Genomic DNA, 57,671 nt, shown 5'->3' with positions numbered 1-57,671 from the left:
TAGAATTACAGCAAGGAAAAAATAAACTCCAGCGATTTTAATAAAGCTTTTGCCCAACAATCCACCTCCTTTCTACTATTTTGGCAATTACTTTAGTAACTGCCATTCAACTCATTACAACAATATGCTACAAAACACATGATTATTTAAAGGAAATAAAAAAATGTGTAAGCCTTTTGACTTACACATTTTTCATAAATTTATAGATTGCTGATATAAATTTTTTAGGATCTTCTAACATTCCAAGATGTCCTGTATCCGTATAGACCTTCTGAACATTTGGATTACTTGTTATAATTGGTTTTACAACTTTATCTTCTGTGCCTTCAATCACTAATAGTGGCGTCGACATTTGTTCAACAAATTGATGTTGATTAGGTCGAGATTTCATAGATTCTAATGCAATAATTAATCCTTCTGGAGAAGCTTGATAAGCAATTTGCTTAGCAAATTCAATTTTATCATTTTGTGCATTTTCACTGAAAAATGCACCTATTACTTCATCCACAAATTCCTTAACCCCTAAATCTGATATTTGTTTTTGCTGCTTAGAACGCTTTTCAATTTGTTCATTTGAATCAGATAAATCCGAAGAATAAGCAAGTATTGCACGGTTTATTGTGGCAATATTCTTTTCCAACGCGGCTAATACTATATAACCACCCATTGAATGACCTAACCATGTTGCTTCTCTTATCCCTTCATGCTCCAATATTTCTGCTACTGCATTTGCATAATCGTACACAGAATAAGAGTCTTTTTCAATCTTACTTTGACCATGACCAGGTAGATCAATTACAACGATATCAAATTGAGAAGATAGATCATTCATTACGTCGGAAAATATGTTCAGTGACCCTAAAAAACCGTGCACCATAACTAAAACTTCACCGTTGCCACGCCTTTTATAATTTAACATACACACACTCCCCCTTTTACATATACCATTACCAAATAGGTCAATTGTAAATCAAAAGGGGGAGTAATTCTTCTAATTTAATACGTTTGCTACATCTAAAGTGAAACCTTCATAATTTTTATCCGCAACTTCATCACAAATTTTTCTATAGTTATTTAAACCACCAACATAAATGATAAAGCCACTACGTTTTGTACCATCTAAGTTTGCACCTGTGTACCAAGAATTTGTATATGGGAATAATGTTTGATCTGCAATATCATCACAGTGTTTAGCCCATTCAATCTCTGATTCCTCATTTGCCTCAATTAATTGAATATTGTTTTCTTCTAAATATTCAATACATCTGTCAATCCAATCAACATGCTGTTCAATTGCAGATGGCATATTTGTTAATACAGATGGGCTTTGTGGACCTGTGATCATAAAGAAGTTCGGGAAATTCTGTACAGATAGTCCTAAATATGTTTTTACAGCTTTTCCGTCTTCCCATTTTTCTTTCAATGGTTGACCATCGCGACCTCTAATATCCATTCTTAAAATTGAACCTGTCATTGAGTCATAACCAGTTGCAAATACAATTGCATCACATTCAATTGTGCCGTTTTGTAGTTCTACACCATTTTCTGTTATACGGACAATTGGATTATCTTTTAATGTAACCAAATTCACATTCTCACGATTAAAAATTTCATAATAATTAGTTCCTATGATCAAACGTTTTGTATTAATATAGTAATCTGGATGTAGTGCTTTTGCCGTTTCCTCATCTTCAACAATTTCATCAATTTTATCCCGTACATATTGAGATACTACAAAGTTTGACTCCTTATTCACACTAACATCTGGGAACACGCCACCTAGTGCTAAACCACCAGTTTCCCACACATAGTCCAAAGCTTTCTTTTGCTCCTCGGGTGTAAATTCTGTTGCAGATTTTCCTGTAGTATAAAATTTAATTCCACCCGGTGTAGAAAAGAATGCATCACGAATATCATCATAGTTAGCTATCGCTTCATCTTGCTGTTCTTTTGTAAGAGGGTGGTTTCTTGCTTCAGCCACATAGTGAGGTGTGCGCATTAATAAAGTCAGCTCTTTTGCTTCCTCTGCAATAATTGGCATAGCCTGTACACCACTTGATCCATTTCCGATAACTACAACACGTTTACCAGTAAAATCTACTTTTTCATGTGGCCATCGTCCAGTATGGTACGTTTCACCTTTGAATGACTCCACACCTTCAAACGGTGGAATGTTTGTTGTTGATAAGCATCCTACACCACTGATAAAGTATTTCGCTTCAAGTTTCTCATTCGTATCTGTTTCAATTTCCCATTTTTTCGTTTTTTCATTAAAACTTGCTTTCGTTACACGCGTTTCAAACTGAATATCTTTTCTAAGATCAAGCTCGTCAGCAACGAAATTTAAATATCTTAAAATATCAGGTTGTGCTGAATAGCGCTCTGGCCAACGCCATTTTCCATATAATTCTTTAGAGAATGTAAAACTATAATAGATAGAATCAGAATCACAACGAGCTCCAGGGTAGCGGCTCCAATACCATGTTCCACCTACTCCATCTGCAGCTTCAATTACTCTTACGTTTAAACCGCGTTCTCTTAATTTATGAAGCATATAAAGACCAGCAAATCCTGCACCTACTACAACTGCATCAAATTGTTTCGTTCCCATAGGAACCCCCCTTAATTTTTTGTAGGAAAACAATGATTTTCGTTAGACAGTTTGCAATTCTTCAATCTACTTATAAACTTTTTAAGAATGTAGCAATTTCATCCACAGTGGCTTTAGTTTCATCAGCAAAAATGGCCATATTACTGAAGTATCCGTGTATACTTCCAGGTAGAACAGTGTAACCCACCTTTACCCCAGCCTCTTTTAACTTATCTCGATATTGAGCACCTTCATAAACAAGTACGTCATTTTCAGCTGCTACAATAATAGCGGGTGGTAAAGCGCTTACATCTTCATATAACAAAGGCGATGCATACACACTTTTATATTCTTCTTCGCTATTTACGTAATACTCACCAAACCAAATCATTAAATCCTTATCAAGACCATAACCATCCCCAAACTTTTCATATGACGGTGTTGTAAAGTCAAAGTTTGTAGCAGGGTAAATTAATGCCTGCGCAGTTATATTCGGTCCGGATCTTTCTTGACTAATAATTGACATAACAATAGAAAGATTACCCCCAGCAGAATCTCCACCAACAGCAATATCATCACCAAGAGCATTTAGTTCTGCTGCATTTTCATGCGCCCAACAAAGAGCTGTATAACTATCCTCAACAGGTATAGGGAACTTAAATTCAGGTGCTAGACGGTAGTCAACTGATACAACGACTCGGCCTGTTTTTTCTGCTAGCAAACGGCATCCAGCATCAGATGTTTCCAAATTCCCTATCACCCAACCGCCACCATGATAATAAACAAATAGTGGGAATGGTCCTTCTCCTTCTGGAGTATATACTCGGACAGTAATTTCTCCACCTTCAACAGGAATACGGCAATCTTCAACTTTACTTATTGGTGGTACTTCTATATTTTCTGGAATAGGAGCGCCACTCATTGCTGCACGTACAACATTAGGCTCTAGTTCTTGAATTTTCTTAGGTCCACTGTAAAAAGCTTCAAGATACGCCTTTGCGTTATTTGTTAACCCCATTATACTTGCATCCACCCTTTCCCCAATTTTGCATCGCTAGTGTATGCAACTTTATGTTATCAAACTATTAATCTTCTCCCTATTCCTACTTTTGGTTATTTTTTATATCTAAAAGGGATGAAAATTTGATAGATTTACTACTTTTCGTATATGTTTCAGCATACTTTTAATAAAGGGGTGATTGAATGCAAATAAATTTATGGACAATGAAAGAGAATTTAAGAGATGGGATAAATTTACAAACCCAAGAAGAGAAGATTTGTTTTATCCTCCGAACTTTTGATGAACTATATAAAGGGAGAAGACAATTATTCTTTCGTTTTAGTCCGGTTGGGTTTGTTGGAGAAGGGGTTGCCATGTTGGAAAACGGCCGCTTTCAGGCAATTAACTATATTCGAGACGATATTCGTTCATTACCAATTATTAGAGAGCCGATAGAGAAACAGAAACCGTTCTACTATACTGGACAAGATATTATAACTCAAATAACAAGTAGATACACCCGATCTGAGCCATTATATGCTCTTCTTGTCATTCCAATTATGATAAATCAATTAACGATTGCCTACATGCTATGTGAGTTTGTTCAGAAGAATATTCAATTTAACCCTCTAGAATTAGAAGAGTTGTCAGTATTCGGTAAACATGCAGGTGAACTATTAATTCAACCACAAGTACAGCCGCATCCTAAATTAAGCCCAAGGGAAGTCGAAGTAATGAATGCTTTAACAAATGGTCTTTCCACTAAGGAAATGACCTACTTATTATCTCTTAGTGAAGCAACAATCAAACAATACATTAAATCAATAATGGTTAAATTAGATGCCAAAAATCGTGCCCATGCTGTAGCGATTTATATGGCACAAAATTTTTAATCATAATAATAAAAGAAAAATGTGTGAGCTATAGAACTCACACATTTTTAGTGAAATTATAATTTGGGTGCAATATATTATTTTACTGTTTAGCTTTATCATTCCAAAGTAACATTGGATTAACATGACCAGTTGTTAGGTTCATTTGTTTGATTTTTAGTTGACGTTGTTCCCTTGGTTTCTTTAATTCATCATAAATAAATTTAGACTTTCCAAGCCCCACTTTAGATGCATCATCAACGGATTGGCAAAAAAATATTTCCTCAATTCCCGCAAAGTACATTGCCGTTAAACACATTGCACACGGTTCTCCACTCGCATACATTGTATATCCTGTTAAATCATTCGTTTGTAATTGTTTTTGAGCACGTCTAATTGCTAACAATTCAGCATGACCGCTTATATCAAAGTTCTTATGCAGCTCGTTTACCCCTTCAGCTATCACTTCATCGCCTTTTACAAGCACTGCTCCAAAGGGTTGTCCACCATCTTGAACATTATTTATAGCAAGTTCAACTGCTCTTATCATAAATTGATCCATTATAATTACCCCCTAAAAATAGCATCTATCATTTTATAATTGATACCTACTGTTAGGATAACAAGTAACAAGTAATAACAGCTACTAAAGGGTTTTAATAAATTTCTATTTTGCATTTGGATCTGGTTGATGAATACCGATAATATTCCCCTCAGTATCAATGTAATAACCTTGCCAAGCCATGCCTGGCAATGCGTATTTAGGTAAGACAACTTTCCCACCAAGCTCAAGAATTTTTGCTTCCGTAGAGTCGTAATCTTCTACACCTATCGTACATACAAATGAATTAGTAGGCTGACCTACTTCAGGTGCAACTCCTTGTCTTTGCATGAGTGCTCCATTAATTCCTGGTGTACCATCATCTCCAGTGATTGCTCCGAAATAAGGTATTCCCGCATAATTACTATAGTCTTCATACTTCCAACCAAAAACTTCACCATAAAACTTTTTTGCACGTTCCATATCTTCTACATGAATTTCAAAATGTAATACTCTTCCCATATATATTTCCTCCTAATTAAATGATTTTTTATTTCTTCATAAGAATACCTTTCTATCATTCATCATATATGGTATTTTTATACAATGCTAGGGAAACCGTCATTCTTACTTGTTCGAAAAAATAAAAAACCAGAGACTTTTCACTTGTCTCTGGCTTTTATCTAGACTTCCCCTTTTTTCCGCGCATCCATTTCGTCTTTCATTTCTTCCTTCATGGCCTCAATTGATTGGCGGCGGCGTTCATTTTTTTCTTTAATCCACGTTCGTTTTTCAGGCGGTTCAAACTCCGCACTAATTTCTGCTTCTTGTAATTTTCTTTCCGTATTTTCAATCATGTCATGAAGTCGTTCAACGTTATTGGATCTGTTATCCGGATTTGGTTTTTTATCAGACATAGTGTACCCCCAAGTCATTTTAGTACTAGTCTGTTTCTAGATTATGTTTTTATACTTTCCTTTTTAGCATGGTTAACGAAGGTCGTTTTACTACACTAGCTTAATATTCAACCTTACTTTCCTCAGTTTTAAAAGATAAATAATAAAACATACTAACAAATACTACTGCGCCAACAGCATTACCTAAAAACACTGGAATTATGTTTAACAAAAATTCGCTCCAAGATAACTCACCAGCAAAAATCGCAGCAGGTATGATAAACATATTAGCTACGACGTGTTGGAAACCAATTAATACAAACCCCATAATAGGGAACCAGATTGCTAATATTTTCCCACTAATACTTTTTGCACCAAAACTTAACCAAACTGCCATTGCGACAAGCCAATTACAACCGATTCCAGAAACGAATGCTTCCCAAAAACTTGCCTCAACTTTCCCATTTGCAGTATGTATTGTTTTTTCCAAAAAGTCGCCTTCCGTCAACCCTATAAAATGTCCAAAAAAATAAGCAACAAATATAGCTCCAAGTAAATTAAAGATAGTAATCCAAAACCAACTTTGGACTAATTGTATAAGTTTTATCTTCCTAGCAAGATAGGCGATGCTAACCATCATCATGTTGCCAGTAACTAATTCCCCACCACCTATAACAATTAAAATGAGTCCTAACGGAAAGACACTAGCCCCTAAAAATGTTGCGAAGCTTCCCCACTCGGCAGGTATTGTGCCAGTCATCCGAATACACGCTAGATAACCAATTGCAATAAAAGCCCCACCTAAAAATCCTAAAAAGAACATTGTTGGAATAGACATTTTTACTTTTTCAGTTCCTTTTTGGATCGCAATTTCCACAATTTCTTTCGGATTATAGTCCATCCCCATCCCCCTGTGTTCAATTGTGTTTAAATTGTTTGAGTACCTGGCACTCAAACAATTTTTTAGTCTCTTCGTGTGTTAAAATGTCTCCTGCCTCATCAACTGGAACAAATTTAATTTCCTTTATTTCATTATCATTTGGAACCAAGTCAGATCGATCGCCCACATATTTTACAAGAAACATCGTTGTTTCCTGTTCAGTAAATCCTGTTTTATTCGTAAAGTCCTTATTAAATGAAAACCTAATTTTTTCATCTAATTGATTGATTACTTCATATTGAGTGGAACCAGTCTCTTCTTTTAGTTCTCTTAAGATGGAATTCTCAATGGTTTGATCGCCATTTTCAACACCACCCTTTGGAAAATCCCACTTTCCTAAATAGTGTTGGTCCTCGTCTTTAAGTAAGCTTCTCTTAACTTTATAAACTAATAGTATTTCAGTACCTTGATAGACGATTGCTCCTACAGCCTTCCTTATCATTTGGCAGACTCCATATTTTTGTGGCTAATATCAGCTTCTACTATGATTTTAAATTCTCCTTCATTTAGTTCAATAATAGATAAACTCGTATCGTGAATAAAAGGTGGACCCCATAATTGGTCTAACGATAAGTTTTTACAATGCGCCAATAAAGTCTTTATAAATACAGTATGAGTAACTATTAATATATTTCCAAATACCTGTTCTGATTTAACTCGTTCTAAAAATTGTTTAACTCTTTCATTTAGTTGATAGAAATCTTCACCCGAATCAGATTTGTATAGGTGGGGTTTATTCCAAAATGCATCAAAATCATTTGGATACTTTTCTTTAATGTGGTCATGAGTTCGACCTTCCCAGTCACCAAGATTAATTTCTCTAAGGTTCTCATCTTTAATAATAATTTGATTTCTATCACCTGATACTAATTTTGCTGTTTCTTTCGTTCGGCCACTAGGACTCGTGTAGATTGATTGAAAATCTATATTTTTTAATCGATTACCAAGTAAAATCGCATTTTCAATTCCACTTTCAGTTAATTGTGAGTCTTTCCATCCTTGTAGTTTTTTTTCCGTATTCCAAACCGTTTCCCCGTGTCTAACTACATAAAGTCTTAACATTCTATCACCCTTTCCCCTTTTAGTAACTTTTACCATACTCAATCGATATTTCGCAACCTATACTATATTTAATTTATTTCGGGAGGGAATGAAATTGCCAAATGATTGCACATTATGGCCAGAGGAGCCAACACCTGAACATTTAAAAGATTGCAATAAATGTGGTCTAGATAAGCACGGTACTAGAATGGTGTGGGGAGAAGGTAATTCACAAGCACCTATTTATATTTTGTTGGACAATCCTGGCGCTCGTGAAGATCGGGAAAACAAGCCTTTTGTCTGTGGAACGAGGCAAACCTTACAAAAAGTAGCGAATGAGGTTGGTTTAACAGTTGATGATTTATATGTAACCTATGTATTAAAAAGAAGACCAAAAAAGGCATATGATAAGGAAAAAACTAGAGAAATCTGTATGAATCATTTCGCACAACAACTAGAGTTAAATAAACCTCTGTTTATTTTCTGTCTTGGAAATGTAGCAGTTCAATCCTTTTTTCAAAACCATGAAGTAGATGTGAAGTCATTACGGGGAAATTGGCATGATGTGCAAGGTTATGAAACAACCGTCGCCTACCATCCATTAGCAGTTCGACGACGACCTAATTTATGGCCATTGTTTTTAGAGGATTGGAAGTTCCTCGCAGAACGTTATTTTCAAACAAAACCAAGTTAACACAGTGAAACCCGATAACGTGAAGTATCGGGTTTTATTTATTTTGCTTTACTTGCGAATTCGTGAGTTTAATTTGCGATTTTCACATCACTATTTGCGGGTTTACTCACTTTATTTGCGAAGTTGAATTTACTTGCGAATTCCCTCACTTTACTTGCGAGTTTGATACTTTTATTTGCGAATCCCGTTTCCCTATTTGCGGATTTACCCACTTTATTTGCGAGTTTGAATTTACTTGCGAATTCCCTCACTTTACTTGCGAGTTTGATACTTTTATTTGCGAATCCCGTTTCCCTATTTGCGGATTTATTTATTCACTTTACTTGCAATTTTCTAACCTTTATTCGCGATTTCCGTTACATCACTTATTCTTTTATGCGAGTATAGTCCTAAGAAATTAATATAGTAAATTTATACGATAATCTAGTTTCACCTTGAAATCATTATATTCGCACAAGACCTTCTTTCTACCATGCATAGTTTAGTAGAGGAAGGAGGTGAAACGATGAGACAGTTCGGAAAGTTACTTTTCACACTGTTTTGTTTTTCAATTCTATCTTTAATTGGCGGTACTGTTGCTTATGCCATTGAACCTGAAGGATCTACAGAATATGAGGGGCTCGATGTTAGTAGGCATCAAGAAGAAGTTGATTTTAAAGCGGTAGCTAATGCAGGGGTTGAAATTGTTTACATCAAGGCCAGTGAGGGTACAGAGTGGATTGACCCTTACTTTGAGAAGAACTACGAAGGGGCAAAAGCAGCAGGTCTAAAAGTCGGGTTTTACCACTATATCATTGCAAGATCAGTTTCAGATGCTATAAATGAAGCCAACTTTTTCGTATCCGTAATAGAAGATAAACCCTTCGATACGAAATTAGCAGTAGACTTTGAAGATTTTGGAGAGTTAACAAAAGAAGAAATTAATCAAATTACTTTAGCATTTGCTGAAGAAGTTGAAAACCTAACTGGTAAAGAAGTTGTAATCTATAGTAATTCAAATAATGCTTCGAACATATTTGATGAGTCTTTAACGAAGTATTCATTGTGGGTTGCTCAATATGATGGAAACGAGATTAGTAACGAAGTCATTTGGGACACATGGGCAGGCTGGCAATATACAGATACTGGAACTATTGAGGGTGTTAATGGCAATGCAGACTTAAATATCTTCAATGAAGGAATATTTTTAAAGGATTCATCTCAGGTGGAAGAACCTGATACAACGGAGCCCACTTCTACAGAACCTTCAGATACTAATACTACAACCTATATAGTAAAGAAGGGAGATACGCTTTATCATATAGCCCGTTCATTCGATGTCACGGTTGCGAGTATTGTAGAAGAAAATAATATTAATAACCCTAATCTTATCTACCCTGGGGATGAGCTTCGGATTTTCATAGATAATAGTTCCCAAACTTATGTAATTAAGTCTGGCGATACACTTTGGAAAATTGCCCAAGAACACGGAACTACTGTTGATAGACTTGCTTCGGTTAATAATATCAAAAATCCAAACTTAATTTATCCAGGTGTGACTTTGAAGATTAATAAATAGTATAAGGAAAAGAGCGTTAATGCCATAACGCTCTTTTTTTTGATGCTATATAGACAAGATATCCCTAACTAATCTCTATACCTCATCGTTAATCCTTTTATGAAATTACGCGTAAAATTGTCCCCGCATTCTTTGTAGTTGCGGTGATCTGCTTTTCTTAAAATGGCGCCAATTTCACCTTTAGATACAATTAGTCCTGCATCGTAGAAAATATCAATCATATCCTCTGTCGTTAAACTTAAAGCCACTTTTACTTTCTTAATAAATAAATTATTAGGAGTATCCTTCTTAGATGGTGCGGGTGCTTGAGTTTGACCAGGTTTTTTCTCCTGTTTTCCTCTTTTAAAAATAATCATCCCATTTAAAAAAGCTTCTAACATTTCATAATCACATGGTGTAAACTCATCTGTCGGCGTTAAATCAGCTTCCCCATCTTCATCTACTTTTGGTTTAGTAAAAATCTTAAGTACTTCCTCTTTTGTGAATTCCATTCCACCTAAACGAAACATTTCAACTAAGTCCGTATTTTTTATATCAAGCGCGTAGCGTAATCGAATTAACAAATCATTATTCGTCATGTTGTATCTCCTCTTTTGTCCAGTCTAGGAACGTTCTTTCGTTTCTTAATTTATTTTCTCACTATATCCATAAAATAAACTCTTTTCATTTTACCATATAGAAACCTATTAACCCTTTATTTTAGCAGACTGGAAATTTCCTATTCTTTTGAATGTTTAAAAGAAAACATCTTTGTCCATGATAACTAAAAAGAGTTGCAGTATAGAAGATTTCAGCCGTTTCTATTTTTTTGAGATTTAACAAGGAGGATACTATTTTTATGAATAATGAAAAAAGTAATTTGATAAAATTAATATGTATACGACTAACCCATATCGGAATTATTATTAGTTTTGTTCTAGTAACATATTTTGTTATAGATGGACAATTACAAGAAAGCGAGTCTTCATCAAAAAATGAATTACACGAAGTGACAAAACAACACTTTGAACCTAGACAAACAACGGCTGCAATACTAAATAATTTAACACCTAAAATGTCCACAATTGAATACTTGGAAAACAATTCGGTCTTTAAACCGTCTTCTATTCTACAACTCCCTGATAGTTTAACTTTAACGGAAAACATATCAGAACAACTTGTGGATGAACAAACTAAAGACAAATCAGCATTTGCTCTACTACAAAATAATCCAGCATTAGGGAAATCATCAATTGAGGAAACAATTGCTGAAACAGAAGAAAATGAAGCACAAGAAGAACAAGCTGAAGGTGAAATCGAAAGTGACAATCCTATCTTAGAAGAAAATGAAGATTCAACACCTGAAATTTCAGAAGAAGATTCAGATGTAGATGAATCACCAGCTACACCTATTGAAAATGATCCAGCATTAGATATAACAATCATTACACAACAACAACAGCCACAAAATACATTCCCATATAGTGAAAAATTACCTCTTCCTTATGAACATCAAGAGTATTTGTACAATTTATGTGTTCAATACGGTTTAGATTATGAAAAAACGTTAGCCGTAATGGAACACGAAAGTAAGTTCAATCCGAATGCGATTGGTGCAACTTCAGACTTTGGCTATTTCCAAATTAATTCTATTAATCATCAGTGGCTTTCTGATAAGCTTGGAACAGCAAATGCTCCACTAGATCCATATGTTAATATGCAATGGGGAACATTCTTTTTAGCTGATTTATATGAGTATTGGGAGGGCCAAGGTTTAACAGGCGACGCATTAGATGAGGCTGTGCTAAGTTCATATAATAAGGGGAAAACTGGTTTCCGTAGAACAGGTAAAGCAACGAACTATATTGCAAAAGTAAAAGAGTCATATGCACTAATTCAAAACGAATATATTAACTAGAATAAAAGTTGCCTATGGAGTTAATTTAATTCCATAGGCAATTATTATTTAAATCAATAGTTTCAAATACTTCTCGAAGTTAACACCTTCTACTTCTGGTACTCCCTCTAAATAGGTGTCTTGAATAGCCACTGTCAGAAACTGTTCTGCAAGTTCTATTGATTTTTCTAGGTCGTCGCCTCTCATCATACTTCCCATCATAATAGATGCAAATAAATCTCCGGTACCTGAATAACTTTTTCCGTTATAAGGCATCTCAGAATAGAAAGTTTTACTACCGTCCAAATACATATTACCTACAAACTGATAACCAGAATCTTTTGGTGGTGGAGTTACACCAGTTAGTACCACTTTTGCGTTTGTTTCAAGCTGCAAAGTATTTCCGACTTCTTCTAATGCTTTTAAAAAGTCTTTTTCATTAGAATAGCTATGTAACTTTTCGTAAGAGAGCCCTGTTAAAAGACAACACTCTGTGACATTTGGCGTAATCACATCCGCACTCTTAACGAGATCTTTCATACGTTCTAACAATTCGTTAGTAAAAAGCTTGTATGCTTCGCCGACATCACCCATAACAGGGTCAACAAGTACTACGGTTTCATCTCTTTTGAATTTATCTATAAAACGGAAAATATTATTTATTTGCTCTTGTCCAGTGACAAAACCTGTGTAGATTCCATCAAACGTTGCATTAAGCTTACTCCATTCCTCTTCAAAAAAGTGCATTTTAGATGTGAAATCTTCGTAAAAGAAACTAGGAAAACCTGTTTGAGCAGACAAGATTGCAGTTGGCAATGGGCAAGCTTGTACACCCATAACAGAAAGTACTGGAATTGCAGCTGTTAGCGAACATTTTCCAAAAGATGATAAATCCTGAATTACAGCGACTTTTTTCATAATAACCTCCAAAAGATATACCAAACTTCAATTGTTTCCATCGTATCATAAAATGTAGAGTGAGAACTTAAATGTATCCTCAGAAAATAGAAATAAATCTAAATTTTAATGTAAAAAGAGGGATGGCAGCCAACACCATCCCTACTAAAAATTTAACGTTCAATCCCTGCAATACCAAAGCCACCAGGTCCAGCGTGGGTTGAGATCATCGCACCAGCTTGCATCCATTTTACATTTTTGAATCCTTCCTCGATTGCAATTTGATCAATCCTTTTCTTTATACTTTCTTCAAGTCCAATGGAGAAGAGTAAGTACAACTGTTGTCGGTCAATGTTGTATTCGTTTAAATAATCTCGAAAAAGTTTTTCTGCGACTGTGCTCATATTCCCTCGATATTTTTTAGTTGAAACAAGCTTTCCTTCTTTCAATTCTATACATGGCTTTATCTTCAATAAAGCTCCACTAATATAAGCAATATTACTCACACGCCCACCTGCTCTTAGAAAATCTAAGCTACCAGGAATGAATGCGAGCCTTGTTTTAGGTACTATGGCTTCAACTTTTTCTATTAACTCTTCAGTCTCAATGGTAGGATTTTCTTCAAGTAATTGGACTGCATACATTACAACAGCACCTAAACCACCAGTTACGTTTAACGCATCAATAAGATAAATATCCGTAAAACTTTCAGCAGCAATTAACGCACTTTGAAAGGATGCGGAAGCTTTTGAAGTATAGCCAATATGAATGATGATACTTTTTGGGTATTCTTCTCTTATCCGTGTAAATAAATCATGATACTCATGTTCATTTGTTGCGGCTGTAGATGGAATTTTTTTAGTACGATGGTGATAATCAAAAACTTCTTCAACTGATAATTCCCCATCTAAATAATCTTTTCCATCCATTATTACGTGCATCGGTACTACTTGAATATTATGTTTTGCAACTAAATCTTTTGGTAAATCGGCCCCACTCTCAGTTGAAAAAATAATTCTCCCCATTGGACATCTCCTTTTAACAAACAAACACAACGATTCCTGTTTGTTATTTTGTTTTATAAGTTTACTATACATCAAATGGATAGTTCTTCCACTTAATTATTTCGAAAATTGTTATACTTTATATAACTTTTTAAACTCCGGATTCAGTTTTCTCCTCAACCTTGATTAATTGTGAATTTGCATTGGCATTTACTACTCTTCTAAACTAAACCATAAATCCATTACTAATTCTAACTCATCAGATAATGCCACTTTTCTTTCGTAAAGCTTACTAAGCGTTTCGTAATCACTTTGATTTTGAGTCATCGCTAAATCTATTTCTTTTATTTCATTTTCGAGTTTTTCGATTTTGGTCAGCACTCGTTCCTTTTTTTTTACATTGTTTTCTTTCTTTTCATATGGTTCAACCTTTTTTAGCTTCTCTTTTGACTTAGGTTCTTCTTTATTAATTGTCTTTAATTTATCGATTTCATTTTTATAATCATCATAATTTCCTGGGTAGCTTTTAAAAGAATAGTTTTCAATTGCTACAATACGCCCACCGATTTTATTTATAAAGTATCGATCGTGTGAGACAAATAGAATCGTACCTTCAAAATCTTCCAACGCTTCCTCAAGTGTTTCAATAGAATCAATGTCTAAATGATTTGTTGGTTCATCCAAAATTAGCAAATTGATATCTTGGTATAGTAGCATTGCAAGCTTCAAACGGATTCTTTCGCCACCTGATAGGTGCTTTACTTTTTTGAAGACCGTGTTTTTATAAAACATGAACTTCGACAAATATTCTCTTGCTTCCCCCTCTAAAATTGAGATGTTTTCTCTAAATGTTTCTAAAACCGTACTATCCTCATTATTAAAAGTTATTTTTTGAGGTAAGTAAGCAGGCATCACATTAGCTCCAAACTGAACAGTGCCAGTGTCAGGCGTTTCTTCCCCTAATAACATTTTTATAAATGAAGTTTTCCCGCTTCCATTTTGGCCAATAAGACCGACTCTTTCTCCATACTGAATTAACAAATTAGTATTTTTAAAGATAATTCGACCATTGTAAGACTTTGATAGGTCAACTGCTTTGATTGTTTCCTTTCCAGAACGTTCTGTCGCAGTTAAATTGAGTCTCATGTTTCGTCTTTCAAAGACAGGCTTATCGATTCGATCCATTTTATTGAGTTTCTTTTGCATATTAGCAGCTCTTCTAAAGAATTTATTGTTGTCTGCTCTCAAAGCCCAGTCTCTTAAGTCTTTAATTGTTTGTTCCATACTTTTGATGCTTTTTTGTTGTTCGCGGAAATGCTCGTATTGGATCCTCATATTCTCTTCTTTTTGACTAGCGAAAGATGAATAGTTACCTTTGTAACTAATGGATTCCATATCTTCAAATTCAACGATTTTCGTAACAACATTGTCTAAAAAATATCGATCATGGGAGACGATAATTACGATTCCTTTATAGTTTTTTAAATATCCTTCCAACCATTCAATTGAATCCATATCTAAATGATTCGTTGGTTCATCTAGTAGTAATATGTTTGGATTGTGAATTAATAGTTTCCCTAAAACAACTGTTGTCTTTTCTCCACCACTTAAAAGGTCAAAGTCTCTATTTAAGAAAGTTTCATCAAATTTCAAACCCGTACAAACTTTGCTTAATTTTTCTTCTTTCTCATACCCGCCTTTTAGTTCATATAATTGAACTAAATTGCTATATTTATTTAAAGTCTTTTCAAGTTCTATATCTTTTAACGATTGCATTTTTTCTTCTAAATCTCGCATTTGATATTCAATTGAATCAAGTTCTTCAAAGGCTAAAACGTCTTTCACTTTTAACCCTTCTGGATAAGTCGGCATTTGTTCAAGGTATGCACAACTTACCCCTCTTGACATTTTAATTAGCCCTTCATCATACCCAGGGCTTGAAGTTTGGGGATAACCAGGGTAGTAATTCATCGGTTCAATTCCAGCAATGAGTTTTAAAATAGTACTTTTCCCACTACCATTAGCCCCGACAATCCCAATTTTGTCCCCTTCATATGCCTCAAACGAAATATTGTTCACAACAAGCGTCGCTTCCATATATTTTTTTACGCCCATTAACTTTAATTCAAACATACAAATTCCCTCTTTCATCCATAAAGTAAGAAGTTACACCGTTTATGGACAGGGCACTAGACATAATTTACTAAATATTTAGAATTGTTTGCGTACCTGGTACACAAAATATTTTGAATTGTTTGCGTACCTGTCACCCGAAATATTCTGAATTGTTTGGGTACCTGTCACCCGAAATATTCTGAATTGTTTGGGTACCTGGTACTCGAAATGTGACAATAAAAAAGACCGTAAGAAGATCAGTACTTCTTACAGTCTAAAATAATCGTAGAATATGAATCGATTTAGTGTTGAACACACTAAAAAGCTCCGCGAAAAGAGTGCATAAGTGCCCTTATGATCGCGTACAAATTTACTAAACAGTAAATTTAAATTATATTCTAATTTCAGTAAAGTAAGTTACCTTCTAAATTGCCCGATTCATAAAGAGCATAACAAATAAACCTAATTAAATTAGGCGATTTTCACACTCATTAATAAATCCTATTAATTTTAAAAATTAAATTAATATTAGCAATTAGATGGCGTCATAAACTTACTCTCCTTTTCCAGAATTAACTATATCATTACATTTTATCGTTATTTTGTAAATAAATTTCTATGGTCCAGTTCACCCATTCAACATCACTTTTTTAAATTCCTCAATAAAGGCATCATAATGTAATTTAACAGCAATCCTCGTTTTCCCCTTTTTACTTGTTGGCCGAATATCAATAAAGGACATTCCCTTTGCCTCGGTGCTCTCAATAACAGTTGCATCATAATGAATATAATCTACAATGCTTGGATTTTTAACAACCATAACTGTTAGTAAGTCGTGAATGGGTGCTCCTTGAATACCAGGCGTACTTTTCTTATAAAATTCGTAGTAATATTTGAAAATAGGTTCCATCAAAAATGCATAAACATTTTTCATATTTTTTGAAATAAACTCCACCATTTCTTCAGAAAGCACAGCATGTTGAGTAACATTTAACGGGGTGATCGTCAGATTATGTGCATTTTTCACAACAAGATTCGAAGATGTCGGATCACCATAGAAATTTGCTTCAGCCAATGCAGTTGCGTTACCAGGAACGAAAAATGCACCGCCCATAACATAAATGGAGTGTACCATTTTGATATGTTCTGGATAAAGGTTAAATACTGTTGCTAGCGTAGTAGAACGCCCTGTGTCGACAATAATCAGTTCGTTTTTATACTTTTCAATAATGACACGGATCATATCAAAGGGGTAAATCTTATATCGTAAGTTAGAGGGGGGTTTAATGGGACCAATGCCTTTTTCTCCGTGAATTTCCGGATAAATTCTTAAATTTTGTTCTTCTTGGACAGGCATAGATGCACCAGGAATGATTGGAATATCTGTCCTCCCAGCTAAATCCAACAGATATGCTGCATTTGCTGTTACCTGATCTTTTGTCAAATTTCCATAACTTGTTACAATACCAACTAGCTCAATCTCCGGATCAAGTATTGAATACATTATAGCTAAGGAATCATCAATCCCAGGATCACAGAAAAGAAGAATTTTCTTCGTTATAAGAAGCACCTCACCTTCTATAACAAATATATTCAGTTATATGCACCAAATGCCTAGAATGTTAAGAGTAAGACAAGCAAAAAGGAAAAACAATCCAAATGGGGGGATTAAAAAAGGAAAACCTGTAGTTTTTGGCCTAGAGTAGTTAAGTATCACGGCATAATCTTGAAGTAGTACCTTACCTTGGAAGGAGGCACAATTGTGTATTATTTCTATCATTATCATCGTAATCCTTACCCATATCCCTCATATCCCACTGCACAAACACACTTAACAATGAATCCACAATTTTTAAATCATACCGCCCAAAGGCAAGATGGATATCCACCAGTAGATCCAGATCGCCTATATCAATCTGCAAATCAATCTCAGCAACTAATGGCCGATGCTAACAAATTAGTTCAGAGATTTGCAACTTCTAAAGATTTTTGTACACAAGTTATGGATGCTGCGCAGCGCAATAATCGCGATGAAGTTCAACGACTAATTAAATCAAGCGGGGTTAACTCTGATGTTACTATGTACTTTAATCCGGATGGTTTACGATTAGAATTTAAATCAGCTAATATAGAATGTTGTCAATTATTAATAGTATTGCGTTGGCGATAAATCAACTTATTACTGTTCAGCCCTTAAACACCTTATGATGCTAGGGTATTCAAGGGCTTTTTTAATTTCACTCGACATCAAATGAATTCAAATTAATCCATTAGAATGTAGGGTTAACTTCGTAGGAAAAAATAGGAGTCGGAATGCTCCCCTTTTCAGTTTATACGTTATCTATATCTTGTATTGAAAGACTCTCTAATGAACCAAAAACTTCTTTTACTTCTAACTCCAATTCATTAATAAGGTTGAACTCTTCTTTCCTAGAAGTTAATACTTTTACGATATTGGCATAATACCAATGTTGATGGTATTTACCCCGTTTAAATCGTTGCCAGATCGACTCCCCCTGTAAATTTAGGTCAATTCTAATTGACCTTAAATTATGCAATTTATCTGCAACAATCACTTGTAACTCTTCTAAAGATACATCCTTTAACTGGTCAATCGTATGTTGCTTTCTAACTTCCCAGGACTGAGATTTATCATTCTCAGATGCCGCCACAACAAGGTTTGCCACTTGAGCACCAAAATTTCCTTTCAAATCCCCATAAGTTGCCTCAGTATCTTCCAATGTATCATGTAAGATCCCTGCCACGATTACTTCTTCTGAGCAATTAGCTTTTTGCAATAACATTCCCACCGCAAATGGATGTGTAATATAAGGGATATCTGACCCCTTCCTCATCTGATTTCTATGAGCTTTCGAAGAATAGATGATCGCCTTTTCAATCAAATCCATTAAATCCCTCCTCTTATATAAGCTTAAAATTAATATTGTTTATAAACCACATATTTATGTTTTTAGTGGAAGTATTAATAATCACTAACATCTAGATTCTCAAACTTTAAACAAATAGTCAAAAATGGTCAAATTAATTATTGACAGATAATATTTAAAGGAGTTATTATAATCTCGAAAGGTCAAAGTTAGTCAAAGTCAAATGGAGTGACCTTTTATATACAAAAATCATTTAGGAGGTTTTTAATATGTTTCCATTTTTCAATAAACATTTCAACAACCCTATGTTGAATGGTCAAAAAATATTGGAGATAAAAGCCCCAAATGGTGGGTTTTATCGCTTTTCAACGAACGTTATAGATGATAAAACTTTTGATGTATTACGAAATAAGTTAGAAGAAGCTGTGAAGAACAACGACCAAAAGGCGTTCGATCTTGCCTGGAATGAATTAACTTCTAACAATAAATTTATTTCTAATTTTGAAAATGAGTTAGACAAATTCCATAGTTCGTTTCAACAATTGTTTCAAGAAACAAATCGATTTTTCAACAATCGAAACTCCTTCCTATTAGATCACCCATTTTTCACAGAACCTAAAGCATTAACTGAACAATCTATTGATCAACAAATTGAGCATTATCAACAAAAAATCGATAAGCTTCAAAACGAAAAAAATAATATCAACCTAAAAAATAGAAAACAACAATTACAAGAAGATTTAGCAAATAAGAAAAATCGTTTAGATGCTAAATTAGAAGAGTTTGCAAAAAACCTGGATAATGATCAAATGAAGAAAAAACTTACAAAAGAGATGACAGCATTAAATGATGAAATTAAACAATTGGAAAAAGAATTGAAAAATCTTTAATGCGATAAAACGAGGAAGACCCGCATCTAGCTGGTCTCCCTCGTTTTAAATACATGTTTATAATATTTATTCTTATCTTTAAAGAACTTGACTGGAACTCTTAGTTCGTTTTTTTTGGAAACGAATTGAAAAACTAATCTGTTCAAAACTAATTATTCTCAAAATTTGCTCTCACAGTGTGTATTAAATATACCTGATTCACACATCATCTACAAAATTTCATGTCCTCTTAAATAAGATCGGAAAGTTGGAATTGCCTTTAATTTATCCTCCACTACTTGTATATTCAGATTTTTAGCTAGCGTAGCTATATATGAATAGATTTCTTTCGAAACGATTACTTTGCGAGGTAATGTAGGTAGTGCTTTTAACGTCTCGAAAAATGCTGCTTGTACAATTGGTGGAATTTTTTGTAACGGAATTAATTCCTCATGGATAACTAATTCTGAGTGACGATCGATAGTTAATATCATTAACGGATAGTATGGACGTTCCCCTGCTTCAGCTTGAATGGCCTGGGGTAAATAAAATGCGTCGAACTCAATTTCTTGGTTGTTTACTTTCTTCTTAGCTAGTTGTTTTACTTCAAACTCAGAAATTTCAATGAATACAGGATAAAACCCTTCATCTTCCACTGAATTGAAACTAATAATCTGTTCATTCAATTCCATTTGACCTTTCACAATGATTTTTTGTCTGAAGTAATAATCACCAATAGGTAAGTCAGGTACTGTCCATCCATTTTTACACTCATTGATTACTTCAATCGTTTCTTTCATCGCATACAATAGTAATTCTGTTTCAAATCCATCAGGAATCCATGGGAACTTCCCTGGAATATAGGATCTAAACTGAATCCAGTTTTTCTTTCCACGGTAGCTTAGTCCCTGTGATTTTATTAGATTGTAGTCCTCATTTGATAACTCATCTCGATTGACATATGATACATTTAAACTTTGAATATCAAAATAATAATCTTCTGTTATGTTATCAAGGTATATGTTTTCTAATGCCTTGCGCCCACTTTCCCCTGTATAGATCGCCAGACCAAACTCTTGTCCACCCGCTCCAAGTACACTGATAAATAACATGATTTCTGTTTCAGGGTGCTCAACCACAATGACTTGATAATCCTTAAGATATTCCCATGGTTTTAGTTGTTTTAATTCATCAGCTACATCAAATAAATCATTCCAATTTGTTGGTATTTGAACGGCTTTTTGTAATTCATGCTCAAGATTTTCAAACTCATCTCCGAATAATTCATCTATCATCTCATCATCTATGAATGGTAAAAAACTAAGATCCTCAGAAATTTCTTTTAAATTTATCGTAATTCCCGGTTGATCTATATATCCTATCCCCGCAATACAACGTGGATAATTTATTGTTTTCTTTGGACTTATTCTCTTTTTAACCGTTATTAAAAATGAAAGATCATCATCTCCGATTGTCAGTTCAGCATAATCCATTTCATTTATTAGATAATCGCATAAATCTTCATTTTCATCCTCAAGAATTTCATCCTCGTCGACAAAAAATGTTCCATCCAAATCCACACCAATATAAGTATCATTTAGAAGACCTTTACTTCTTTTAATGTGGAATAAATAAGATTGTAAGTCTGAAAGGTCGAACAAAATATCAATTGCATCAAATAATTGTTCAAATGTCATATGTTCATCAATTTCAAGCACACGATTTACTTCAGATTCAAAGTCCTGGAGTACTATTTCTAATTGAATTATATTTCCCACTATTTTATCCTCGCTAATAATTAATATGTTGTCTTACGGCTGGCCATTTCTTTCTAATGATAGCTTATAACGGGTTGGTGTGTCATATAAAAACCAGTTTACATTTCCTTGATTGCAAAAGACACATAAGTAGTATTTTCTTGCTGTTTGTCTAATTGAAAGTATTTCTAATTTGATGTTAATTTTGGGGAATAGTGAGTAAACGATAAGATTAACGGAGATGATGATAAATAAATGCATAATGTGGTCTATCTAAACTGCTTGCTCAATTGGCTTTCAGGTTTTCATCGACTATCCAAAGTACACTTTAACATGTCCCTCTTTTTTGGCGGTTGCTAAACAACTTTGAATAAAATTTAAGATTTGTTCATGATTCCAATTGATCATTGAGGAATCTTTTAGATATGATTCCTTGAATTCATTTAATGCTTTTTCAATTTGTTCTACTGAATACGTAGAACTGTCTGCAGAACCACTAACTCCTGCATTGTACTTATTTGCATCCAGTATTGTATAAAGTATTGCAGCATGATGATTCCCCATGCTAAATCGTGCATATGCTATTTCTTTTCCTGCTTTGTTAAATCCAAAAATATCGTGTCCCATTATTTATACTCCTTTTTCTACGAATATTCCCACTGAATTCATAGTTACAAAATACAGAATGGATCAAAGTATTTTACATAGTGCACCACCTCTTTCAATTAATTTCAATTGTTATAGAAAATAAAGATGAGAAAAAATAAATGCACATAATCTAACAAATATTTACATAGTTTGGATTTTAAAAATCTTAGGTAGAAATTGAATGTGTTGTTGTTTTAAGAGTTATTGCGAGGCTGTAATTAAATAATTCCATAATAGTTAGATTCCGTCAAAGCTAGAAATTCGACAAAATTCTACATTAAATCATATTTATACAAGTTAGAATTGTCAAAATGATTTTTTGAAATGGTCTCACGTCATAATATTACAAAAAAAATTTTTTATATTTTTAAGAGAGTTTAAAACATTTTATATAAAACTATTTTATTATTGCCTGTTAATAAGTAGAAATTTATATTATTGGTAGAAGTAAAGGGGGAATTTTGGATGGGAGAAATAAGAAAGTTAGTTAATGTAAGTGAGTTTGAAAAGTTCGTAGATATTGTAGCTAATGCATATCCAGGAATACTTGCAAATACACCACAAGAAAAGCAAAAGTTTAAAGAGTTTTTAATGAATAAGCAACATGACGATCCTGCAGTTGATTTCTTCGGTTTGTTCAGAGATCAGCAGCTAATTGCAGGGATGCGTATACATTACTATGAAATGAACTTATTCTCTAAAAAAGCGGAAATTGGTGGCGTCGGTTTAGTTGCAGTGGATTTGTTGCATAAAAAAGAGCGTGCTGCAAAAGAATTGATTGAACAGTTTTTTCAAATGTTTAAGGAAAAAGGAGTCAATATCGTAGCTTTGTACCCTTTCAGACCTGATTTTTATAAGAAAATGGGATTTGGCTATGGATCTAGCATATACCAATACTTCCTAGAGCCATCTAGCTTTCCAAAAGGACCTACAAAAGAGCATCTATTCTATACAAAGGAAGAAGATTTGGAGCTATTAAAAGCTTCCTATAAGCGTTTTGTTGAAAGTAATCATGGTATGTTTTATAAAACAGAATATGAATGGCAAGCTTTGTTTAAAAATGCTGAAAATCGCATTGTTGCTTTTAGAAAGAATAATAAGATACAAGGGTACATTGTTTTTACTTTTAGAAAACAGAGCGAAACTAACTTTATGCTCAACAAATTAGTGATTAAAGAATGGATTTATGAAACACCCGAAGCATTAGTAGAGCTTAGCACATTTTTAAATAGCCAAGCCGATCAAGTTCACCGAATTGAATGGAACACCCAGGATGAAGCTGTTCGATTCCTAGTAGATGATGCTCGCAACGGCTCTACTGAGTTAATTCCTAGCGTATATCATCCAAGTGCTACTTCAGGAATTGGGTTAATGTACCGTATCATTGATGTGAAAGGCTTTATCCAACAAATTAGTCATCGCAAACTATTATCACCTGACTTGAAAGTGAAACTAACAGTTACCGATTCCTTCTTCCCTAACAACCAAGGGGAGCTAGTACTACAGGTTAAAGACGGATTACTGGAAGTTATAGAAAATGCTGATGTTCAAGTAGAAGTAAAAATTGATATTGCCGAACTATCTTCTTTATTAATGGGAGTTATATCACTTAAACAATTATATATGTTTAGCAAGATTGAGATTAGCGACTCTACCTACTTGGAGACATTAAATTCTATATTTAGTTCATTTAATAAACCAATTTGTATGACAGCTTTTTAAAAGAGAATATAGTATTTGTAAGAGGCTGGGACAAAAGATAATCTTCAGCAATCAGAAGGTTATTGTAATAGTAAAATATTGCTCACAACTTTATTTGAAAGTCGTTCGCTGGAGAGGCAGGCTGAGACTCCTGCAGGACATAGAAGCAGTCTTGAGACCCTGCAGAGCTTTAGCTTGAAGCGGCTCAAGGCTTCCCTGCGGAAAGCGAGGCCTGCATCGGAAGCGAACGATACTATATCCAAAAAGTACAATCGGAAAAGAATGACCGATTGTACTTTTTTACTTATGTCCCAAGCTCTTTTATTTTGCCTAGATAGATTAAAATCTACAGGATAAAAGAGGAATTCAATTAGACTTTCACGAACTTCACATTAGAAAGTTAGAAAGGAGAATATATATGAAACCACCTGTTGCAAAACGTATTCCTTATACCCATGAATTGCATGGAGACCGTCGTGAAGATGATTATTATTGGTTAAAAGACCGTACAAATCCAGAAGTTATTCAGTACTTAGAGGAAGAAAATCGGTATTATGATGAAATCATGAAACCACTGGAGAAACAAACTGAACAGATTTATCAAAGTATGGTAGACCGTGTACCCGATTCTGATGTAAAGGTTCCGGTACAACATGGGCCATTCTTCTACTATTCTCGACTAGATAAAGATAAACAATATCCAATTTACGCCCGTAAACAAGCTGCTAACCGTGAGCTTCTTGCAAATGCGAAAGAACAAATCATTCTCGACCTTAATGTATTGGTTGCTGGGGATGATTATTTAAGTGTGACAGAACGTCGTACGAGCACTGATCATAAACTACTAGCCTATTTGGAAAACCGGGATGGTTCAGACCGCTATACATTACACATAAAAGATTTGGAAACAGGCGAACTATTACCTGACAAAATTCCGAATGTCTATTTGTATAGCAGTATTGAATGGAGTCATTGCGGCGAATTCATTTTTTATATTACTGTTGATGAAATGCAACGACCATACCAATTGTGGCGTCATCTTATAGGTAGTGATGTTGCTAATGATGAATTACTTTACGAAGAAAAAGATGTAACCTATACCCTTTTTATCTATAAATCACAAAGTGGAAAGTTTATTAATGTTTATTCGAGATCTAGTACGACAACTGAAATCCGTCTTATTAACGCCGAAGAACCTTTGGCTTCACTACAGTTAATAGATGGACGTCGTGAAGGCGTAGAATATGATGTTGAACATTGGGGAGAAGATTTACTAATTCTGACGAACGAGGATGCATTGAACTTCCAAATCCTTCACTGCCCTATTAGTGATCCATCTTCACGTAAGAGCTTAATACCATATGACAAAAATCGTTTCATTCAGGCAATGTACCCGTTCCAAAACTCTTTGCTTCTTTTAGGTCGAGAAAACGGATTGACACAAATTTGGTTATTTAAAGATGATAAATTAACGCAATTTGAATGGGATGAACCACTATATACATTGTCAATTATAGAAAACCAAAGCTATGACGCATCAGAATTATTAATTCACTTTGAATCATTAATTACACCTAAAACAACTTATGCGCTGAATTTACAAACTGGGGAGAAGACTGTTTTACAAGTTGCACCTGTTAGTGGAGACTATGAAGTTTCTAATTATCTTCAAGAACAATTATGGACAGTTGCTGAAGATGGCGTAAAAATCCCGATGACTGTTGTCTATCGTGAAGGTGCGCTTGATAATGGACCTGCACCATTGATTTTATCAGGCTACGGTTCCTATGGTGCAAACAGCGAGCCATATTTCGATCCGTACCGTCTTCCATTACTTGACCAGGGCATTGTATTTGTCACTGCTCAAGTACGCGGTGGTTCTGAAATGGGCCGCAGTTGGTACATGAATGGGAAAATGGAACATAAACGAAATACATTTACTGATTTTATTGCTGCAGCAAAACATTTAATTGAACTAGGCTATACAAATTCCAGTAAAATGGCTGCACGTGGTGGCAGTGCAGGTGGTTTACTAGTAGGTGCCGTTGCAAATATGGCTGGAGAGCTATTCGAAGTAATTGTTCCTGAAGTGCCGTTCGTAGATGTTGTTACGACGATGCTAGACGAAACGATTCCTCTTACTACATTGGAATGGCAAGAATGGGGTGATCCTAGAAAGCCTGATGAATACCACTATATGAAATCATATAGTCCGTATGATAATGTTGAAGCGAAAAATTATCCGCATATGTACATTACAACTGGATTAAATGACCCGCGAGTCGGTTATTGGGAACCTGCAAAATGGGTTGCTCAATTAAGAGCCTTGAAAACAGATAACAATATCCTTGTGCTAAAAACAAATATGGGGGCTGGGCATTTTGGTGCTTCAGGTCGTTTTAACCATTTGAAAGAAGCGGCTGAATGCTATGCATTTATTCTTGATAAGCTTGGAGTCCCTGTAGAAGTATAAATAAAATATTAAGAAATGAACGCATTGCTCTAATGCGTTCGAATTTTTTCCCCTCCTTTATACTTTGTACAGATTTTAGACACATAAAATCGCAAGGAAATTCTCAGAATCCTTGTACAATTATAATTTTTTGATTTATTATATTTACATAGCGTGATATTCCAAGATTATGGCTAAAATCATAAAGGAGTTCAGACATGAAGCATATTTATACAGGTAAAACAAAAGACGTTTATGAATTAAATGATGGCAATTATCTATTACAATTTAAAGATGATGTTACAGGTGTGGACGGAGTATTCGATCCAGGTGCCAACTCAGTTGGATTGACAATCGAAGGTGCTGGACGTTCAGGGCTTAAACTAACAAAGTACTTTTTTGAAGTATTAAAAGAAAAAGGAATCCCAACACACTATGTTGATGCTGATATTGAAAAAGCAACAATGACTGTAAAACCTGCTGAAGTTTTCGGAAAAGGGCTAGAAGTGATTTGTCGCTACCGCGCAGTAGGAAGCTTTTTACGTAGATACGGATTATACGCTGAAGAAGGACAACCTTTAGATGCTTTCGTTGAAGTGACTATTAAAGATGACGAACGCCAAGACCCACCAATTAGCGAAGACGCTTTAGATATGCTTGGTATCTTATCTAAAGATGAATATAAAGTGTTAAAAGATTTAACACAACAAATCAGTAACGTCGTGAAAGAAGAATTAGCGAAAAAAGGAATTGAATTATACGATATTAAATTAGAATTCGGCCGTACAGGTACAGGTCGCCAAATCGTTCTAATTGATGAAATCTCTGGTGGTAACATGCGTGCCTATAAAGATGGGAAATACATTGAACCATTAGAATTAGAAAAACTGTTCTTATAAATTATTTCAAGCCTCTTCATAAACATTTTTATGAAGAGGCTTTTATTTTCATATGTTCTTTTTCATAATGCTACGTTCCTCAATCAATCCCATTCTCCTAATACAGTAATTTACAATTAACTGACTACTATATAAAATAAAGAATCATAGATAGATAGGCGGTTTGGTCTTGAGGCGTATTCATTATAGTTGGTTTATTTTAATTATTTCATTTTTTTCCATTATTGTCGCCGGAATTATTGTTGCATCATCTGGAGTCTTCTTAACACCTTTTGAAAAAGAGTTTGGTTGGGATCGCCCCGTAATCTCCATTGCTTTTGGAATTTGTCTGCTTTTCTATGGAATATCAGGTCCTTTTATGGCCGCATTACTGGAGAAATTCGGGCTAAAGAAAATGATGCTAGTAGCTATGGCAACTTTGCTTATAGGACTCTTATTAATCCTTTTGATGAATCAATCTTGGCAATTGATTATCATTTGGGGAATTATTATTGGACTTGGGTCTAGTCTTTTCTTAACAGTATTAAGTCCATATGTAGCAAATCATTGGTTTAAAGAAAAAAGAGGACTTGCGACAGGAATATTAACAGCAAGTACGGCAATGGGCCAATTACTATTACTTCCTGTCTTAGCAATAGTAATTGAAAACTATTCGTGGCGTTGGGCAATTGGGTTAATTTGTGCTCTTAGCATTATTATGTTTATCATTATCTTACTATTTATTAAAAACTCACCCAAAGATATTGGCATTCTTCCTTATGGTCAAACAGAAGATATCGATGAATTAAACAAAAGTCAAAATGGAAATCCAATCGCCATTGCATTTAACGGATTATTTGTTGCTGTGAAGTCAAAGGAATTTTGGTTATTAGCAGGAAGTTTCTTTGTATGCGGTTTTTCAACGAATGGATTAATTGGTACTCATTTTATTTCTTTTTGTATTAGCTTTGGAATACCTTTAGTAACTGCCGCTTCGTTACTTTCATTTATGGGTGTTTTTAACATGGTCGGAACAACTCTATCTGGATGGTTGTCAGATCGCATCGATAATCGCTGGCTATTATTTTGGTATTACCTACTAAGAGGGGGCTCTCTTGTACTTCTTCCTTTCGCGTTAATGGATGGCAATATTACTTGGATTATGGTGTTCACTGTGTTTTATGGGTTAGATTGGGTAGCTACTGTACCACCTACTATTAATCTCTCAAGACAAATTTTCGGACTTCAGAATAGTGCTATTATTTATGGTTGGATTTATGCAGCTCACCAAGTAGGTGCTGCAGCGGCAGCCTATGGCGGAGGTTTAATTTATAAATATTTCAACACTTATACTTGGGCATTTTTTATGGCAGGTGTATTCTGTGTGTTGGCAAGCTTATTTGTAATAGTTATAAAAAAACAGGCAAAGCAAGTAGTTAGCTAATAAAGTTAAAAATTCTCTCCAATATATATAAAGAGCCTCTTCTTAAACATGTTTGTTTTAAGAAGAGGCTCCAATTCTAACCACCGATTCTAAGTCTTCCATCCAATCTATTTAATGTTCCAAGAATACTCATAGCAGCTAAATAGCTTGTCTTTGGATTTTCCGGAAGCGGATTATTTGTAATTGTAAATGTTGCTTCCCCAAAGTCACCAACAATTTCAATATGGTGAACATTCTTATCAATATGTGGATCAGCTATTAGGCTTACTCTCGTTTTCTCAAATCCTATTCCTGCAAGTGAAAGGACGATAGAGACATTCATATTTTTCGGAAACTGTCGGATGGCTTCAATCGCACTACCTTCAAATACAACTTTTGCTTCATCAATTGCCTCGTCAATTAGAGAACTAGCAGGTTTTCGAGTTGTTAACGAAACACCTGTTACCAAACCAAGTGCGTGTGCATTTTGCAATAAATCTAAACCACCTATAGCACCAGATGGTAAGTGTATTTCATGTTTATACTCATTGGATAAATGACTTATCTCTTTTAGCAGTTCAACATCTGCCAGTGCTCCGATACTAATTAATACAACCGCCTTCCTTTTTATAACAGAAGGTATTAAGGATTTCACTGCATGTAAATCTGCTGCCTCTACGACAATATCAATATCCGAATCAAGAAATGCATCAAGATCTGTAAATAATGTTACTTGAAAATTAGATTCCAAAGATTGATATTTTTCCTTATCACGTACGAAAATACTTTTTATTTTTATATCCTGACGACCATTTAATTTTTGCAGTAAAAAATTAGAAATTGCACCTGCACCAATTATACCGATATTCATCGTAGGCCTCCTTAAATATTATCTATCACTATCTTTTCTAACCCTTACCATAACATAGTTTTGATTTTTAGTAGATATGAGCTGATAATGGTGTTTACTTTGAAAACTTAGTCAAATTAGTTACGATAGACTTAGTTAACTAGTATTGGAGGAATTGAAATGGAACTTACTGTATATCTAGCAGGTCAGATTCATGATAATTGGAGGGAGGAAGTTGCTCAAAAAGCAAAAGAAAAGAACCTTCCACTTCATTTTGTAGCACCACAAACAAACCATGATCGTTCAGACAATATCGGTGAAGAAATTCTAGGAAAACAACCGACGAATTATTACAAAGACGATGCAGCATCCGATATAAATAATTTTAGAACGCAGGTTTTAATGCAAAAAGCTGATATCGTTATTGCTTTATTTGGAGAGAAATATAAACAATGGAATACAGCAATGGACGCAAGCATGGCTATCGCAATGAACAAGCCAACTATTATTATCAGACCTGAATCATTAATTCACCCATTAAAAGAACTTTCCAACAAAGCGAATGTAACTGTAGAAACTGTTGACCAAGCAATTGATGTGATCAGTTATATTTTTGAATAATATTCGCAAAGATGAGCACTTGCCAAGACCCAGTTTTCGTAAATTTTACGAATTCTGGGTCTATTTATTTTCAGATTTACTATAGGTATGGACAATAAAAAAGAAGAGAGAACCTTTGCAGTCACTCTCTTCCTTTTGCTATATAAATTAATTTAATTTTGCTAGAATTTCACGGATAAATGCAGGTTCATCAAATGGCGTACGTGATGTAATAATATTTTCACTAACAACCACTTCTTCGTCACGATATTCTGCGCCAGCTAGCTTTACATCATCTCGGATTCCAATGTAGCAAGTTGCAGACTTACCTTTTAATATATCAGCACTAATCATAACTTGTGGTCCGTGACAAATACCAGCAATTAACTTACCCTCTTCATTTACTTCTTTCACAAAACGAACAACGTCGTCATTTACACGTAATGCTTCTGGAGCGCCTCCGCCAGGTATTATAACAGCATCAAAATCTTCTGACTTAGCTTCAGATGCCCCAAGGTCAGCATTGTAGGATACTGTTCCTTTTTTACCATCGCATTTAGCACCTTTTTCTAATCCAATGATGACTGCCTCGTGTCCTGCTTCCTTCACAGCGTCATATGGATTTTTCATTTCAGAGTCCTCAAATCCGCCTGCTAATAGAAATGCTACCTTTGCCATATCAAAAACCTCCAGTTAATACATATTTTACAAGTATAGTATAAGACAACACTATTAAATTGGCAAAATATTGCGTCTTTGAAAGAATCAACAAATTATTATCTATTATTCACTAATATATATTTAATTGCTAAATTAATTTACAAATATTCACTATAACTTTAGTATTTAAAATATAGTTTTAAAATATTCTGACTCTTGGAGGCTCTATCCATGCTTACAATTCAATCGATTCAAGAAGCACAAGCACGTATCAATCCTTATATTTATAAAACCCCTCTTCTCCATTTAAGTAATCTAGATGAAGACTTTGGTTGCCAGGTTCATGCTAAACTAGAGTCTTTTCAAAAAACAAATTCATTCAAAGTCCGTGGTGCTCTTAATGCTTTATTATCACTACCAGAAGACGAAATGAAAAAAGGAATTATTACTGCTTCATCAGGAAATCATGGGAAAGCAATTGCCTATGCAGCAAAACAACTTGGTACGAAGGCTTACGTTGTCGTTCCAGAAAACACTCCGAAAATTAAAGTCGAAGGAATTCAATCTTATGGGGCAGAGATCATTTTTAGCGCTCCCTCAGAAAGATTCCAAGTAGCCAATAAACTGAGCGAGGATAACAATTGGCGTTTTATTTCACCATTTGATGATTATGACATTATGGCAGGACAAGGTACTGCAGGTTTAGAAATACTTGAACAACTACCAGATGTGGATACAATTATTGTTCCAATTGGTGGGGGCGGATTAATTAGTGGTTTATCAACATTTGTGAAAGAAACGAATCCCCATGTAAAGATCATCGGCGTAGAACCTACTAATGTTGCTCGCTATAGTAATAGTTTTACAGTAGGTCATCCCGTTCCATTACCAAAAGAATCGAAGTCAGTAGCAGATGGTTTACAAACATTAGAACCTGGGAAACTCAATTATCCTGTGGTTGAGAAATATGTGGACGAAATCGTCACTGTCGATGAAGAAAATATTCTTAAAGCAACGAAGCTAATGTTAACAAAGGGAAAATTAGTAGCAGAAATTTCTTCATGTATTACTTTGGGGGCTTTCTTACAAGGAGCTGTTAAATTTAATCCGAATGAAAAAGTCGTATTGTTTATTTCAGGTGGCAATATTGATATGGATCAATTTAGTAAATTTGAGGAGTTGAGCATATGAGAGCAGTTGCAGGTTCCCCACGAGGACACTATAGTCCAGCTATGATTAGTGGAAATACAGTTTATATTTCAGGTCAAACATCCGCAGATCCTAAAACAGGAATGCCAGTACCAGGTGGGATTGAAGCTTAAACAAAAATGGCTTTAGAAAAGTTAGAAAAAGTTTTGAAAGATGCTGGTTGTACAAAAGACCAAGTGGTCATGTGTAGAGTATATATTACCTCAGCTGATGATTGGGATGCTGTAAATCAAGTGTACGCTCAATTTTTTGGCGACCATAAACCCGCGCGTGCCATAATCCCAATACTTCCATTAAATAATGGATGTAAAATTGAACTAGAAGCCGTTGCAGAGTTAGTTTAAATTTTTCACTTCGGAATTAGCTTATTGCAAATTTTTCTATGTGAAATGACCTTTAAACGAATTTTAGATACGACATAACTAGAATTATGTGCAATTGCACATAATTCCGGTTATGTCGTATGCCATTCTTGGCAGATTCAACTATTGAACATTTGCATTTTGGACCTTAGATAGAATACTGATTTTTCACAATCATACTACGTTCAAGTTATCTATCCCACTCTTTAACCACTTCGCAGTTAAAGTGTCTACATTTAACATTTCCTCTGGCGTACCTTCAAATAGTAGATGTCCACCCTGTTTTCCTCCACCGGGCCCCATTTCAATAATCCAATCGCTCGCTGCAATGAAGTCTAGATTGTGTTCAATAATAATGACCGAATTTCCTTTGTCCACGAGACTTTGAAATACATCTAATAGTTTTCCATTATCATTTGTATGCAGCCCTAAAGAAGGCTCATCTAGAAGATAGATCTGTCCTTCATTTTGCAGATGACTTGCTAATTTAAGACGTTGAAGTTCCCCTCCACTTAGTGAACTTGTTGTCTGTCCTAATGTTAAATACCCTAGCCCTACTTCTTTTAACATATTTATTCGTTTAATAATCTTAGGCACATTAAAATAATCCATTGCTTCATCGATTGTTAAATTTAATATTTCAACTATATTTTTATTTTGATAGTGATACTTAAGAGCTTCTTCTGAATACCTTGATCCATTACAAGCTTCACACGGAACTGTTACAGGATCAGCAAATGCAACTTCAGGCGTTATGACCCCTTTACCTTTACAAATAGAACATGCACCTAAAGAATTAAAGCTAAATAACCCAATTGGTTGACCTGTTTCTTTTGATAATATGGCACGAATATCATCCATAATTCCCATATATGTAGCAAGTGTTGAACGACTAGAGATCCCTATACTCCCGTGTTCAACTACAATAGTTTCAGGATACTTTTCTGTAAATACTTCTAACATTAACGTACTTTTTCCTGATCCAGATACTCCACATATAGAAACTAAAACATTCTTAGGGATATCCAAGCTTATATTTTTTAAATTGTTGTACGTTGCATTTTCAATTTTAAAATGACTTTCTATACCTCTAGGATTTTTGTTTATCTTTAACTTTTGGTCAAGAGCGATACCGGTAGGAGAGTGTTTTAATCCTTCTAATCTTCCTTGATAGACAACTTCTCCTCCATTAACACCTGCGCCAGGACCCATCTCGATAATTTCATCCGCCTCTTTTATAACTGTTAGATCATGTTCAATAACGATGACAGTATTATGTTGCTCTTTAATACTTTTCATCATTTGTATTAATTGACCGACTTCTTCTGGGTGGAGGCCTGCACTTGGTTCGTCAAAAATGTAAGTCATATTATTAAGGCTACTTCCTAAATGACGGGCGATTTTTACCCTTTGCGCCTCTCCTCCTGATAATGTCTCCATTTTTCTTGAAAGACTTAGGTAACCTAATCCTAATTGGACAAGTTGTATAATATGCAAATTCGCCTGTTGTGCAATAGATTTTCCAATAGGGTTTTGTATAGTCTTTAGTTCCATTAGTAGATCTGTTAGCTCTAGTTGATTGTACTCTGCAATATTAAGCCCATTAATTTTACATTCTAATACTTTAGGATTTAGTCCTGAGCCTTGGCAGGTTGGACATAAAGTTTGGGACGTTACTGCTAAAACGTCATCTTGAGATACTTCTTTTAACTTTGAAATATCTCTATTGATATATAAGCGTGTAAACCGCGGTAATAACCCGTCCCATTCATGTGGCTGGGGTCCATTTTTTGTATGAAATGGTGCATAAACTTTTTCACCATTTGAAGGACCATATATTAATAGTTGAAATTCTTCTTCTGAGTAGTCCTTGATTGGTTTATCGGGATCAAATAATCCACCAGTGATCATCCATCTACCTTGCCATCCAGAAGGTGACAATGGCTTGAACTTCACTGCATAATCTCGAAGTGACTTATCGAAATCTATCATTTTATTTAAAACTGGTGCAATCACTTGTCCAAATCCACTACATTCTGGACATCTGCCAAAAGAACTTTGACTTGTGAAATCGTTTGCTGAGCCAATTGATGGGTTTCCTATTCTTGAAAATAAAAGTCTAATAAGCGGGTTAATATCCATATAAGAACCTACAGTTGAGCGCGAATTCCCAGTAATAGTCCGTTGTTCTACTACTACAACCGGGCTTAAGTTTTGCATTAAATCTGCGTGAGGTCTTTCGTACCTAGGCATTTGATTTCTAACATAGAGAGGGTAGTTTAAAGTCATTTGTCTTCTACTTTCAGTTGCTAACGTATCAAAAACAACCGAACTTTTCCCTGAACCCGATAGACCGGTAAATACAATAATTTTTTCTTTCGGGATATTTAAGTCAATATTTTTCAAATTATTTTCTTTAAGCCCTCTTAAGATGATTTCATCCTTCTTTTCCGACATGTTACCACCTCTACTGACTTTACTATACTTCTTTTAGTTTAATATAAGTTTAGCCAACTTGGACTCATTTAGACTTTTTCACATTTTTTTACAAAATATTCCCCTTTTTTTGTAACGAACAATTAACTCTTTACGTCTACTTTTATAGTAAATTAATTCTCATTAGGGAGAAAACGAATGCGAAAAATACTTACCTTTTTATTAATAGTACCTATTTTCTTTATATTAATAATAGGTTTAATTATATTTGACTATATTTACTTTCCACTTATTAGCTATAAAGCTGAAGATGTAGCAGAGAAGTTTCTTGAAGAAAAGTATAATGAAGACTTCAATATTGGAGAATCCAGCTTTTCAAAACCACTCGGTGACTATTTTGGGACATATCAAATTCATGCTCATCCTGTCAGCAATCCTACTTTAACTGCTCGAATCTCAGTTACAGAAGACATGGATCCACTGTGGGATGATTACTTAGATACAAAGTGGCGTGCTGAACTTAACGAACAGTTTGGTTTAGTTTACAAAGAATTGTATGGAAGTGTTGAAAACTACTCCTATATGGTCAATGTTTCATTTCCTGATGATGCAGATACTAAATATACTGCCGCTAACACTTATGAAGACATTTTCAAAAACGACCATAATAGTATCGGTAACATTGTATTTTTAAATATCATTTTAAATTCAGCTAATGATATGGATGATCAGCTAGATAAGGCTTTTCAATTAGTACAATATTTGAAAGAACAAGATTTGGAGTATTTTAGTGTTGACATCAATTTCTATAACGAAAAGCTCGGTCAAACAATCTCGGAACAAGATAATGAGCTTAGCTATCATGAATTTACAAATAAACATCTTATAGCTAGGGAATATATCTTGGATTTTTCCTATGATTCTAGATATGTGGAATCTAAAAGTGAGCTAGAACAAATAAAAGCAGCAACGGATTTAAAGGAATATTTGCGTTAAAGATAAAATCAAATACACCCCGTTTTTCGCATAATTTATTTATACGATAAACGGGGTGTTAGTTTATTTAAGCTAAATTTAAATGAATAATATTATTACTCTTCAATAATAAAATTATCAATTAATGCACGTACTTCATCGGTTGATTTTGTACTCATCAATTGGTTTCTTAACTCTCCTGCTCCTCTAAAGCCTTTAACGTAAATTTTGAAAAAGCGGTGAAGCGCTGTGATGGAACGTGGTATTTCCTCAGAATAACGGTCATGCAAGTCTAATTGCAATCTTAGAAGATCGAGGTATTCCTTTGGGCTATGTTCTTTCGGTTCTTTTTCAAACGCAAAAGGATTTTTAAATACACCGCGCCCGATCATGACCCCATCAACACCATATTGTTCAACAAGCTCTAAGCCTTTTTGACGATCAGGTATATCGCCATTAATTGTCAATAGTGTATCCGGTGCTATACGATCGCGTAGTTTCTTAATTTCAGGAATGAGCTCCCAATGGGCATCTACTTGGCTCATTTCTTTTCTAGTACGTAAATGAATTGAAAGGTTCGCAATATCCTGTTTTAATATATGCGTTAACCACTCTTCCCACTCATTTACATCCGTATATCCAAGTCTTGTTTTTACACTAACAGGTAACCCGCCTTCTTTTGCTGCTTGGATTAGTTCTGCTGCAACTTCTGGACGAAGGATTAGGCCACTACCTTTCCCTCTTGATGCCACATTCGGTACAGGGCACCCCATATTAATATCAATTCCTTTGAATCCCATTTCCGCCATACCAATACTCATTTGACGGAAGTATTCAGGCTTATCTCCCCAAATATGTGCTACCATTGGTTGTTCATCTTCTGTAAAAAGTAATCGTCCACGTACACTTTTGTTACCCTCTGGATGACAATAACTATCCGAGTTTGTAAACTCTGTGAAAAACACATCAGGTCTTCCCGCTTTACTTATAACATGACGAAAAACAACATCTGTCACATCTTCCATAGGTGCAAGTACAAAAAATGGTCGCGGTAATTCACGCCAAAAATTATCTATCATATCAAACTCAATTCCTCTCATATGTATATCATTTCAAACTTTATGTTTAACTTCTTTTTACACTTATATCATGCTTAATAACTTATTATCAAACAGTTGGTTATTTATTATCTATGAAAACCAGTGTATCTGCTTTACGATTCATTTAAGACACACGAAAAAGAACGAATTCCACGATTGGTATTCGTTCTCTATATATTATAGTATTCCTTCAACTGTTTGTAAGCATCTAAAATATGACTATTGATGAATAAATACCCCAATAACCCCAAGAAAATCAATTGAGTAAGAGATACTTTCTATGAACGCATCAATGCGCCATTAGGCTCTGGTAACTCTTGAGCTAATATTTTATTCATCTTACAAAAATGTTTAAAGAATCCTTTTGCAAGCTCTTGTTCTTTTGGATCAGTTTTTAAAGAAACAATATCACGTAAAATTTGAGCCATCCATGCATTACTAAAATAACGGTATTTACCTGTATTCCATGTCATCTTATCCGGGGATTTTTCATTAACGTAATATTTATAGAAAGGCAACTGTTCTGATTCCTGCTCTGTTAATTGGAGTTTGTACTCGGAATGTGCCGGGATATATCCATCTTCACAAAGCTTTCCTACAAACTTTTCATTTACCATATAGACACCTAAGATTTTTCTGTCTTGTTCAGGCTGATTAGGATCTACTGTCGTTAACAGAACAGCACTATTTTGGTGCAAACGACTTGGTTTATTTGGCTTTCCTTTATTATTTCCGCTCTTAATTACACCTGAGAAGACTCTCCACTCCTCAAATGCACTAATTTGTTCCTCTGTATCACACCAAAAAACCATTTGTGATTCTGGGTGATGTTTATGGTTTTTCATGAGCTTTTCATGTTCCAAACGAAGCTCATGTTGTTTTCGTAGTATTTCTCTTTCTTTTTCTTTTCGTAACTCTTCTTCTTTTCGTTCCATTTCCTTTTTTTCTAACATTTGTTCAAGTGAGGTAGCAACACTTTGATCATGTAGTTTTAAGTGTTTTTCGAATACATCAGGAAAAACAAACTTTTTACTCTCCGATGCAAAATGTATTTCAATGCTCGTTTCATTATGTTTAACGATATTACCCGTGCCAAAACGTTTGTGTGTAACTTTTTTATTGATTAGGTTCAGATTCATTATTCTAGTCCTCCTTAAAATTCGGGTTACTATTAGATAACAAATTGTTAATGTTATTCAATTAATTTATAGCCCACACAACTGTTTTTTTTCCGGTGGAAAAATAGGAAATTAAAAAAACGCATCCATAATTCTAACTGCAAAAATTTACCGCGGGAATTAAGAATACGATTAAAAAACAATTGTAAGAATATTATAGCACTTTTTTGAAAATAAAACAAATTTCTTGTTGACAACTTATTTTGATTTGGGTTAAAATAAAAACTTTGCATTTATTATTCTTCAAAGGTTATTATCAATTTGGTGGAATTGCGATTGAACGTTCTAAATATGTGAGCCATTTTTTGAGCAACCTGTGGGCTTAATTGAGCAACTTTTCTTATTTATTGAGCATCTTCATTAGATTGCCCAAAATACTGTAGAAATACCGGGAAATGTCCAAAAAATTAAAAAAGCAGATCCCCTTACAGAGAACCTGCCTCCACTCTTGAAAGAATTATTGCTTTTGACCATCTATATACTCCACATTTATTTCACCTTCATTAAAGTATATTTCAAACGATGCATTTTCACCGTACACCTCAATTAATCTTTTTTCTATTCTTTTAAGAGCGTCGTATACATTTTGTCGTTCTTGTTCTGTTAATTTATCGAGTCTATAATACCACGCTGTTATTTCAATATAGAAGTCTTGTATATCGTAAGATAAAAAATCTTTAGCTGTAACACGCTAAAATCACTCGATTACGCTCATTAAATTTATCATTATGTGAAGAAACCATTGCATAACTTGTCGCATCTGGCTCAATGAATTTCTTCGCGCTATTTACAGCTAAAACAGCATCATTAAATGTCCCGACTAATAAGTAAACTTTGTCCTCATAAGCTACGATATCCCCTACTGCATAAATTCCAGGTATCGATGTTTTACATTGTCCTTCACTGTTAAATTGCTTATATTCATTTCGTACTGGGGCAATGGATTCACAGAAATCGAGAGATACTTCTCGGTTATAACCGTGACATACTAATACATCGTCCATCGCCATTTCGTACTCCACATCATTTTCTTTTAATCGTACACGTGCAATAGCTGTTTTATCTTCATTTGAGATGAGTTTTGTCAATTCTGTATTCAATTTAAATTCGACACCATGCTCAACTAACTTTTTAATTTGTGATTCATGTGCTTTTAACTCGTCGCTACGGTAAATGATTGTTAACTTTTTCGCAATCGGTAATAGTTCAACAGCCCAATCAATAGCTGCATTTCCCCCACCTGAAATTAAAATCTCTTTGTCTTTAAAGCGCTCAATTCCGTTAATCGTGTAATGAAGGTTTTGCATTTCAAACTTTTCTGCACCTTCAAGATCCAATTTAATAGGCTCAACAATTCCTCCACCAATTGCGATAATTACAGTTTTCGAATAGTGATTCTCCCCTGTATTTGTCGTAATTATAAAATACTCTTCCTCTTTATCTATACGATCAACTTTTTGACTTAAACAAATGGTCGGCTCAAATGTCATAGCTTGTGCGATTAAATTATTCAAAAAATTACTTGCATGAATTGGTGGTTGACCGCCTACATCCCAAAGTACTTTTTCTAAAAAGATATTCACTTTCCCACCTAAATAAGGATGATATTCAATAATTTTCGTTTTCATATCACGCATTCCACTATAAAAAGCACTGTATAACCCAGCAGGTCCACCACCTATAATCGTCACATCATATATTTCCATTTAAAGCACCCCATTATTGTTTTAATCAGATTAGTTGAGAACATTTCTCAATCAGATTATCGAATCATTAAATAAAAGTCAATTTCTAAATGAAAATCATTCTCAAAAAAATTATTGACATGATGTGAATTTCAAGTATTATAAATTCATACGAATGATAATGAGAATCTTTATCATTTAGAATAAAATAGAAAACTAACCAATAAAGTGAGGCTATTCATAATGAGAAAATCATTATTATTTTTAATTACATCAATTATTGTGTTGATTCTTGCTGCTTGTGGCAACGATAATTCAACAAACGAAGAATCAACAACAGAAATAGAAAGTGATGGTCAATATCCAATCGTTATTAAACATGCATTTGGCGAAACTACAATCGACGAAAAACCTGAACGGGTTGCAACTATTGCTTGGGCAAACCACGATGTAGCATTAGCACTTGGAGTAGTACCAGTAGGTTTCTCTGCTGCAAACTATGGAATACAAGATGATTCTGGTTTATTACCTTGGACTGCTGATAAATTAAAAGAGTTAGGTGAAGAAAACCCAAACGTTTATCAAGATACTGACGGTTTAGATTTCGAAGCTATTGCTGATAGTAATCCAGATGTTATTCTTGCTGCTTATTCAGGTATTACTCAAGAAGAATACGATACATTAAGTCAAATTGCTCCAGTTGTTCCATACGAAGAAACTCCTTGGGTTACACCTTGGCGTGACCAAGTATTATTAAACGCTAAAGGAATGGGTATGGAAGAAGAAGGTAAGAAATTAGTTGCTGATACAGAAAAGTTAATTGCTGATAAAGCAAATGAGTATTCCGATATTAAAGGTAAAAAAGCTGCATTTGGTATGTTTAATACTGCTGATTTATCAAGCTTCTATGTTTATACACCAACTGATCCACGTGGCGAATTCTTAACGGATTTAGGTATGGAGTACCCTGAGGGTATTAAAGAGTTAATTACTGATGACAGTTTCTATATTCAAGTGAGTGCTGAAAATGCTGATGCACTAAACGATACTGAACTATTTATTACTTATGGAAACAAAGATACATTAGCTGCTTTACAAGCAGATCCTATTTTAGGGAAAGTTCCCGCGATTGCTGCCGGTAACATCGTTGTGATCGAAGACAACACACCATTAGCAGCGGCAGGTAATCCAAATCCACTTTCAATTCAATATACAATTGATGAATACTTAACTTTAATCTCAGACGTAGCGAAGAATATTAAGTAATCATGGAACAGTTGAACATTGCAGCGAAGAAGCAATCTTTACTTCCAAAAAACTTTGGGAAGTTAACAATTATTCTTTTAGTTCTATTAATAATTTCAATTATTGCTTCTATCGCTTTTGGCTCTCGTTCAATTGGGTGGTCTACAATTCTGGATGGATTATTCCATCCAGAATTGAACGACCATGAATCTAGTGTCGTTCGTCAGCGAGTTGTACGAACGATTTTTAGTTTTATGTGTGGTGCAGCATTAGGTGTATCTGGGGCACTTATGCAATCGGTCACGCGAAACCCAATTGCTGATCCAAGTATTTTAGGGGTCAATACCGGAGCTTCCCTTTTTGTTGTAAGTGGTATTGCCTTTTTCAATATTAGTTCTCCAAGTGAATATGTATGGTTAGCTATAGCAGGCGCGATTCTTACTGCTATTTTTGTTTTTACAATTGGCTCTCTTGGTGGAAGTGGAGCTACACCACTAAAACTCGTCTTAGCTGGAGCTGCAACAAGTGCGATTTTATCGTCTCTCGTAACTGCGATTATGATTCCCCGTCAAAATGTAATGGATCAATTCCGTTTTTGGCAGGTTGGAAGTGTTGGAGCTGGTACGTGGGATAGTATTCAATTATTTCTCCCTTTTTTAGTTGTAGGTGTGATTATTGCTATTGTTACTGCACCCGCGCTAAATGCAATGGCATTAGGTGATGAAGTAGCGACTGGATTAGGCGTTAAAACAGGGACAATTCGTTTACTCTCTGCTTTTGCAGGAGTTCTACTTTGTGGTGCTGCAACTGCCTTTGCAGGACCAATCGCGTTTATAGGTCTATTAGCTACTCATTTAATTCGATTAATCATTGGACCAAATTTACGCTATATCATCCCACTTTCCGCTTTGTCGGGTGGAATCATTTTAACAATATCTGATGTAGTAGGACGATTAATCGCTCGTCCAGGAGAGGTAGAGGTTGGGATATTAACAGCCTTTATTGGCGCACCGATTTTAATATATATTACGATGAAAGCGAAAATGCGTAGCCTATGATGAACAACAATACTTTAAAAACGATTATTCAATCAAGAACAAAACGTAAACATCGATATATTACGACCATGGTCATATTAAACGTCATTACTTTTGCATTATGTTGCGCCATGTTAATGCTTGGTAATACGATTTATCCAGTAAAAGATGTTCTTGCTGTTTTATTGGGTGAGGAAGTTAAAGGGGCAAGCTTTACGGTCGGAACATTACGTTTTCCTCGAATGTTAGCTTGTCTACTTGCTGGATTTGCATTTGGTGTTGGAGGATACGTATTCCAAACAATGTTAAGAAACCCATTAGCGAATCCTAATGTAATTGGTATTACTGCCGGATCAAGTGCTGCAGCTGTATTTTGTATTGTTGTCCTTCAAGCTAGTAATACTGTGATATCGATTGCTGCAGTTGTAGGTGGACTATTAACAGTTACCATTATCTATGGTTTCTCTAGAACTACTTCATTTTCAATTGGTCGATTAATATTAATCGGAATTGGGATCCAGGCAATGTTAAATGCCTTTATTTCGTATTTAATGTTAATCGCGAAAACACATGATTTACCGACTGCACTACGCTGGTTGAGTGGAAGCTTAAACGGGACAAAGATTGAAACGATTTTGCCGCTATTGATTCTTTTAGTTATTTGTACACCGATACTCATGTACTTTGCACGCCATTTAGAAATGTTAGAGCTAGGTGAACAAGCCGCTACATCTTTAGGTGTTTCAACAAATCGAGTTCGTATCATTTTATTGGTAAGTGCTGTGTTGATAATTGCTCTCGCAACGGCAACTACAGGACCCATTGCCTTTATTTCATTTTTAGCAGGACCAATTGCAAGACGTATTGTCGGGGTTGGATTTTCTGCACTCATACCTTCAGGATTAATCGGTGCTATTTTGGTACTCGGAGCTGATTTAATCGGGCAATTTGCATTTGAAACACGTTTTCCTGTAGGGGTTATTACAGGAATAATCGGAGCACCGTATTTAATTTACTTACTGATTAAAATGAATCGAGAGGGGAATATATAATGTCTCATACACTACAAACAAAAAACTTACATTCTGGCTATGATCAAAATGTCATTTTACAGGATGTAAACCTATCGATTCCTGAAAATAAAATTAGTATTATAATCGGTTCAAATGGTTGCGGTAAATCCACTTTGTTAAAAACAATGGCTCGATTACTAAAACCAACAAGTGGTGATGTATTTTTAGATAAAAAATCGATTTACCAGATTCAATCTAAAAAGCTTGCTCAAACAGTTGGGCTTTTGCCACAGTCACCTATCGTCCCAGAAGGTATAACTGTTGCAGATTTAGTTGGTCGTGGTCGCTTCCCTCACCAATCCATGTTTTCTAGTTGGTCGAAGAAGGATTACGAAGCTGTTGCAACTGCTCTTGATATGATGAATATTGCCGAATTTAGCGATCGCCATATAGATGAACTATCAGGTGGACAACGCCAACGTGTTTGGATTGCGATGGCACTAGCTCAGCAAACAGATATTTTATTTTTAGATGAGCCTACAACCTATTTAGATATTACTTATCAAGTAGAAATTTTAGATTTATTGAAAGACTTAAATTTAAAATACGGAACGACAATTGTAATGGTGCTTCATGATATAAACCTTTCCGCACGCTACGCAGATCACTTATTTGCAGTAAAGGATGGGAAACTGATCGCTGAGGGCTCCCCAAATGAGATTGTTACGAGCGAGCTTATAAAAGAAACATTTAATTTAGATTGCCAAGTAATAAATGATCCTATTTCGAATACACCGCTTGTTCTACCAATTAGTCGATATCATAAATAAAAAAATACAAGCTTAAATGAAAAAAGTGAAATCGGGGTTGTGATTTCACTTTTTTCGTTATTTTATATGTTTAGGATGGTAATTAAGAGGAATTTTTTCCGTTATTGGTGGAATGAAGCTCGTTTTGGAAGCGAATATTTATACTGTGTGGTATTTCGGTCTACCTTTGGTCACAGAATTTCACTCACCGAATGAATAAGAGGAAAATTTCCCCTTAATTAGTAAAAAGTCCGAAAAACCGCTTAAATAGAGGGAGGAATTACCCTTATTTGCTAAAAAAGGGCTTAAATGAGGTGACTTTCTTAAAATAAGAGGAAAATCTACTCTTATTTCCCCTAAAAAAGTCCTGTTTCTATAGATAACGGGAAATTCTCCCGTTATTTTACTACTACATATTTCTCAAATTCGGTACCCTCCCAGTTTCAAAAATAAGAATAGCACTACTTATCCACATGAATTCCTATTCTTCTTTTAAAACATCGAAATCAATTTCGAATTCAGCATGATCCCCTGCTACATGGGCAACAGGCATACTAATACCAAGTGCATTTTCAGTTACATAGACAAAAATACCATTATTCTTGTCTTTACTACTATTCAGTTCCGTAATTAATTCTTCAAAGCTACTATATTGACCAAATACCATTTCTTTAATTTGTTGCTCATTATCTTCCCCTAAATCCCCAACATACTTAGCATTTTTTAATTTAATTATAAAATTCTTATCAATGTTACTCACAAAATCAGGTAGAAATAATTCATTTCCAGTCGTTAGGTCTATATTTGTTGTGAAAAACAAATTATATGGATGAGCAGATGGGCTAATATTGTTATAACTACTATAAGCAATACTTAAAATTTGATTATTTTTGAATTTAATATCAAATTTCCCTTCAGCTTCATATTTTTGGTCTGGATTTAGAATTTTAAGTGTTTCTAAAAATGGTTTCAGTGCTTCTTTTTTAATTAATTCATTTATTTCTCGTTGCTTTTCTTCATCTTTGAAATTCACAATTTGAGGATATTCGACTATGACATTCTCTTCAGAAAAACTTTCCGAAATGATCTCATACTCCTGCTCTTCTGTCAGTTTAGATACGGCTTCATATTCTTCCTCTTCTACATTTGTTTCTATCGTCGATGTACTTTTCTCACCACTACACGCTGTTAGCATTAAAACTAGCATTATAAAAAATACTTTATAAAACCATTTTTTATCCACTTTAATCCTCCTAGTCAGTTAACAACTCCGTTACTCTGTTGTCTATTTTACAGTATGCTAACACAGTATTTCCTACTGAATACTAATTATGAAAAAGGAATTCGACCTTATTAATGATATTTATTGTTGATATGATAATTTGTCATAATTCTATAAATACCATAGAAAAAAGAACGAATTCCTACCATCGGAAATTCGTTCTTCTTTCATTGTAAGAAAGGAGCTATCTCAAAGACGAGACAGCTCCTTATTATAAAGACATATACCTTATTTCGCTTTTGGAGGAGTTCCTTCAGCGTTTGATACAACTACATCGATTTGGATTAATGCATCTTTAGGTAATGCAGATACACCAACTATTCTACGTGCAGGGATTCCACCTGGGAAGAATGTTGTATATACTTCATTTACAGCATCAATATCCTCGATATTTTTAAGGAAAATATTAACTTTAACTACATCGTCCATAACGTGGTTGATACTTTCTACAATCGCTTTAATATTTTGTAAGCTCTGTGCAGCTTGCTCTTTTATACCACCAGCTACTATTTCCCCAGTTTTTGGATCTAGTGGTAATTGTGCTGAAAGGTGATTGTAATGAGAAAACGCTACTGTTTGTGTAGATAGAGAGTTTAATGGTGCGTTTTCAGTGTTGTTTGCCCAAATAACGATTCCATGTCTATCTTCAATCTCTTGTGGAGGTGTACCGTCTCCGTGTGACACCACTGCTTCAATTTGTACTAAAGCATCCATAGGTAGAGCAGAAGCTTCAACTGTAGTCATTGCAGGAACATATGCTACAGCTCTAGCGATTGCTGAGTCAGGGAAAAACGTAGAATAAACTTCGTTTACCGCTTCAGCATCTGAAAGATTTTTAAGGAAAACAGTAGTTTTTACAATATCATCAAAAGGAACGTCGATACTTTCTAAAATTGCCTTAATATTTTTTAAGCTCTGTGCAGCTTGCTCTTTTACACCGCCAACTACTAATCTGCCTGTTTTTGGATCGATAGGCAATTGAGCTGAAAGATAATTGTAATGAGAGAAAGCTACAGTTTGTGTAGATAGAACACTAGTTGGTGCATTTGTTGTGTTATTTGTAAGCTTGATTAGGTCGCCTGCTTGTGGTGCATTTGGAATGGTACCTTCACCGTGTGAAAGAAGTGCTTCAATTTGAACTAATGCATCCATTGGTAAAGCTGCAACTGCAACTGTTGTTCGTGCAGGAACATAAGTAGGGAAGAATGTTTTATATACTTCGTCTACAGCGTCAACATCTTTAATATCTTTAACGAATACCGTGATTCTAACAATATCACTCATAACATGATCAATGCTGTCTACAATTGCCTTAATATTTTTAAAGCACTGTTCAGCTTGTTCTTTTATACCACCAGCAACCAATTTACCAGTTTCAGGTTCGATAGGTAATTGGGCTGAAAGATTGTTGTAATGAGAGAAAGCTACAGATTGTGAATATAGACCGTTACCGTTTGGAGCATTTTCTGTATTTTTTGCTGATACTGCGTTATAACCGCTCATGATGTATTCCCCTTTAGGATATATTTTTTAAGAATTTTTTTAACTGTTGTTTCGCACCGAAAAATCGGACTAAATTATGGAGCCGTAATTAAATAGTCAAAAAAAAACTGATTCACTATGTGAACCGTGTAAAAACTGGTTAGACTTTAAAGTCCTATAAGAAATCGAAAATCATTGCTCCGTAAATAAAAATGATTAAGCTCCTTATACCATCTGTAACTTAATTATAACGTTCATGATTTTAAAGTCATTTACCAATTAGGATAACTATTTACTAAATCTTTATCGTATTTATAGATATATTTATTAACTTATTATCAGATTTTAAAAAAATGGATCAAACAACAGGTGCATCATTTAGTATGTTTTTCCCCTTTCAACACTATGTTATCCGCGCGACCAAAAGGAAATTTCTTTTGGACTTTACTCGAAATTTTATAAGTTAAGGGTTAATCTTCTAACTTTGACAATTAGGGCAAAAGAACGTTTTCCTTGATGAGATTTCTTCTTTAATAATTGGAGTATTACAACGGGAACATGCTTCTCCTTCTTTGTCATAAACATAAAATCGGTATCCACCTGTTTTGGCATCACCCTTATATAGCGGGTTGTCCATATAACCGCCCTCTTGGATTCCTTTTTTAAGGATGAATTGCAACGAATGATAGAGGCGAGTTAGTTGTTGTTCACCTAATTCATTGATTTTTTTATCTGGACGAATTTCTGCATGCCAAAGCATCTCATCAGAATAAGCGTTTCCTATTCCCGCGAGCACTTCTTGATTGATAAGTGTTGTTTTAATTGCCCCTCTTCTATTTTCCATTAGCTCGTGAAAGGTATTTAAAGTAAAATTAGGATCAAGCACTTCTGGTCCCAGTTTTTCAAACTCTTCCTTTACCTCTTCTGGAGATAATAGATGTAGGTAGCCTAATCGCAGTCCAATGAAATATAAATGTTGTTCCCCAAAGGATAGCTTTACTTGAATCGTCCTGTCTGGTTTATCTTCCTCTTTGCCAAAGAACATCCATCCACCAAGCATCAAGTGTAATAGTAAACATGAGTCATCCTGTAATTGAAAAATTAAATACTTTGCTCTTCTAGTAATCCTTTTTATTGTTTGATTTGAAACTTGCGAAGTAAACTGGGTAACTGGTACATTAATAGACTTTTCACGACCAATTTCAATATTTGAAATAGTTTGCCCACCTATCATTGATCCTAGCATTGTTTTATATGTTTCCATCTCTGGTAATTCAGGCATCATTCTGTCCCCCATTTCATGATCATTATGAATAGTATTTCCTTCTAGAAGGTTATTATTTATCGGTGGCATTTGTTTAAATGAGCCGCAAACACAAGTGTTTGGAACAAAAAAGAACGAATTCTCTTCAAGAATTCGTTCCACTATACTTTACAAAATAAACATCGGATTTTTTTCAACGGGCACCCATAGGTCACTTTGTTCGAGTTGCCCGGCTAATGAGTAAAGCAAATCCTCCCTACCTCTAGCAGCCATAAACTGCACACCTACCGGGAAACCATCTACGGTTAAATGCAACGGCACCGTCATTGCGGGCTGACCAGTTAAATTGGCCAGTTGGGTAAACGGAGTTCTCTTCAAATTGTTTTCCGCCACCTGCTCAACAATCCCCGTTCTTTTCAACAGGCCACCCAGTGACATCTTACCAGCAACTTGCATCGCCATCCGCTCTGATTTCTTTGGCTCTAGTTCACCTATTATCGCCGGAAGAAACGCGGTAGTAGGAGTCATATAGAGATCATAAGTTTCATGAAAAGTTTCCATTGCATAGGCTGCTTGATCCCATTCACGAATACTAAGAACTACTTCCTCGGCTGATGTTGCCTTTCCGACTAAACCTAAAATCCAAGTAGTCTGCTCCACATCTTGCATACTTGCTTTACGTCCTAGTAACTCCTCTAATGAAGTAATCGCTGCTGCCACTTCACCAAAATACATCGTCAAATAGCTCTTGGCAATTTTTCTCCCATCCACAGGTGCAGCAATCTCGTCAACATAGTGTCCCATTGATTCAAGAAGCTTTGCTGTATTGTACACTGCCTCCTGGCATTCCTGGTGTACCTCTGATCCTAGTGGCGAGCGGACTGAAAAAGCAATCCGAAGCTTTCTTTTTAACGGAACGTTCACCATTTCAAGATATGAACCTTCAAACGGTGGTGCATGGAAAGCTGCAGTTTTTTCAAAAAGCCTGATATCATCCAACATTGCCGCGCTGTCGCGAACTGATCTCGATAAGATATGATCAACTGATGCTCCCTGCCAGTTCCTCCCATTCGGTCCAACAGGAGTTCTACCTCTAGAAGGTTTCATTCCAAAAAGCCCGCAGTAAGCACCAGGAATCCGAATTGAACCGCCCCCGTCATTCGCACCAGCAATCGGTACCATGCCACTGGCAACCGCTGCGGCAGAGCCTCCGCTTGATCCTCCTGGAGTATGGTCTAGATTCCATGGGTTGCGGGTTGGTCCATAAACGTGAGGCTCCGTAATCCCCATTAACGCAAACTCTGGAACATTCGTTTGACCAACAAAAATTGCTCCAGTCTTACGCACCAGCTTTACATATTCAGAATCTGCTTTTGCACGGTAATTTTGAAACGCCTTTGACCCTTGTGTTATTTTCTCTCCAGCAATTTCTTGTGCGATATCCTTTAAGAGCATCGGCACACCAGCAAAGGTTCCCGTCAAATTCACCTTTTCAACCTGTTTTTCCGCTTTTTCATAAAATTTATTAATCACTGCATTCAACGATGGATTATGCTGTTCGATTGTTTTGATTGCTTCTTGGAGAACTTCCTTTGGCTGCAATTCTTTGTTTTTTATTAACTCTGCTAAACCAAGACCATCATATTTTTTATAGATAAACCCCTCCATGAAATCACTCCCCCTAAAATCACATATGCTCCTTTTTCTTTAATTAATAAAGATTCAATAAAAAAGAACGAACTCCTTTATTGAGAATCCGCCCTTTAACTAGACATCAGTGGTAAATACAAGATGCTAGTTGATAAAATGAAGATGGTTAGTATATAGATTCAAAGGGTTGCGAAACACTCTTTCTAATTATATATTCGCTTCATAATGTTCTTCATTCAGTTTTACTACTTCAAGTCCTTCTATTTTCTCTTTTAATTTCATTGCTAGACTTTCAATTCCAAAGACTTCTGTGAAAGTATGACTTCCAATGATAAGATTGATTCCTTTAAACTTCGCATATTGAATCGTATATAAATTACATTCACCTGTAATGTACACATTACAATCATTTTCAACTACTTCCTTAAGGCAAGCCGTTGTTCCACCGTTTCCACAGACTAAGCCCACCCGCTTTAGCTTCTTATCATTAAACTGCCAAGACTTAACCGGTTCTTCAAGTAGATTCTCAATATTTCTTACGAACTCACTAAATTCTATTTCTCGTTTATATTCTGCTACTCTACCAAAATATAACCCTTCCCACTCATGGGTTCTTTTAACGATTTCTAAATTCAATTTTTTTAATAAACTATCATTTGTTCCAAAGTTACAATCATCGAGTGGCAAGTGATTATAATAGTGACTTATACCATACTCTGCTAGTTTTTCTATGCACGCTTCTCTCAAACCGTATATTTCATCCCATGCATCATGGTGAGTCACCATCATATCCACTCCATGGATTCTTGCTTCTTCTACTGTATCTAGCGTTAAATTGACACAGTATCCTACCTTTTCACTTCTTTATCTGCATCGTATGTAATACCTGATTCACTAGAAAATACTTCTTCATTTGTTACATTGAAAAGATCAGTTATTCTTTCAACAATATATGAAACTTTCATGCACTTACCTCCCAAGTAACTTATGTATTGCTTGTTCAATTTTACTATTCGACTTTCTTTTTTCTTTTCTCATTTTTGATTCTTTAACGTAATTAATATAATTCCCTATTCCTTCTACTGCCGAAACTGCAATGATGGCCCATTCTAGTGTATTCACATCACTTAGGGATTCCTTGCCATAGAATAATGTAACAGTAGCAATAAAACCATAGAGTAAGGCTTTAAAAAAATACTCCCAAATTGGAGAATAGTTTTCTATATTAATTCTTCCGTATATCTTATCTATTACGAATACAATTACTAACATAATAACTACGGTTATAATAATTTCCGTTGCCATTGTCCACCTCCATGGAAATTTTAACAAATGCTCCATTATATAATTTCTTCGTAAAGATCGTTAATCCTTTATATAACAAAAAAGAACGGATTCCACGATTGGTAATCCGTTCTTTTTTTGAGTATAGGCACTACTCACTTTGATAAAATTATTGTTTTCTTTTTTGTCGGATATCCAACAAGTATAGCGATCACTCCACAGATTCCTATAAGCACTGGATAAAAAGAGTATTGTAGGATACTTATTGGAGATATAGCGGCTACGCTTGCTGCTGCAAGCAACTGTGCTCCGTATGGCAAAAGACCTTGTATTGCACAAGAGAATACATCTAATATACTTGCGGATTTTCGCGGTTCAATCCCATATTGTTCAGCAATATTTTTTGCAAGTGAGCCAGTGATCAAAATAGCAATTGTATTATTAGCTGTCGATAAATCTGTTAGACCTACTAGACCAGCAATACCTAATTCGGCACCTTTTTTTGATTTAATTCTTCTTGTCGCAAGGTAAAGTAGAAAGTCTATTCCGCCGTTAAATTTAATAACTTCCACCATTCCAGCTATTAATATTGCAAGAAAGGCCATTTCGTACATACCTGACATTCCTTCACCAATCTTTTGCAAAAGGGTCATTAACTCATAGCTGCCATCCACTAAGCCAACACCTCCTGAGAGAACGATCCCTAATGCTAGAACAAGGAAAACATTCATTCCAGCTAACGCAAAAATAATAACAAAAACATAGGGAACAATTTTTAACAAACTATAGCTTGAATGCTCCAACTGTGCCGTTGCCCCCATTGTGAACACCGTTAAAATAATGCCCGTTACTATAGCAGCAGGCAACACAATCCAAAAATTCACCTTAAATTTATCCTTCATTTCTGCACCTTGTGAACGAACAGCTGTAATTGTTGTATCTGAAATAAAGGATAAGTTATCGCCAAACATCGAGCCGCCAATAATCGCTGCCATTACTAAAGCCATGGTAATGTCGGTATGTTCGCTTATCCCAACCCCAATCGGCGCTAGTGCAACAATCGTTCCCACCGATGTCCCCATTGACAAGGAAATAAAGCAGGCAATGATAAACAACCCTACTACTAACAAGTTTTGAGGAACAACCGATAAAGCAAAGTTAACTGCGGAGTCCACTGCCCCCATGCCTTTTGCAACCTCTGAGAATGCGCCAGCCAAGAGAAAAATAACAACCATTAGCATGACATTTACATTTCCCGCGCCTTGACAAAAAATATCAACCTTTCGTGCAAATGGTTCTTTTCGATTCATGGCCAATGCTACAGCTCCTGAAATAGCTATAGCAACAATGACAGGAAAGGCATAAAAATCACCAGTAATAACCCCTGAACCAATAAATAAAATCAAAAAAACAACAAATGGGATTAACGCCCATGGATTCCCTTTTTTCATAGTTCTACCTCCGAAAATTAAAATGGAGCACATCTTTGTCCACTCTTGCCCCGAAAAAAAAGCCTCCTCTTGAAAAAACAAGAAGAGGCATTATATCTATAAACCACTCATCTTATCTATCAAGTCCTACTTGCTGGATTTGGCACAGTAACTAAATCACTAAGTTCCGCTGCCGAGATTTCATCGGGCCAGTCCCTCAATCTCTCTTGATAAGAAGAAAAAAATCTTATTTTTTCACAGTAAATAAAAGACTAACATGATTGTTATTCTTATATCAATTAAATTTATATGGAAATTTTTATATAAGGAAGTATATCCATCCTTTGAAATTTGACCCCAAGAAACATTATAAGAAAATACTTTCCCTATTAAACTAAGCCGAATAGTTACTACAATTATTTTTTAGTACAACAAAAAAGGACAATTTCAACAAGAATTGAAATTGTCCTTTATTATTATTTCCAAGGAATTAATTTATTTTCTAGCCAATGGAGGCCTCGGTTAAATAGTAAGCCTAATAGCGAAAGGATCATTACACCAAACATTAATTTCGTCGTTATCATTAAGTTTCCATAGTGAAGAACCATCGCGCCTATTCCATATTGCGCAGCAATCATTTCTGCAGATACTAATAGTAGAAGCGCAGTACCGGCTGCTAATTTTAACCCAGCAAAGATCGTTGGTAAGGCTCCAGGTAAAATTACCTTTCGAATGACATTAAAATGACTTGAGCCAAAGGTTACAGCTGCTTTAATTAGAGTTTGATCAACACTTTTTACGCCTGAGAATGTATTAATTAATACTGGGAAGAACACCCCAAGTGCAATAATGGCTACTTTCGGCATCTCACCGATTCCAAGCCATAAGATAATCAATGGCAATAGTGCAATTTTAGGAATTGGGTAAATAGAATAGACAACCGGTGTAAAGATTGCATCAGCCCATCTCGAAAACCCAAGAATCAAGCCAATAATAATACCTACTGTTGCACCTATTGCATATCCTCCAACAATTCTAGTTAGACTTGCTGTAATATGATTCATTAATTCCCCGCTTGCCATTAAATCCCATCCGTCAGACAAAATTGCTGTTGGTGCTGGGAGAAAAAGTGGGGGCACTAAATTCATTCTACAAATAGTTTCCCATAGTAGTAATAAAACCGTAATTCCAAGAACAGAAGCATATCGTGGTATCTTTCGATCAAGGAACGCTACTTTATTTTTTATAATTTTTTTTGATTCTGACATACCTTACGCCTCCTTTAGCGCTTCTTGCGCATCATGGCGTATTAAGCCCCAAATTTCATCTGCATACTTTTCAAATTGATCCCTATATTGTTCTGAATCACGCCCAATTTTTGGTAGATCAATATTAATAATGCTTTTTATTTTTCCAGGGTGTCTAGATAGAACGATTACACGATCACCAAGATAAACAGCTTCTTGGATATTGTGAGTAACATATAGTGTACTTAATCGAGTTCGGTTCCAAATCGTTAGCAGTTCTTCTTGCATGATTGTACGCGTTTGGGCATCAAGAGCAGAAAATGGCTCATCCATTAAAAGCAAGTGAGGCTCAATGCACAAGGCACGGGCAATACCTGCCCGTTGCTTCATCCCACCTGATAACTGCTTTGGATAGGCATTTTCAAAGCCAGTTAGTCCTACCATATCAATATAGTACTTACCTTTTTCTTCTCGCTCTTTTTTAGGTACGCCTCTTTCTTCAAGTCCATAAATAACATTTTCAAAAACTGTTCTCCATGGGAAAAGGGCGATTTCTTGAAATACGATGCCTAAATTCGGTTCTATATCATTTGTCCCTTCAAAGTAAACTTGTCCATTCGTTGGCGACAATAGTCCCCCAACAATATTAAGAAGAGTTGATTTTCCACAGCCACTTGGTCCTACAAGGACAACTATTTCTTCTTCATTAATTGTAAAGTTGATATTTTCAAGAGCTGTTACCTCCCGTTTGTTGTTATCAACAAACTTTTTATCAACATTCTCTACTACTATTCTCAACTACGTCACTTCCTAGTTTTCCAATGCTTCCTCTAAGAATTCTGTATTCACAATTTCTTTAGCATCGATTTCAGATTCAATTAGCTTTTCTTTTGCATACCAATCGATTTGAGTTTGGATGTCTGATTCTAGTAATCTACCATCGCGGTCCATATATGGTAAGCCCTTTTTAATCAATTCAGGATCTTGGTCTGTATATTTCGCAATAATATTAATTACTTCATCATAATTTTCACCTGGTACGATTTCGCCATCTTCTTTAATTAATACAGCATCGTAGTAGTATTGTGTTGCTTTCGCATATGCTTTCATAAAACGAACCGCTACATCCTTATTCTCAGCGAATTTTGGAGAGAAGAATACACCTGATGTTTGGTATTCAATTTCATCGCCTACTTGAGTAATAACTTTTCCATAGCCTTCACTTACAACCGTTGAGATATTTGGTTCGTTTAGAATTACTGCATCTACTTGTTTACTTTTTAATGAATCCATTAACCCTGGAATACTATTTAGTGGAACTAAATCAACATCACTAATAGTTAATCCGTGATTTTCTAATAGGCGTCCAGCCATGTAATGGAATGTAGATCCAGTTTGAGTAATTCCAATTTTCTTACCTTTTAAATCTTCAACACTAGTAACAGGTGAATCTGCTGGTACTAATAAAGCTGATGAAGAAAAGCCTTGTTGTTCTCTTCCTTTATCAGCAACAATCCATAATTTTTGACCGCCTGATACCATGTTATAAATACTTGCCGTAATACCTGTAGCTCCTACATCAACACTTCCGCCAGCAGTCGCAACTGCGATTGGTTGTGCAGCTTCAAACCATGTTTCCGTTGCATTGATTCCTTGCTCTTCAAAGAATCCTTTTTCTAAAGCGATAAATAACGGTGCAGAACTTGTTAGTTTTAGCATACCAATTTTTACATCTACTGTTTCTGTTGTTTCAGAAGAAGACCCTTCTGATTTCGTTGTTTCCTCATTTGTTTGCTGATTTCCACATCCTGCGAGTATTAACGCTATCATGGAAAAAACAGTTAACATCATAACTAATGACTTTTTCAAAAAATGACCCCCAATTTTTAATTTTATATATATTAAAACACACATAGTATACAATTTCGATGAAATTTTTCAAAAATAATGATTTTTCTTAATAGATTGTTAATTTTCGACACCAACTGTCTAATATTTTGTTATTACTTGTCGTAATATGAAGGGATAGGTGTGAGATTTCTACTAAGTTAAGACTAACTGTAACACCTTGTTCAAATTATTTTTCGGATAGCTATTTCAGTAGGAATCTAGCATTTGATACCAGTTTATCGCTATACTTTTTTTACAAATTGTTCAATGTGTTGGATAAACGACATCATCAACTAACTGTTGGTGGTTTTAATTTTCAATTTGGTATAGGATTCAATTAACAGCAAATAACAAATAGCAGTTATCTAAAAAACCAATCAGTAATTAGGAGGAAGAATATGTCATACTTATTACAAGTTGATTTCCCTATGGATGGACCTTTTGGAGATGAAATGGCTCAAGCCTTTGAAGAGTTAGCAAATAGTATTACTGAAGAAAACGGCTTCATATGGAAAATATGGACTGAAAATGAGGATGCTAAAGAAGCCGGTGGAATTTACCTTTTTGAAACAAAAGAAACAGCACAAAAGTATTTAGAAATGCATACGAAAAGACTTGCAGGGTTCGGCATTACAAATGTAAATGCAAAAATCTTCTCTATCAATTCAAAATTGACGGAGATTACAAAAGGACCTTTAAAATAAGAAGGTAAAACATATATTACAAAATAAACAGTCTGTATATCCAAACTAATGGTTGTGCAGACTGTTTTTATTAGTTTCTTCACTTGAATTGCCTACTAATCTTTAACTATGTACTAGAGTTTTATATTCATCATATACATTTAATGCCGCCTGTAAACTTTCACCTTTATTCACATTAAAGCCTTTACGAATTAGCGTAGCCTCTAATGCTGAAAGAACGTGAAGAATATTCTTTTTACGTGAACTATATCCCATTGTTCCAATTCTCCAAATCTTTCCGTGAAGCGGTCCAAAAGAGCTAGCAATTTCAACTTCGAAATCTTCTAGCATCATAGAACGAATCTCGTCACCGTTAATTCCTTCAGGTATTTGAATAGCAGTAACAACAGGTAATTTATTATTCTCATCCCCAAATAACTCTAGGCCCATCGCTTTAATTCCTGCAACTAATGCTTGTTCATTTAACTTATGACGTGCAAATCGATTTTCAAGACCTTCTTCAAGAATAATTCGAAGCCCTTCTCTTAAAGCATACTGCATACTTGTCGCTTCCGTATGATGATTAAGACGTGTAGGACTCCAATAATCCTGAAGCTGCGCTAGATCAAAATAATTACTAACAATTCGATTGTTAGATAACTCGCTCTGAGATGTTCTTAAACCTAATTCAATACTTTTTCTTTTATTTATAACTTCTTCAATTCGTGTATTAAATGTGATAGGGGCTAATCCGGATGGAACAGATAAGCATTTTTGCGTTCCGCCAATAACTGCATCAAGCTTAAGTTCATCTACCTTGATATCTACTCCACCTAATGATGCTACAGCGTCAACAACTAACAGAACATCTGCATTTCGACAAGCTTCTCCTATTTCCTTTAACGGTTGCATACAGCTCGTTGATGTTTCTGCATGAACAATAGCAACAATTTTCGGATTAACCTCATGAATCTTATTGATGACTACTTCAGGATCAAAAACCTCTCCCCAAGGTACTTCCATTGTCGTAACCTCTGCACCATATCGTTGACAAATTTCAGTTAATAAGTAGCCAAATCGACCGTAGATTGGTACCAATACCTTATCTCCAGGTTCAATAATACTGCAGAGAACAGCTTCGATACCTGCCCGGGAAGTTCCATCAACCGGGAATGCCCAATGATTTTCTGTTTGAAACACTTCTCGTAGCATTTCCATAGTTTCATTCATGATATTCGTAAACGCTGGATCAAATTGCCCTAATATCGGGGTAGCCATCGCTCTCAATACTCGCGGATCTACTTCTACTGGCCCAGGTGTCATAATGGTTCTAAGTGGGACATTTAAATCTGTATATTTTTTCATATAATTCTAAACTCCTACCCTGTATAAAATTAAAATCAAATGAATAAAGATGAAATTGTTTTTTGAAAATAGTAATTTTTAAAAAATAATAATATGATTTTAACAGGGTAAAATCGATTATTCAACAGAAGATTCCAAATATTTTAAATAAAGCGTTTTCGATTTTTTTATACAAAATTCATTCTTAAACTCTTATAAATTGCAGAAGAAATGAAGAGTTTATTAGAATCTAGCCAAATGTGTAGGCACAGAGAAAGAGTTATTAGAAAAACAGCCACAATATTAGAAATAAGCA

The 57,671-nt window shown here is 35.0% G+C and carries 53 protein-coding genes, 1 pseudogene and 1 riboswitch (1 of these 55 only partly in view); of the genes and pseudogenes, 19 read left to right on the top strand and 35 right to left on the bottom strand.

Translation table 11 applies throughout. From position 1 onward, the window contains the following. From CRO45_RS11895 to CRO45_RS11880, 4 genes are all read right to left on the bottom strand, one after another. Positions 1–57 carry the start of a cytochrome-c oxidase gene (locus CRO45_RS11895; RefSeq protein ID WP_097149868.1) on the bottom strand. The gene continues 315 nt to the left of window position 1, outside the view, so the window shows 57 of its 372 coding nt (coding positions 1–57); the start codon lies at positions 55–57; its stop codon lies off the left edge, out of view. 124 nt (positions 58–181) lie between these two features. Further along, positions 182–919 (bottom strand): alpha/beta fold hydrolase, encoded by a 738-nt coding sequence (locus tag CRO45_RS11890; protein ID WP_097149867.1) that lies wholly within the window; start codon positions 917–919, stop codon positions 182–184. 72 nt (positions 920–991) lie between these two features. Continuing rightward, positions 992–2,611: a flavin-containing monooxygenase gene (locus tag CRO45_RS11885; protein ID WP_097149866.1), complete on the bottom strand. Its 1,620-nt coding sequence runs from the start codon at positions 2,609–2,611 to the stop codon at positions 992–994. Positions 2,612–2,681: 70 nt separating this feature from the next. Continuing rightward, entirely contained in the window at positions 2,682–3,608 is a 927-nt protein-coding gene (locus CRO45_RS11880) for an alpha/beta hydrolase (RefSeq protein WP_097149865.1), read from the bottom strand. A gap of 185 nt (positions 3,609–3,793) precedes the next feature. Between CRO45_RS11880 and CRO45_RS11875 the strand changes: the two genes are divergently transcribed. Next, complete coding sequence (locus tag CRO45_RS11875) at positions 3,794–4,483, top strand: helix-turn-helix domain-containing protein (RefSeq protein WP_097149864.1); 690 nt, start codon at positions 3,794–3,796, stop codon at positions 4,481–4,483. Positions 4,484–4,565: 82 nt separating this feature from the next. Here the strand turns inward: CRO45_RS11875 and CRO45_RS11870 are convergent, their stop codons facing one another. The 6 genes from CRO45_RS11870 to CRO45_RS11845 form a co-directional block, all read right to left on the bottom strand. After that, entirely contained in the window at positions 4,566–5,024 is a 459-nt protein-coding gene (locus CRO45_RS11870; protein WP_097149863.1) for a nucleoside deaminase, read from the bottom strand. A gap of 105 nt (positions 5,025–5,129) precedes the next feature. Then, positions 5,130–5,525 carry a VOC family protein gene (locus tag CRO45_RS11865; RefSeq protein ID WP_097149862.1) on the bottom strand — a complete coding sequence of 132 codons (396 nt, stop codon included), beginning with the start codon at positions 5,523–5,525 and terminating at the stop codon, positions 5,130–5,132. Between the two features lie 161 nt (positions 5,526–5,686). Then, positions 5,687–5,920, bottom strand: coding sequence for a small acid-soluble spore protein Tlp (gene tlp, locus CRO45_RS11860; RefSeq protein WP_097149861.1), 234 nt, complete (start codon positions 5,918–5,920; stop codon positions 5,687–5,689). A gap of 100 nt (positions 5,921–6,020) precedes the next feature. Beyond that, positions 6,021–6,800, bottom strand: a complete 780-nt coding sequence (locus CRO45_RS11855; protein ID WP_408057141.1) for a formate/nitrite transporter family protein — start codon at positions 6,798–6,800, stop codon at positions 6,021–6,023. A gap of 16 nt (positions 6,801–6,816) precedes the next feature. Continuing rightward, a complete protein-coding gene (locus CRO45_RS11850; protein ID WP_097149859.1) occupies positions 6,817–7,281 on the bottom strand; it encodes an NUDIX domain-containing protein in 465 nt (154 codons plus the stop codon). After that, positions 7,278–7,901, bottom strand: coding sequence for a histidine phosphatase family protein (locus CRO45_RS11845; RefSeq protein ID WP_097149858.1), 624 nt, complete (start codon positions 7,899–7,901; stop codon positions 7,278–7,280). Before CRO45_RS11845 ends, CRO45_RS11850 begins: the two co-directional genes overlap by 4 nt. Positions 7,902–7,989: 88 nt before the next feature. Between CRO45_RS11845 and CRO45_RS11840 the strand changes: the two genes are divergently transcribed. Further along, positions 7,990–8,574, top strand: a complete 585-nt coding sequence (locus tag CRO45_RS11840) for a uracil-DNA glycosylase (RefSeq protein ID WP_097149857.1) — start codon at positions 7,990–7,992, stop codon at positions 8,572–8,574. A gap of 505 nt (positions 8,575–9,079) precedes the next feature. Next, positions 9,080–10,132 carry a GH25 family lysozyme gene (locus tag CRO45_RS11830; RefSeq protein WP_170949482.1) on the top strand — a complete coding sequence of 351 codons (1,053 nt, stop codon included), beginning with the start codon at positions 9,080–9,082 and terminating at the stop codon, positions 10,130–10,132. A gap of 68 nt (positions 10,133–10,200) precedes the next feature. Here the strand turns inward: CRO45_RS11830 and CRO45_RS11825 are convergent, their stop codons facing one another. Continuing rightward, entirely contained in the window at positions 10,201–10,710 is a 510-nt protein-coding gene (locus tag CRO45_RS11825) for a YehS family protein (RefSeq protein WP_097149854.1), read from the bottom strand. Positions 10,711–10,970: 260 nt separating this feature from the next. Between CRO45_RS11825 and CRO45_RS11820 the strand changes: the two genes are divergently transcribed. After that, positions 10,971–12,029: a transglycosylase SLT domain-containing protein gene (locus CRO45_RS11820; RefSeq protein ID WP_097149853.1), complete on the top strand. Its 1,059-nt coding sequence runs from the start codon at positions 10,971–10,973 to the stop codon at positions 12,027–12,029. Positions 12,030–12,077: 48 nt separating this feature from the next. Here the strand turns inward: CRO45_RS11820 and CRO45_RS11815 are convergent, their stop codons facing one another. The 4 genes from CRO45_RS11815 to CRO45_RS11800 form a co-directional block, all read right to left on the bottom strand. Continuing rightward, complete coding sequence (locus tag CRO45_RS11815) at positions 12,078–12,926, bottom strand: pyridoxamine kinase (RefSeq protein WP_097149852.1); 849 nt, start codon at positions 12,924–12,926, stop codon at positions 12,078–12,080. Between the two features lie 152 nt (positions 12,927–13,078). Then, the gene (locus CRO45_RS11810; RefSeq protein WP_097149851.1) at positions 13,079–13,930 is read right to left on the bottom strand and encodes a DegV family protein; all 852 of its coding nucleotides are present in this window, start codon (positions 13,928–13,930) and stop codon (positions 13,079–13,081) included. A 192-nt stretch (positions 13,931–14,122) separates the two neighbouring features. Next, positions 14,123–16,042: a ribosomal protection-like ABC-F family protein gene (gene abc-f / locus CRO45_RS11805; protein WP_097149850.1), complete on the bottom strand. Its 1,920-nt coding sequence runs from the start codon at positions 16,040–16,042 to the stop codon at positions 14,123–14,125. A 610-nt stretch (positions 16,043–16,652) separates the two neighbouring features. Further along, complete coding sequence (locus tag CRO45_RS11800; protein WP_141400330.1) at positions 16,653–17,585, bottom strand: nucleoside hydrolase; 933 nt, start codon at positions 17,583–17,585, stop codon at positions 16,653–16,655. A gap of 201 nt (positions 17,586–17,786) precedes the next feature. On the opposite strand from CRO45_RS11800, the gene CRO45_RS11795 reads away from it, so the two are divergent. After that, positions 17,787–18,194: a hypothetical protein gene (locus CRO45_RS11795; protein ID WP_097149848.1), complete on the top strand. Its 408-nt coding sequence runs from the start codon at positions 17,787–17,789 to the stop codon at positions 18,192–18,194. 160 nt (positions 18,195–18,354) lie between these two features. Here CRO45_RS11795 and CRO45_RS11790 read toward each other — a convergent pair whose 3' ends face one another. Continuing rightward, positions 18,355–18,933, bottom strand: a complete 579-nt coding sequence (locus tag CRO45_RS11790; RefSeq protein ID WP_097149847.1) for an HD domain-containing protein — start codon at positions 18,931–18,933, stop codon at positions 18,355–18,357. A 248-nt stretch (positions 18,934–19,181) separates the two neighbouring features. Here CRO45_RS11790 and CRO45_RS11785 point away from each other — a divergent pair, with 248 nt between their 5' ends. Next, positions 19,182–19,802: a hypothetical protein gene (locus CRO45_RS11785; RefSeq protein WP_097149846.1), complete on the top strand. Its 621-nt coding sequence runs from the start codon at positions 19,182–19,184 to the stop codon at positions 19,800–19,802. A 209-nt stretch (positions 19,803–20,011) separates the two neighbouring features. Here CRO45_RS11785 and CRO45_RS11780 read toward each other — a convergent pair whose 3' ends face one another. Together CRO45_RS11780 and CRO45_RS11775 are read right to left on the bottom strand one after the other, a co-directional pair. Next, a complete protein-coding gene (locus CRO45_RS11780) occupies positions 20,012–21,559 on the bottom strand; it encodes a DUF7309 domain-containing protein (RefSeq protein WP_170949481.1) in 1,548 nt (515 codons plus the stop codon). Between the two features lie 291 nt (positions 21,560–21,850). Next, the gene (locus tag CRO45_RS11775; protein ID WP_097149844.1) at positions 21,851–22,165 is read right to left on the bottom strand and encodes a hypothetical protein; all 315 of its coding nucleotides are present in this window, start codon (positions 22,163–22,165) and stop codon (positions 21,851–21,853) included. A gap of 486 nt (positions 22,166–22,651) precedes the next feature. Between CRO45_RS11775 and CRO45_RS11770 the strand changes: the two genes are divergently transcribed. The 4 genes from CRO45_RS11770 (at position 22,652) to CRO45_RS11755 (ending at position 28,661) form a co-directional block, all read left to right on the top strand. Further along, on the top strand, positions 22,652–23,908 hold the full coding sequence (locus CRO45_RS11770; RefSeq protein ID WP_097149843.1) for a GNAT family N-acetyltransferase: 1,257 nt from the start codon (positions 22,652–22,654) through the stop codon (positions 23,906–23,908). Positions 23,909–24,305: 397 nt separating this feature from the next. Continuing rightward, positions 24,306–26,360: a S9 family peptidase gene (locus CRO45_RS11765; RefSeq protein ID WP_097149842.1), complete on the top strand. Its 2,055-nt coding sequence runs from the start codon at positions 24,306–24,308 to the stop codon at positions 26,358–26,360. A gap of 197 nt (positions 26,361–26,557) precedes the next feature. After that, positions 26,558–27,238, top strand: coding sequence for a phosphoribosylaminoimidazolesuccinocarboxamide synthase (locus CRO45_RS11760; RefSeq protein ID WP_097149841.1), 681 nt, complete (start codon positions 26,558–26,560; stop codon positions 27,236–27,238). A 169-nt stretch (positions 27,239–27,407) separates the two neighbouring features. Next, positions 27,408–28,661, top strand: a complete 1,254-nt coding sequence (locus CRO45_RS11755; protein ID WP_097149840.1) for an MFS transporter — start codon at positions 27,408–27,410, stop codon at positions 28,659–28,661. Between the two features lie 76 nt (positions 28,662–28,737). Here the strand turns inward: CRO45_RS11755 and nadX are convergent, their stop codons facing one another. After that, positions 28,738–29,511 carry an aspartate dehydrogenase gene (nadX, locus tag CRO45_RS11750; protein WP_097149839.1) on the bottom strand — a complete coding sequence of 258 codons (774 nt, stop codon included), beginning with the start codon at positions 29,509–29,511 and terminating at the stop codon, positions 28,738–28,740. A gap of 159 nt (positions 29,512–29,670) precedes the next feature. On the opposite strand from nadX, the gene CRO45_RS11745 reads away from it, so the two are divergent. After that, complete coding sequence (locus CRO45_RS11745) at positions 29,671–30,111, top strand: YtoQ family protein (RefSeq protein ID WP_097149838.1); 441 nt, start codon at positions 29,671–29,673, stop codon at positions 30,109–30,111. 147 nt (positions 30,112–30,258) lie between these two features. Here the strand turns inward: CRO45_RS11745 and CRO45_RS11740 are convergent, their stop codons facing one another. Next, entirely contained in the window at positions 30,259–30,768 is a 510-nt protein-coding gene (locus CRO45_RS11740) for a type 1 glutamine amidotransferase domain-containing protein (RefSeq protein WP_097149837.1), read from the bottom strand. Positions 30,769–30,981: 213 nt separating this feature from the next. On the opposite strand from CRO45_RS11740, the gene CRO45_RS11735 reads away from it, so the two are divergent. Together CRO45_RS11735 and CRO45_RS20205 are read left to right on the top strand one after the other, a co-directional pair. Beyond that, positions 30,982–31,941 (top strand): threonine ammonia-lyase, encoded by a 960-nt coding sequence (locus CRO45_RS11735; RefSeq protein WP_097149836.1) that lies wholly within the window; start codon positions 30,982–30,984, stop codon positions 31,939–31,941. Continuing rightward, a pseudogene (locus tag CRO45_RS20205) lies at positions 31,938–32,303 on the top strand (RidA family protein). The gene CRO45_RS11735 and the pseudogene CRO45_RS20205 overlap by 4 nt, the downstream one beginning before the upstream one ends. Positions 32,304–32,495: 192 nt before the next feature. Here CRO45_RS20205 and CRO45_RS11725 read toward each other — a convergent pair. After that, positions 32,496–34,778 (bottom strand): ATP-binding cassette domain-containing protein, encoded by a 2,283-nt coding sequence (locus CRO45_RS11725; protein ID WP_097149835.1) that lies wholly within the window; start codon positions 34,776–34,778, stop codon positions 32,496–32,498. Positions 34,779–34,955: 177 nt separating this feature from the next. On the opposite strand from CRO45_RS11725, the gene CRO45_RS11720 reads away from it, so the two are divergent. Further along, the gene (locus CRO45_RS11720; RefSeq protein WP_097149834.1) at positions 34,956–35,753 is read left to right on the top strand and encodes a murein transglycosylase; all 798 of its coding nucleotides are present in this window, start codon (positions 34,956–34,958) and stop codon (positions 35,751–35,753) included. Positions 35,754–35,848: 95 nt separating this feature from the next. Here the strand turns inward: CRO45_RS11720 and CRO45_RS11715 are convergent, their stop codons facing one another. The 3 genes from CRO45_RS11715 to CRO45_RS11705 form a co-directional block, all read right to left on the bottom strand. After that, positions 35,849–36,811 carry a tRNA dihydrouridine synthase gene (locus CRO45_RS11715; protein ID WP_097149833.1) on the bottom strand — a complete coding sequence of 321 codons (963 nt, stop codon included), beginning with the start codon at positions 36,809–36,811 and terminating at the stop codon, positions 35,849–35,851. Positions 36,812–37,110: 299 nt separating this feature from the next. Next, on the bottom strand, positions 37,111–37,965 hold the full coding sequence (locus CRO45_RS11710; RefSeq protein ID WP_097149920.1) for a malate synthase: 855 nt from the start codon (positions 37,963–37,965) through the stop codon (positions 37,111–37,113). 722 nt (positions 37,966–38,687) lie between these two features. Further along, positions 38,688–39,716 (bottom strand): NAD(P)/FAD-dependent oxidoreductase, encoded by a 1,029-nt coding sequence (locus CRO45_RS11705; RefSeq protein WP_097149832.1) that lies wholly within the window; start codon positions 39,714–39,716, stop codon positions 38,688–38,690. A 222-nt stretch (positions 39,717–39,938) separates the two neighbouring features. On the opposite strand from CRO45_RS11705, the gene CRO45_RS11700 reads away from it, so the two are divergent. Genes CRO45_RS11700 through CRO45_RS11685 form a run of 4 tightly spaced genes read left to right on the top strand, consistent with a single transcriptional unit; the run spans position 39,939 to position 43,820 of the window. Further along, positions 39,939–40,961 (top strand): iron-siderophore ABC transporter substrate-binding protein, encoded by a 1,023-nt coding sequence (locus CRO45_RS11700; RefSeq protein WP_097149831.1) that lies wholly within the window; start codon positions 39,939–39,941, stop codon positions 40,959–40,961. Positions 40,962–40,963: 2 nt separating this feature from the next. Further along, positions 40,964–41,998 (top strand): FecCD family ABC transporter permease, encoded by a 1,035-nt coding sequence (locus CRO45_RS11695; RefSeq protein WP_097149830.1) that lies wholly within the window; start codon positions 40,964–40,966, stop codon positions 41,996–41,998. Beyond that, positions 41,998–43,029: a FecCD family ABC transporter permease gene (locus CRO45_RS11690; RefSeq protein ID WP_097149919.1), complete on the top strand. Its 1,032-nt coding sequence runs from the start codon at positions 41,998–42,000 to the stop codon at positions 43,027–43,029. The genes CRO45_RS11695 and CRO45_RS11690 overlap by 1 nt, the downstream gene beginning before the upstream one ends. Then, positions 43,029–43,820: an ABC transporter ATP-binding protein gene (locus tag CRO45_RS11685; RefSeq protein ID WP_097149829.1), complete on the top strand. Its 792-nt coding sequence runs from the start codon at positions 43,029–43,031 to the stop codon at positions 43,818–43,820. The genes CRO45_RS11690 and CRO45_RS11685 overlap by 1 nt, the downstream gene beginning before the upstream one ends. A 460-nt stretch (positions 43,821–44,280) precedes the next feature. Here CRO45_RS11685 and CRO45_RS11680 read toward each other — a convergent pair whose 3' ends face one another. The 10 genes from CRO45_RS11680 to CRO45_RS11635 form a co-directional block, all read right to left on the bottom strand. Beyond that, complete coding sequence (locus CRO45_RS11680; protein WP_097149828.1) at positions 44,281–45,042, bottom strand: PdaC/SigV domain-containing protein; 762 nt, start codon at positions 45,040–45,042, stop codon at positions 44,281–44,283. Between the two features lie 267 nt (positions 45,043–45,309). Continuing rightward, positions 45,310–46,584 (bottom strand): RidA family protein, encoded by a 1,275-nt coding sequence (locus CRO45_RS11675; protein WP_097149827.1) that lies wholly within the window; start codon positions 46,582–46,584, stop codon positions 45,310–45,312. Positions 46,585–47,041: 457 nt separating this feature from the next. Then, entirely contained in the window at positions 47,042–47,845 is an 804-nt protein-coding gene (mutM, locus tag CRO45_RS11670; protein WP_097149826.1) for a bifunctional DNA-formamidopyrimidine glycosylase/DNA-(apurinic or apyrimidinic site) lyase, read from the bottom strand. Positions 47,846–47,995: 150 nt separating this feature from the next. Then, entirely contained in the window at positions 47,996–49,495 is a 1,500-nt protein-coding gene (locus CRO45_RS11665; protein WP_097149825.1) for an amidase family protein, read from the bottom strand. Between the two features lie 189 nt (positions 49,496–49,684). Further along, positions 49,685–50,281 carry a Nif3-like dinuclear metal center hexameric protein gene (locus CRO45_RS11660; RefSeq protein WP_235864584.1) on the bottom strand — a complete coding sequence of 199 codons (597 nt, stop codon included), beginning with the start codon at positions 50,279–50,281 and terminating at the stop codon, positions 49,685–49,687. Positions 50,282–50,446: 165 nt separating this feature from the next. Then, the gene (locus tag CRO45_RS11655; protein WP_097149824.1) at positions 50,447–50,782 is read right to left on the bottom strand and encodes a hypothetical protein; all 336 of its coding nucleotides are present in this window, start codon (positions 50,780–50,782) and stop codon (positions 50,447–50,449) included. Between the two features lie 134 nt (positions 50,783–50,916). Next, complete coding sequence (locus CRO45_RS11650) at positions 50,917–52,212, bottom strand: Na+/H+ antiporter NhaC family protein (RefSeq protein WP_097149823.1); 1,296 nt, start codon at positions 52,210–52,212, stop codon at positions 50,917–50,919. Positions 52,213–52,321: 109 nt separating this feature from the next. Beyond that, positions 52,322–52,428: riboswitch (SAM riboswitch) on the bottom strand. Positions 52,429–52,667: 239 nt separating this feature from the next. Beyond that, entirely contained in the window at positions 52,668–53,459 is a 792-nt protein-coding gene (locus tag CRO45_RS11645) for an ABC transporter permease (RefSeq protein ID WP_097149822.1), read from the bottom strand. A 3-nt stretch (positions 53,460–53,462) separates the two neighbouring features. Next, entirely contained in the window at positions 53,463–54,236 is a 774-nt protein-coding gene (locus CRO45_RS11640; protein WP_097149821.1) for an ABC transporter ATP-binding protein, read from the bottom strand. 12 nt (positions 54,237–54,248) lie between these two features. Next, positions 54,249–55,307 (bottom strand): ABC transporter substrate-binding protein, encoded by a 1,059-nt coding sequence (locus CRO45_RS11635; RefSeq protein WP_097149820.1) that lies wholly within the window; start codon positions 55,305–55,307, stop codon positions 54,249–54,251. A gap of 419 nt (positions 55,308–55,726) precedes the next feature. On the opposite strand from CRO45_RS11635, the gene CRO45_RS11630 reads away from it, so the two are divergent. Then, a complete protein-coding gene (locus tag CRO45_RS11630) occupies positions 55,727–56,032 on the top strand; it encodes a monooxygenase (protein WP_097149819.1) in 306 nt (101 codons plus the stop codon). A gap of 102 nt (positions 56,033–56,134) precedes the next feature. Here the strand turns inward: CRO45_RS11630 and CRO45_RS11625 are convergent, their stop codons facing one another. Then, positions 56,135–57,376, bottom strand: a complete 1,242-nt coding sequence (locus CRO45_RS11625; RefSeq protein ID WP_097149818.1) for a pyridoxal-phosphate-dependent aminotransferase family protein — start codon at positions 57,374–57,376, stop codon at positions 56,135–56,137. Between the last annotated feature and the right edge of the window lie 295 nt (positions 57,377–57,671).

The organism is Ureibacillus acetophenoni (genome assembly GCF_900220965.1).
Classification (GTDB): domain Bacteria; phylum Bacillota; class Bacilli; order Bacillales_A; family Planococcaceae; genus Ureibacillus; species Ureibacillus acetophenoni.
The sequence above is the reverse complement of the archived record's forward strand: the minus strand, read 5'-3'. Positions and strand labels throughout refer to the sequence as shown.

Coding starts and splice junctions, on each gene's coding strand:
- CRO45_RS11870 (WP_097149863.1), bottom strand. CDS start 5,024: ATGGATCAATTTATGATAAGAGCAGTTGAACTTGCTATAAATAATGTT.
- CRO45_RS11865 (WP_097149862.1), bottom strand. CDS start 5,525: ATGGGAAGAGTATTACATTTTGAAATTCATGTAGAAGATATGGAACGT.
- abc-f (WP_097149850.1), bottom strand. CDS start 16,042: ATGTTTGAATTAAAGTTAATGGGCGTAAAAAAATATATGGAAGCGACG.
- CRO45_RS11790 (WP_097149847.1), bottom strand. CDS start 18,933: ATGGATTTGATTGAAAAGGCGATCATCTATTCTTCGAAAGCTCATAGA.
- CRO45_RS11625 (WP_097149818.1), bottom strand. CDS start 57,376: ATGAAAAAATATACAGATTTAAATGTCCCACTTAGAACCATTATGACA.
- CRO45_RS11880 (WP_097149865.1), bottom strand. CDS start 3,608: ATGGGGTTAACAAATAACGCAAAGGCGTATCTTGAAGCTTTTTACAGT.
- CRO45_RS11815 (WP_097149852.1), bottom strand. CDS start 12,926: ATGAAAAAAGTCGCTGTAATTCAGGATTTATCATCTTTTGGAAAATGT.
- CRO45_RS11650 (WP_097149823.1), bottom strand. CDS start 52,212: ATGAAAAAAGGGAATCCATGGGCGTTAATCCCATTTGTTGTTTTTTTG.
- CRO45_RS11850 (WP_097149859.1), bottom strand. CDS start 7,281: ATGATAAGGAAGGCTGTAGGAGCAATCGTCTATCAAGGTACTGAAATA.
- CRO45_RS11765 (WP_097149842.1), top strand. CDS start 24,306: ATGAAACCACCTGTTGCAAAACGTATTCCTTATACCCATGAATTGCAT.
- CRO45_RS11770 (WP_097149843.1), top strand. CDS start 22,652: ATGGGAGAAATAAGAAAGTTAGTTAATGTAAGTGAGTTTGAAAAGTTC.
- tlp (WP_097149861.1), bottom strand. CDS start 5,920: ATGTCTGATAAAAAACCAAATCCGGATAACAGATCCAATAACGTTGAA.
- CRO45_RS11735 (WP_097149836.1), top strand. CDS start 30,982: ATGCTTACAATTCAATCGATTCAAGAAGCACAAGCACGTATCAATCCT.
- CRO45_RS11705 (WP_097149832.1), bottom strand. CDS start 39,716: ATGGAAATATATGATGTGACGATTATAGGTGGTGGACCTGCTGGGTTA.
- CRO45_RS11855 (WP_408057141.1), bottom strand. CDS start 6,800: ATGGACTATAATCCGAAAGAAATTGTGGAAATTGCGATCCAAAAAGGA.
- CRO45_RS11700 (WP_097149831.1), top strand. CDS start 39,939: ATGAGAAAATCATTATTATTTTTAATTACATCAATTATTGTGTTGATT.
- CRO45_RS11825 (WP_097149854.1), bottom strand. CDS start 10,710: ATGACGAATAATGATTTGTTAATTCGATTACGCTACGCGCTTGATATA.
- CRO45_RS11785 (WP_097149846.1), top strand. CDS start 19,182: ATGTTTCCATTTTTCAATAAACATTTCAACAACCCTATGTTGAATGGT.
- CRO45_RS11655 (WP_097149824.1), bottom strand. CDS start 50,782: ATGGCAACGGAAATTATTATAACCGTAGTTATTATGTTAGTAATTGTA.
- CRO45_RS11890 (WP_097149867.1), bottom strand. CDS start 919: ATGTTAAATTATAAAAGGCGTGGCAACGGTGAAGTTTTAGTTATGGTG.
- CRO45_RS11695 (WP_097149830.1), top strand. CDS start 40,964: ATGGAACAGTTGAACATTGCAGCGAAGAAGCAATCTTTACTTCCAAAA.
- CRO45_RS11675 (WP_097149827.1), bottom strand. CDS start 46,584: ATGAGCGGTTATAACGCAGTATCAGCAAAAAATACAGAAAATGCTCCA.
- nadX (WP_097149839.1), bottom strand. CDS start 29,511: ATGAATATCGGTATAATTGGTGCAGGTGCAATTTCTAATTTTTTACTG.
- CRO45_RS11690 (WP_097149919.1), top strand. CDS start 41,998: ATGAACAACAATACTTTAAAAACGATTATTCAATCAAGAACAAAACGT.
- mutM (WP_097149826.1), bottom strand. CDS start 47,845: ATGCCTGAATTACCAGAGATGGAAACATATAAAACAATGCTAGGATCA.
- CRO45_RS11760 (WP_097149841.1), top strand. CDS start 26,558: ATGAAGCATATTTATACAGGTAAAACAAAAGACGTTTATGAATTAAAT.
- CRO45_RS11810 (WP_097149851.1), bottom strand. CDS start 13,930: ATGGGGAGAATTATTTTTTCAACTGAGAGTGGGGCCGATTTACCAAAA.
- CRO45_RS11725 (WP_097149835.1), bottom strand. CDS start 34,778: ATGTCGGAAAAGAAGGATGAAATCATCTTAAGAGGGCTTAAAGAAAAT.
- CRO45_RS11775 (WP_097149844.1), bottom strand. CDS start 22,165: ATGGGACACGATATTTTTGGATTTAACAAAGCAGGAAAAGAAATAGCA.
- CRO45_RS11740 (WP_097149837.1), bottom strand. CDS start 30,768: ATGGCAAAGGTAGCATTTCTATTAGCAGGCGGATTTGAGGACTCTGAA.
- CRO45_RS11630 (WP_097149819.1), top strand. CDS start 55,727: ATGTCATACTTATTACAAGTTGATTTCCCTATGGATGGACCTTTTGGA.
- CRO45_RS11820 (WP_097149853.1), top strand. CDS start 10,971: ATGAATAATGAAAAAAGTAATTTGATAAAATTAATATGTATACGACTA.
- CRO45_RS11845 (WP_097149858.1), bottom strand. CDS start 7,901: ATGTTAAGACTTTATGTAGTTAGACACGGGGAAACGGTTTGGAATACG.
- CRO45_RS11745 (WP_097149838.1), top strand. CDS start 29,671: ATGGAACTTACTGTATATCTAGCAGGTCAGATTCATGATAATTGGAGG.
- CRO45_RS11665 (WP_097149825.1), bottom strand. CDS start 49,495: ATGGAGGGGTTTATCTATAAAAAATATGATGGTCTTGGTTTAGCAGAG.
- CRO45_RS11720 (WP_097149834.1), top strand. CDS start 34,956: ATGCGAAAAATACTTACCTTTTTATTAATAGTACCTATTTTCTTTATA.
- CRO45_RS11715 (WP_097149833.1), bottom strand. CDS start 36,811: ATGATAGATAATTTTTGGCGTGAATTACCGCGACCATTTTTTGTACTT.
- CRO45_RS11830 (WP_170949482.1), top strand. CDS start 9,080: ATGAGACAGTTCGGAAAGTTACTTTTCACACTGTTTTGTTTTTCAATT.
- CRO45_RS11885 (WP_097149866.1), bottom strand. CDS start 2,611: ATGGGAACGAAACAATTTGATGCAGTTGTAGTAGGTGCAGGATTTGCT.
- CRO45_RS11840 (WP_097149857.1), top strand. CDS start 7,990: ATGAAATTGCCAAATGATTGCACATTATGGCCAGAGGAGCCAACACCT.
- CRO45_RS11875 (WP_097149864.1), top strand. CDS start 3,794: ATGCAAATAAATTTATGGACAATGAAAGAGAATTTAAGAGATGGGATA.
- CRO45_RS11645 (WP_097149822.1), bottom strand. CDS start 53,459: ATGTCAGAATCAAAAAAAATTATAAAAAATAAAGTAGCGTTCCTTGAT.
- CRO45_RS11685 (WP_097149829.1), top strand. CDS start 43,029: ATGTCTCATACACTACAAACAAAAAACTTACATTCTGGCTATGATCAA.